The 57671-nt window shown below is 23.9% G+C and carries 47 protein-coding genes (1 of these 47 running past the window's edge); 26 read left to right on the top strand and 21 right to left on the bottom strand.

Translation table 11 applies throughout. The features are described 5' to 3' along the window. The 5 genes in view from hprK to EV215_RS03810 are tightly spaced (at most 56 nt apart) and all read right to left on the bottom strand, a layout consistent with a single transcriptional unit that may run on beyond the window. Nucleotides 1–883, bottom strand: partial view of an HPr(Ser) kinase/phosphatase gene (hprK, locus tag EV215_RS03830; RefSeq protein ID WP_134112677.1) — the beginning only. The gene continues 1091 nt to the left of window position 1, outside the view; the window shows 883 of its 1974 coding nt (coding positions 1–883); the start codon lies at nucleotides 881–883; the stop codon falls past the left edge of the window. Between the two features lies 1 nt (nucleotide 884). Then, entirely contained in the window at nucleotides 885–1349 is a 465-nt protein-coding gene (locus EV215_RS03825; protein ID WP_134112676.1) for an SPOR domain-containing protein, read from the bottom strand. A gap of 13 nt (nucleotides 1350–1362) precedes the next feature. Then, the gene (locus EV215_RS03820; RefSeq protein WP_134112675.1) at nucleotides 1363–2586 is read right to left on the bottom strand and encodes a bifunctional folylpolyglutamate synthase/dihydrofolate synthase; all 1224 of its coding nucleotides are present in this window, start codon (nucleotides 2584–2586) and stop codon (nucleotides 1363–1365) included. Between the two features lie 10 nt (nucleotides 2587–2596). Further along, nucleotides 2597–3289, bottom strand: a complete 693-nt coding sequence (locus EV215_RS03815; protein ID WP_134112674.1) for a 5'-methylthioadenosine/adenosylhomocysteine nucleosidase — start codon at nucleotides 3287–3289, stop codon at nucleotides 2597–2599. Nucleotides 3290–3345: 56 nt separating this feature from the next. Continuing rightward, a complete protein-coding gene (locus EV215_RS03810) occupies nucleotides 3346–4728 on the bottom strand; it encodes an AAA family ATPase (RefSeq protein WP_134112673.1) in 1383 nt (460 codons plus the stop codon). A gap of 181 nt (nucleotides 4729–4909) precedes the next feature. Between EV215_RS03810 and recJ the strand changes: the two genes are divergently transcribed. Further along, on the top strand, nucleotides 4910–7489 hold the full coding sequence (gene recJ / locus EV215_RS03805) for a single-stranded-DNA-specific exonuclease RecJ (protein WP_134112672.1): 2580 nt from the start codon (nucleotides 4910–4912) through the stop codon (nucleotides 7487–7489). 29 nt (nucleotides 7490–7518) lie between these two features. Here recJ and EV215_RS03800 read toward each other — a convergent pair whose 3' ends face one another. The 4 genes from EV215_RS03800 to EV215_RS03785 all read right to left on the bottom strand — a co-directional run bounded on the left by EV215_RS03800 (nucleotide 7519) and on the right by EV215_RS03785 (nucleotide 11000). Then, nucleotides 7519–8256: an amino acid ABC transporter ATP-binding protein gene (locus tag EV215_RS03800; RefSeq protein WP_166667351.1), complete on the bottom strand. Its 738-nt coding sequence runs from the start codon at nucleotides 8254–8256 to the stop codon at nucleotides 7519–7521. A 6-nt stretch (nucleotides 8257–8262) separates the two neighbouring features. Then, nucleotides 8263–8898, bottom strand: coding sequence for an amino acid ABC transporter permease (locus EV215_RS03795; RefSeq protein ID WP_134112670.1), 636 nt, complete (start codon nucleotides 8896–8898; stop codon nucleotides 8263–8265). Nucleotides 8899–8931: 33 nt separating this feature from the next. Continuing rightward, on the bottom strand, nucleotides 8932–9717 hold the full coding sequence (locus EV215_RS03790; protein WP_134112669.1) for an amino acid ABC transporter substrate-binding protein: 786 nt from the start codon (nucleotides 9715–9717) through the stop codon (nucleotides 8932–8934). Between the two features lie 431 nt (nucleotides 9718–10148). Then, entirely contained in the window at nucleotides 10149–11000 is an 852-nt protein-coding gene (locus tag EV215_RS03785; protein WP_134112668.1) for a coiled-coil domain-containing protein, read from the bottom strand. A 132-nt stretch (nucleotides 11001–11132) separates the two neighbouring features. Between EV215_RS03785 and EV215_RS03780 the strand changes: the two genes are divergently transcribed. The 14 genes from EV215_RS03780 (at nucleotide 11133) to glyS (ending at nucleotide 29092) form a co-directional block, all read left to right on the top strand. Continuing rightward, nucleotides 11133–11444 carry a hypothetical protein gene (locus tag EV215_RS03780; protein ID WP_134112667.1) on the top strand — a complete coding sequence of 104 codons (312 nt, stop codon included), beginning with the start codon at nucleotides 11133–11135 and terminating at the stop codon, nucleotides 11442–11444. Next, entirely contained in the window at nucleotides 11437–12414 is a 978-nt protein-coding gene (locus tag EV215_RS03775; RefSeq protein ID WP_134112666.1) for a sensor histidine kinase, read from the top strand. The genes EV215_RS03780 and EV215_RS03775 overlap by 8 nt, the downstream gene beginning before the upstream one ends. Nucleotides 12415–12490: 76 nt before the next feature. Further along, on the top strand, nucleotides 12491–12829 hold the full coding sequence (locus EV215_RS03770; protein WP_134112665.1) for a YbaB/EbfC family nucleoid-associated protein: 339 nt from the start codon (nucleotides 12491–12493) through the stop codon (nucleotides 12827–12829). Nucleotides 12830–12921: 92 nt separating this feature from the next. Continuing rightward, on the top strand, nucleotides 12922–13581 hold the full coding sequence (locus EV215_RS03765; RefSeq protein ID WP_134112664.1) for a lysophospholipid acyltransferase family protein: 660 nt from the start codon (nucleotides 12922–12924) through the stop codon (nucleotides 13579–13581). Next, entirely contained in the window at nucleotides 13571–14608 is a 1038-nt protein-coding gene (pdxA, locus tag EV215_RS03760) for a 4-hydroxythreonine-4-phosphate dehydrogenase PdxA (RefSeq protein WP_134112663.1), read from the top strand. The genes EV215_RS03765 and pdxA overlap by 11 nt, the downstream gene beginning before the upstream one ends. A gap of 90 nt (nucleotides 14609–14698) precedes the next feature. Next, nucleotides 14699–16621 (top strand): methionine--tRNA ligase, encoded by a 1923-nt coding sequence (gene metG, locus EV215_RS03755; protein WP_371682583.1) that lies wholly within the window; start codon nucleotides 14699–14701, stop codon nucleotides 16619–16621. A 20-nt stretch (nucleotides 16622–16641) separates the two neighbouring features. Then, the gene (gene galU / locus EV215_RS03750) at nucleotides 16642–17541 is read left to right on the top strand and encodes a UTP--glucose-1-phosphate uridylyltransferase GalU (RefSeq protein ID WP_134112662.1); all 900 of its coding nucleotides are present in this window, start codon (nucleotides 16642–16644) and stop codon (nucleotides 17539–17541) included. A 109-nt stretch (nucleotides 17542–17650) separates the two neighbouring features. Next, the gene (locus EV215_RS03745; RefSeq protein WP_134112661.1) at nucleotides 17651–18169 is read left to right on the top strand and encodes a transcription repressor NadR; all 519 of its coding nucleotides are present in this window, start codon (nucleotides 17651–17653) and stop codon (nucleotides 18167–18169) included. 64 nt (nucleotides 18170–18233) lie between these two features. Next, entirely contained in the window at nucleotides 18234–20384 is a 2151-nt protein-coding gene (locus tag EV215_RS03740; RefSeq protein ID WP_134112660.1) for a Tex family protein, read from the top strand. A 3-nt stretch (nucleotides 20385–20387) separates the two neighbouring features. Then, the gene (locus EV215_RS03735) at nucleotides 20388–22820 is read left to right on the top strand and encodes a sensor histidine kinase (RefSeq protein WP_134112659.1); all 2433 of its coding nucleotides are present in this window, start codon (nucleotides 20388–20390) and stop codon (nucleotides 22818–22820) included. Then, nucleotides 22821–25613: an isoleucine--tRNA ligase gene (ileS, locus tag EV215_RS03730; RefSeq protein WP_134112658.1), complete on the top strand. Its 2793-nt coding sequence runs from the start codon at nucleotides 22821–22823 to the stop codon at nucleotides 25611–25613. Nucleotides 25614–25674: 61 nt separating this feature from the next. After that, complete coding sequence (lspA, locus tag EV215_RS03725; RefSeq protein WP_134112657.1) at nucleotides 25675–26142, top strand: signal peptidase II; 468 nt, start codon at nucleotides 25675–25677, stop codon at nucleotides 26140–26142. Further along, nucleotides 26139–27008, top strand: coding sequence for a glycine--tRNA ligase subunit alpha (gene glyQ / locus EV215_RS03720; RefSeq protein ID WP_134112656.1), 870 nt, complete (start codon nucleotides 26139–26141; stop codon nucleotides 27006–27008). Before lspA ends, glyQ begins: the two co-directional genes overlap by 4 nt. A 17-nt stretch (nucleotides 27009–27025) precedes the next feature. Further along, nucleotides 27026–29092 (top strand): glycine--tRNA ligase subunit beta, encoded by a 2067-nt coding sequence (glyS, locus tag EV215_RS03715; RefSeq protein ID WP_134112655.1) that lies wholly within the window; start codon nucleotides 27026–27028, stop codon nucleotides 29090–29092. Between the two features lie 28 nt (nucleotides 29093–29120). Here the strand turns inward: glyS and EV215_RS03710 are convergent, their stop codons facing one another. The 3 genes from EV215_RS03710 to EV215_RS03700 all read right to left on the bottom strand — a co-directional run bounded on the left by EV215_RS03710 (nucleotide 29121) and on the right by EV215_RS03700 (nucleotide 34937). Continuing rightward, nucleotides 29121–31397, bottom strand: a complete 2277-nt coding sequence (locus tag EV215_RS03710) for a glycoside hydrolase family 9 protein (RefSeq protein ID WP_134112654.1) — start codon at nucleotides 31395–31397, stop codon at nucleotides 29121–29123. A gap of 31 nt (nucleotides 31398–31428) precedes the next feature. Next, the gene (locus tag EV215_RS03705; RefSeq protein ID WP_134112653.1) at nucleotides 31429–32364 is read right to left on the bottom strand and encodes a hypothetical protein; all 936 of its coding nucleotides are present in this window, start codon (nucleotides 32362–32364) and stop codon (nucleotides 31429–31431) included. A gap of 137 nt (nucleotides 32365–32501) precedes the next feature. After that, on the bottom strand, nucleotides 32502–34937 hold the full coding sequence (locus EV215_RS03700; RefSeq protein WP_134112652.1) for a glycoside hydrolase family 94 protein: 2436 nt from the start codon (nucleotides 34935–34937) through the stop codon (nucleotides 32502–32504). 307 nt (nucleotides 34938–35244) lie between these two features. On the opposite strand from EV215_RS03700, the gene EV215_RS03695 reads away from it, so the two are divergent. Further along, nucleotides 35245–35577, top strand: a complete 333-nt coding sequence (locus tag EV215_RS03695; protein WP_134112651.1) for an ArsR/SmtB family transcription factor — start codon at nucleotides 35245–35247, stop codon at nucleotides 35575–35577. A gap of 196 nt (nucleotides 35578–35773) precedes the next feature. Further along, nucleotides 35774–37420, top strand: a complete 1647-nt coding sequence (locus tag EV215_RS03690; protein WP_134112650.1) for an FAD-dependent oxidoreductase — start codon at nucleotides 35774–35776, stop codon at nucleotides 37418–37420. A 31-nt stretch (nucleotides 37421–37451) separates the two neighbouring features. Here the strand turns inward: EV215_RS03690 and pepF are convergent, their stop codons facing one another. Together pepF and EV215_RS10505 are read right to left on the bottom strand one after the other, a co-directional pair. Then, nucleotides 37452–39251, bottom strand: a complete 1800-nt coding sequence (gene pepF / locus EV215_RS03685; protein WP_134112649.1) for an oligoendopeptidase F — start codon at nucleotides 39249–39251, stop codon at nucleotides 37452–37454. Nucleotides 39252–39282: 31 nt separating this feature from the next. Continuing rightward, the gene (locus tag EV215_RS10505) at nucleotides 39283–39459 is read right to left on the bottom strand and encodes a hypothetical protein (protein WP_166667340.1); all 177 of its coding nucleotides are present in this window, start codon (nucleotides 39457–39459) and stop codon (nucleotides 39283–39285) included. A gap of 121 nt (nucleotides 39460–39580) precedes the next feature. On the opposite strand from EV215_RS10505, the gene EV215_RS03680 reads away from it, so the two are divergent. From EV215_RS03680 to EV215_RS03670, 3 genes are read left to right on the top strand one after another with little or no spacing between them, the layout of a single operon-like run. Further along, nucleotides 39581–40417: a LacI family DNA-binding transcriptional regulator gene (locus EV215_RS03680; protein ID WP_134112648.1), complete on the top strand. Its 837-nt coding sequence runs from the start codon at nucleotides 39581–39583 to the stop codon at nucleotides 40415–40417. Between the two features lie 22 nt (nucleotides 40418–40439). Then, a complete protein-coding gene (locus EV215_RS03675; protein ID WP_134112647.1) occupies nucleotides 40440–41354 on the top strand; it encodes an alpha/beta hydrolase in 915 nt (304 codons plus the stop codon). A gap of 22 nt (nucleotides 41355–41376) precedes the next feature. Further along, nucleotides 41377–41898: an NUDIX hydrolase gene (locus EV215_RS03670; RefSeq protein WP_134112646.1), complete on the top strand. Its 522-nt coding sequence runs from the start codon at nucleotides 41377–41379 to the stop codon at nucleotides 41896–41898. Between the two features lie 26 nt (nucleotides 41899–41924). Here the strand turns inward: EV215_RS03670 and EV215_RS03665 are convergent, their stop codons facing one another. Then, nucleotides 41925–42119 (bottom strand): DUF4250 domain-containing protein, encoded by a 195-nt coding sequence (locus tag EV215_RS03665; RefSeq protein WP_134112645.1) that lies wholly within the window; start codon nucleotides 42117–42119, stop codon nucleotides 41925–41927. 42 nt (nucleotides 42120–42161) lie between these two features. Beyond that, nucleotides 42162–42731: a YiiX/YebB-like N1pC/P60 family cysteine hydrolase gene (locus EV215_RS03660; RefSeq protein WP_134112644.1), complete on the bottom strand. Its 570-nt coding sequence runs from the start codon at nucleotides 42729–42731 to the stop codon at nucleotides 42162–42164. Between the two features lie 394 nt (nucleotides 42732–43125). Between EV215_RS03660 and EV215_RS03655 the strand changes: the two genes are divergently transcribed. After that, complete coding sequence (locus EV215_RS03655) at nucleotides 43126–44238, top strand: phosphoserine transaminase (RefSeq protein ID WP_134112643.1); 1113 nt, start codon at nucleotides 43126–43128, stop codon at nucleotides 44236–44238. A gap of 192 nt (nucleotides 44239–44430) precedes the next feature. Here EV215_RS03655 and EV215_RS03650 read toward each other — a convergent pair whose 3' ends face one another. Then, the gene (locus tag EV215_RS03650; protein WP_134112642.1) at nucleotides 44431–45099 is read right to left on the bottom strand and encodes a Crp/Fnr family transcriptional regulator; all 669 of its coding nucleotides are present in this window, start codon (nucleotides 45097–45099) and stop codon (nucleotides 44431–44433) included. A gap of 340 nt (nucleotides 45100–45439) precedes the next feature. Between EV215_RS03650 and EV215_RS03645 the strand changes: the two genes are divergently transcribed. The 5 genes from EV215_RS03645 (at nucleotide 45440) to EV215_RS03625 (ending at nucleotide 52341) form a co-directional block, all read left to right on the top strand. Further along, the gene (locus EV215_RS03645; RefSeq protein ID WP_166667339.1) at nucleotides 45440–46696 is read left to right on the top strand and encodes a hypothetical protein; all 1257 of its coding nucleotides are present in this window, start codon (nucleotides 45440–45442) and stop codon (nucleotides 46694–46696) included. 16 nt (nucleotides 46697–46712) lie between these two features. Continuing rightward, on the top strand, nucleotides 46713–47534 hold the full coding sequence (locus EV215_RS03640) for a 5'-nucleotidase, lipoprotein e(P4) family (protein ID WP_166667338.1): 822 nt from the start codon (nucleotides 46713–46715) through the stop codon (nucleotides 47532–47534). A gap of 9 nt (nucleotides 47535–47543) precedes the next feature. Beyond that, nucleotides 47544–48272 carry an HAD family acid phosphatase gene (locus EV215_RS03635; protein ID WP_134112639.1) on the top strand — a complete coding sequence of 243 codons (729 nt, stop codon included), beginning with the start codon at nucleotides 47544–47546 and terminating at the stop codon, nucleotides 48270–48272. A 12-nt stretch (nucleotides 48273–48284) separates the two neighbouring features. Continuing rightward, nucleotides 48285–49676, top strand: a complete 1392-nt coding sequence (locus EV215_RS03630) for a choice-of-anchor J domain-containing protein (protein ID WP_134112638.1) — start codon at nucleotides 48285–48287, stop codon at nucleotides 49674–49676. Between the two features lie 82 nt (nucleotides 49677–49758). Further along, nucleotides 49759–52341, top strand: coding sequence for a DUF8508 domain-containing protein (locus EV215_RS03625; RefSeq protein WP_134112637.1), 2583 nt, complete (start codon nucleotides 49759–49761; stop codon nucleotides 52339–52341). 205 nt (nucleotides 52342–52546) lie between these two features. On the opposite strand, the gene EV215_RS03620 is transcribed toward EV215_RS03625, so the two are convergent. From EV215_RS03620 to EV215_RS03605, 4 genes are all read right to left on the bottom strand, one after another. Continuing rightward, entirely contained in the window at nucleotides 52547–54742 is a 2196-nt protein-coding gene (locus tag EV215_RS03620) for a penicillin-binding protein 1A (RefSeq protein WP_134112636.1), read from the bottom strand. A gap of 4 nt (nucleotides 54743–54746) precedes the next feature. Beyond that, entirely contained in the window at nucleotides 54747–55787 is a 1041-nt protein-coding gene (gene rlmN, locus EV215_RS03615; RefSeq protein WP_134112635.1) for a dual-specificity RNA methyltransferase RlmN, read from the bottom strand. Nucleotides 55788–55892: 105 nt separating this feature from the next. Then, nucleotides 55893–56417, bottom strand: a complete 525-nt coding sequence (locus EV215_RS03610; protein WP_134112634.1) for a bifunctional (p)ppGpp synthetase/guanosine-3',5'-bis(diphosphate) 3'-pyrophosphohydrolase — start codon at nucleotides 56415–56417, stop codon at nucleotides 55893–55895. Between the two features lie 637 nt (nucleotides 56418–57054). Next, on the bottom strand, nucleotides 57055–57561 hold the full coding sequence (locus EV215_RS03605) for an Rpn family recombination-promoting nuclease/putative transposase (RefSeq protein ID WP_134112633.1): 507 nt from the start codon (nucleotides 57559–57561) through the stop codon (nucleotides 57055–57057). Between the last annotated feature and the right edge of the window lie 110 nt (nucleotides 57562–57671).

Raw genomic sequence — 57671 nt, 5'->3', positions numbered from 1 at the left:
TTTTCATTCGCATATTCATCGCAGCAGTCTCTATAATTATAGCTAAATTTCTTCCTTTACGTACTGGGATAATAAGTTTTTCTATTTCAATACCTAATATATATTGAGTAGTAGAATCAATACCGAGTCTGTCATAAAACACAGAATCTGACCATTTTTCTAATTTTACAATTAGGTCAATTTTTTTTGAATTTCTTGTAGAGCCTATACCAAAAAATTCAACAATATTAATTTTTTCTACTTCACTAATATTTAAAAAATAATTTCTATTCAATCTTTTATTACTATAAGCATTTTCACCAATAATTTCATTTTCAGAAATTTTTTTTATATTTAAAAGACCATCAGTGATAAAACGATGATTTTTTTCTAACAATTCTATACAAGTCCCTACTATTGCATTTCTATCACCAGCAAATAAAATTCCCATTCCAAATATTTCTAAAAAAATAAATTTATTTACAACAATTTCAGGAGCTAATTCTTTTTGTAAAAATTTTCTTAAATCTTTTACAAAAAGTTCATAACTTGTATTTGTACGTAAAATAGCTTTATTATATTTTTTAGAAAGTTCATAAAAAAATGAATTTATTTTTAAATCTCCAGTAATAACAATACAAGGAAATGAATGAGAAAAATAATTTGGTAAACGTGTTTCTAATTCTTTGTGAGAAAGTCTATTTATATAGTTAATTTCTTCTACTCCAAATACATGAATAGAATTATCAACTTCTGTAGAATTTTCAAAGATAAATCCTGTTAATTCTGCACCGGGCTTATGTACAGCAGATAATACAATTTCTTTTGATAAATTTTCATTATAATTAATGACTTCTAAATTAAATGTCTCAATAATATTTTCTAAACTAACAACTTTTTCCATTTTAATACCTCATTTTTATTAATGGTTTAATTTCTGGGAAAGCTTTTATAACTTTTTTTTCTAAAAGCTCAGCGTCTTCTCTTGTTTTAAAATTACTTGAAATAACTATATTATAATTATTATTTAAAGGTGATTTTATAATAATAAAATTAGATATATTACTTAATTTTTTTTGCATTTCAATAGCATTTTCTTCAATAGAATAAGTTCCAATCTGTAAATAATAAGATTTTTTTAGTTTTTTTTCCGTATAATTTTTTTTAGAATTAAAAGTAGTATTTTTTATATTCGAGTAATATTTATTGTCTAAAAAGAAATTTTTTTTCCGTATAATTATTTTATTTTTTATTAATTCTAAATTTTTTTCTTTTACTTCTAAAAGAAGTTGATTTTTTTTAGAAATATAAACATATATTAGCAAAAAAAAAGTTATACTAATAATAATATATCTAATATTTTTTTTCATAATATAATCTCCATTAAATATTTTTTTTGAATTCTGAAATCAAATAAAACGAACCTGCTATCACAATAGCTTTTTTATTAAATTTTTTTGCTAAGTTAAAAGCTTCTTGAATATCTTCTTTATAATTAGAAAATTTAAAATGTTTTTTACCTTTATTATATAGGTCTTTAGCACTTAAGCCTCTATAATAATACTTGAGGCTAGTAAAAATAACAATATTGGTAAATTCACTAAATGTTTTTAATACAGTATCACTATCTTTATCTTCTAATATTGAAGTAATTAAAACAATATCATCTTTTTTAAGTATTTCAAGACAATTATTTTTTAATGCTAAAGCAGAATCTTCATTATGAGCACCATCTAAAATAATTAAAGGTGTTTTAGAAAATACTTCAAATCTTCCAGGCCAATATATATTTTTTACAGCATTTTGAATAAAAATATCATCTATATTTAAATATTTTAAAGCAGAATAGGCTAATATAAAATTATCACCTTGAAAAATTCCATAAAGTGATAAATTAAATTTTTTCTTGTTTATAGAAATATTAGTAAAAAATTTTTCTTTGTCAAGAGTAGTTGTATAATTAAATTTTTTATTAGCAATAATATAGTTATTTGTTCTTGATTTTACACAATCAAGCAAAACTTTTTGTTTATCTAAAATGACAACGGGAGAGTTTTTAATAATTCCACATTTTTCTTCTGCTATTTCTTCTAATGTGTTTCCTAAAATATTAATATGATCATAAGAAATGTTAGTTATTATAGAAAGAATTGGATTAACTACATTAGTAGCATCATATTTCCCACCAAGCCCCACTTCAGCAACCAAATAATCGATATTCATATCTTTAAAATATAAAAATGCCATAGCAGTAGTTACTTCAAAAAAAGTAGCTTTAATATCATTTTCTAAAATAATTTTTTTTATTTTCAAATAATATTTAGTGATATCTTCATCAGTTATTTCATTTTTATCTACTACAATTCTTTCATTAAAATTAATTATATGTGGCGAAGTATACTTACCTACAGAAAAACCAGCTTCAATTAAAGAATGTTCAATAATTGAAGCTGTAGAACCTTTTCCATTAGTACCAGCTATATGTATTATTTTATAAGAATCTTGAGGATTTTCACATTTTTTTAGTATTTGTTTTATATTATCTAATCCAAGTTTTATACCAAATTTTGTATATGAGTATAATTCATTTAAAATGTTATTCACCATTTATTTTCACCTATAATTTTTCAAGCATTTTTAATACTATCTCTTTAGAATGTTTTGCTGCTTTTTTTACAAAAGTGGGAAAATCAACTTTTGCATTGTGATCAGCTTTATCAGAAATAGCTCTAAGAATGACAAATGGAATATTAAACATATAACACACATGAGCAATTGAAGCACCTTCCATTTCAGCACATGATGCATTAAATGTTTCTTTTAGCCACTCTATTTTTTTAATAGAACTAATAAATTGATCACCACTTACAATAATTCCTTCTCTTACTTGTTTTTCTTTAAAAATATCTAAAGCGGCTTCTTTAGCTATTTTTCTTAAATTTTCATCAGCTGTAAATTCAGAAGTTTTCATTCTTGGAATAACACCAGGTTTTAAGCCAAAAGCAGTTACATCAAAGTCATGTTCGATTAATTTTGTAGAAATAACAATATCTCCAATTTCTATATCATTATCTACTCCACCAGCAACACCGGTAAATATTATTTTTTTTACTTTAAAATGATTAATTAATAAAGTAGCACATACTGCCGAATTTACCTTTCCAATACCACTTTCCACTAAAATAATTTTTTTATTATTTATAGTACCTTTGAAAAAAGTTATATTTGAAATTGTTTCTTCACTAAGGTTATTAATAATTTCTTTTAATTCAATTATCTCTTCGTGCATAGCACCGATTATTCCTATCACTTTCTATCACCTCGTAAAATATTTTGAATTTGAATAAAGTATATCATAAATATATATTAGATTGCAAAAGCTTCTTGTATATCAATCAACTCAAATTTATCTAAATAATCATCAATATTTTCTAAATTAACAATTCTAGTAGAATGAGTTATAAGCATTTTTTCAAATAAATTTCTAACAAATCTAGCATTTGCAAAATTTTTATCTTTTTCTTTAAAATGCTTAAATTGTTTTATTAGATAATCATAAGTAGTTTCATCTAGAGAATAGTAATTTTTATTACAAAAATAAGATAAAATTTTATATAAATCTTTTGAAGAATAATTGTGAAAATGAATAAATTTATTAAATCTTGATTCTAATCCTGGATTAGATTTTATAAAACGTTTCATTTCATTTTTATATCCTGCAACAATAACAATTAAATTCTTTCTATTATCTTCCATCTCTTTAAGTAATGTATTTATAGCTTCATGTCCATAATCCATTCCAGATTCTGAATATAAACTATATGCTTCATCAATAAAAAGTACTCCCCCAAGGGCTTCTTTAATTTTTTTCTTTACTTTTGGAGCTGTTTGCCCCACATATTCTCCAACTAAATCACTTCTATCCACCTCTACTAAATGACCATTTGATAAAATTCCTAGATTTTTATATATTTTAGCAATAAGTCTAGCAACAGTTGTTTTTCCAGTTCCAGGATTACCAGTAAAAACTAAATGAAGAGATAAATTTGGAATTATCATTCCTTTTTCTTTTCTCAAATTTTGTACTTTTATAAAGTTAATGAGTTTATTAACATCTTCTTTTACACTATCTAATCCAATTAATGAATTTAATTCTTCTAAAGGATCAAGTTTTTCAATTAATATATTTTTTTCAGGAGTTTTTTGGTTATTAATCCAAATACCTTCATAGATAATATTACCATTTTCATCAAATTCTTTACCTTGTCCATGTTTAAAACCATTAATCCATTCACCATCATAAATAAGTTTACCATTTATATATTCTTTACCTTTACCATTTTTTAAACCATTACTATATTGACCTTCATAAATAATATTACCATTTTCATCAAATTTTTTACCAAATCCATGAGGTAAGTTATTAATCCATTCACCTTCGTATTGAATTTTACCATTTTTATTATATATTCTACCATTTCCATGACCATAGCAATTACGCCATTCACCGTCATACTCTATAGTTCCGTCACCACGATACATTTTACCATTTCCATGAAAAAGATTATTAGACCAAAATCCCTCATATCCTAGTTGTTCACCTTTTATATATTCTTTACCAAAACCATGTTTTAAATTATTTAAATATTCACCGTCATATGTAATAAATTTATTTTCTTTTCTTTTTAAACGTTTTTTATAGTAGTATTCTTCAGGCAAAATAGTTGATAAAAATTTGGAATTTTCCATTTAACTCACCTTTAATTAAATCTTTGTATTTTTAAATTATTATTCTATACTATTTTATCATTTATATTTAATTTTATCAATAAATTAACTTGAATAAAGTTTTTTATCATGTTAGTATAAAAAGTAATGAATTTTAATAATATAAACTAATTATATAGGTAGTATTTTAGAAAGGAAAAATATGTTAACTACAAAATGGATAGAGAATAAAAAACATTTTAAAACATTTGAAAATATTGATTTAGATAATGAAATTATAGATTTATTATTAAATAGAGGGATAGATGATGAAAAAAAAATAACTAAATTTATTAACTCTAATTTAGAAAACATATCTACTCCATTTTCATTAAAAGATGTTGATAAAGGAGTGGAATTAATATTTAATGCAATAAAAAACAAAAAAAACATTTGGATATACGGGGATTATGATGTTGATGGAATTACTTCTACATCTTTATCTTATTTATCTTTAAAAGAAATATATGATAATGTGTTTTATTATATACCACTTAGAGATGAAGGATATGGTTTAAATAAGGAAGCTCTTGAATATATAAAAAAAGAAGGTGGAGATTTAGTAATTACGGTAGATTGCGGTATATCATCTATTGATGAAGTAGATTTTGCAAATTCAATTGAATTAGATATAATTATAACAGATCATCACGAGATAAATAATAAATTACCAAATGCTAAAGCTGTAATTAATCCTAAGAGAGATGAAAATGAGTTTGAATTTAAATATTTGGCAGGAGTAGGAACAGTTTTTATGCTTTTATATGGACTCTATATAAAATTAGGTATAAAAAATGAAATATTTAAATTTATAGATATAGTTGCAATAGGAACTGTGGCTGATATAGTACCACTTGTAGAAGAAAATAGAATTTTTGTAAAACATGGTTTAAAAAAATTAAGAGACACAAAAAATATTGGTTTGAAAAAATTATTAAAAAATATTTATGGTGAGTATAAAAATAAAGAGTTAGATACATATGATATAGGATTTATTATTGCGCCAGTATTTAACGCTGCTGGAAGATTAGAAGATGCAAAAAAAGCAGTTAGATTAATTATAACTAATTCTGAAACAGAAGCTGAATATTTATCAAAAGAGTTAATTGAACAAAATAATGAAAGAAAAGATATACAAAATACTATACTTGAAAAAGTTGAAAAAGATATTATATCAAGAGGACTTGATAAAAGAGGAGCTATTGTATCATATTCTAGAGACTATCATCATGGAATAATTGGGATTGTAGCATCAAAAATAGTAGATAAATATTATAAACCAACTATAATTATGGAAGTAAAAGAAACTGAAAAAATAGCTGTCGCTTCTTGTAGGAGTATAGAAAACTTTAATATAATGGATGCTTTAAATAGTATGAAAGAGGTATTTTTAAAATATGGAGGTCATGCTGGAGCAGCTGGATTTTCAATAGAAATAGATAAAATTACAGAATTTGAAAACAAGTTAGATGAATATTGTAAAAAAATTTTAGGAAAAGATGATTATATAAAACCTTTAAAAATTGATAGAGAACTTATTATTGATAAAATATCTTTTGAATTTTTTGAAAAATTAAAATTATTAAAACCTTTTGGTTTTAGTAATCCAAATCCTATTTTTTCAATAAGAAACATTAGAGTAACAAACGTTAGATTAATAGGAAAAGAAAAGACACATTTAATGTTTGATATAATAAAAGAGAGTATATATATAAGGAATTTAGTTTGGTTTAATAATGGACATATGAAAGATAATTTAGAGTTAAATAAATTTTATAATATCGCTGTAAAACTAAAACAAGAAATGTATAAAGATAAATATTATATAAAATTATATGTAGAAGATATAAAAGAAAGTGATGGAAAAGATAATAAAATAAAAAATTATATAGATAAATACAATCTTAATTTTCCTTTAAAGTCAGTGTTTTATACAAAAGAAAAATTAGATATTAATGATAACTTAGCTATTGAATTTGATGAGGAATTTGCAAAAATTAAAAATGGATTTAAAATTGTAGGTTTTTTAAATAAGGATATTTTTAATAATTTAATTTATTTAAAAAAAAATTTTAATTTTAATTATATAATAAAAATTAAAAAAATAGAAGAAAAAGAGGCAAATTATAATATTTTTATAGAAATAGATAGAGATTATAATTTTAATTCATTTTCAATAAAAGAAGCAAATATTTTTAATGATATAAAAAAATTTTTAATTAGTGATTTTGAATATAATTCTTTTCAAAAAAAAGTATTAGGAGCTATTTTTAAAGATAAAAAAACTGTATTAGCAGTTACAAAGTATGGTAGAGGAATAGATACAATTTATTTAACGCTTGCAATTTATTTAAAAACTGTAAAAGAAAAAAAAATATTACTTATTACAAAAGATAAAAAAAGTAAATTTTTGAAAAATTATCTAGATATTTCAAATGAATATATAAAAGGGTATGATTTTTATATTTATGATAATATTAATCCAAAAGATTTTATAAAAAATTCTTTAGTAATCAGTTATAGCGATATAGATAATATAGATAATAGATATTTTTTTATAAAAGATAGTATAAATGAAAAAAATATTGTTATATTAACAGAAGATGAATTGATAAGAAAAGGTTTTGATGAGGATAATATTTATACTAAAAAAATTCCGATTTTAGAAAAGAAACATATAGTAAATTTATTAAAAACAAAAGAGATAATTTACGGAACAAGAGATCTTAGAGCATTATTATAAAAAGAGCGATGTTAATTATCGCTCTTAATTTATTTTTTTATTATACTAAAAAAATCATTTATTCTTTTATTTTCAGAAGAAAAAATATTTTTAGGAGTATCAATAGTTAAGACTTTTCCTTTATCCATAAAAATTATTCTATCAGAAATTTCTTTTACAAAATTCATTTGATGGCTAACAATAAGCATTGTAATGTTTCCATCAGCAAGATTTTTAATTACATTTAATACTTCGTTTACAAGCTCTGGATCTAACGCACTTGTTGGTTCATCAAATAAAATAATGTCTGGATTTAATGCGAGTGCTCTAGCTATAGCAACGCGTTGTTTTTGTCCACCACTTATTTCATCAGGATAATTATTTTCTTTTCCATCCATTTGTACTTTTTTTAGTAAATCTATAGCTGTTTTTCTAGCCTCTTTTTTATCAGTTTTATTAACTAAAATTAAAGGTTCGCATACGTTTTCTAAAACTGTTTTATGAGGAAAAAGATTAAAATTTTGAAAAATCATTCCCATTTTTAATAATATATCTTTTTTTAGTTTTTTATCAATTTTTTTATTGTTATCAAAAATAATTGTATTTTCAACGATTAATTTACCAGAATTAATTTTTTCTAATTGAATAAGTGAACGAAGAAGAGTTGATTTTCCACTTCCACTAGGGCCAATTATAGATATTATTTCTCCTTTTTTTATATTTAATGAGATATTATCAAGAACCTTAAAATCACCATAATATTTTGTTATATTTTCTAATTGTATGATATCCATTTAATTCACCTTATTTCTGTTTTCAAAATATTTAAAGATATAAACTATAAGAGAGCTAATACAAAGATATATAATTGTAGCTATTACAAATGGTATAATTGTAAATTCTCTACTAACTATTTCTTTTGAATTACGTAATATTTCAGCCATACCAATAGCAGAGATTAAAGCTGTATCTTTTACAAGAGTAATAGCTTCATTTGAAAGTGCAGGAAGAACTCTTCTTACCGCTTGAGGAATTATTATTTCTTTCATAGTTTGATAATATGTAAAGCCTAATACATGAGAAGCTTCATATTGTCCTTTATCTATACTTTCAATACCACTTCTAAATATTTCAGTTAAATATGCTGTATAATTAACAACAAAGGTTACTACTGATGCTGTAAAAGGAGTGAGTATTATATTAATAATAGGTAAACCATAATACATAAAAAAAAGTTGTAAAAGAAGTGGCGTTCCTCTAAATACCCATGTATATAAAGTAATTAATTTTTTTATAAACTTGTATTTAGTTGTATAAAGTACAGCTAATATTAAAGATATAGGAACTGTAAATATAAATGTAGCAATATATAGCTTTACACTTATATTAAGTCCTTTTAATATATATAGTGTCATGTCAATAGTATTCATAAAAATCCCTTCTATAATAAAAAGTAATATAAATTATTTTAAAACAATATCTTCACCAAACCATTTTTTAGATATTTTTGCTGTTGTACCATCTTTTTTCATTTCATCAAGAGCTTTATTAAGTAAATCCAAAAATTCTTTATCGCCTTTTCGTACTCCTACTCCATATTCTTCTCGTCCAAAATCATCATTTAAAACTTTATAGATTTTTTTATTTTCTCTTTTTTCTTTTTTAGCAATATAATATCTAGCAACAATTTCATCTACAACAACCGCATCAATTCTACCAGCTTCAAGATCAAGTAATGCTTCAATATTTGAATCGTATTTTTTTATGTTTTTCAAATTTTTGTAAATAGAATCAGACATTACAGCAGTGTCAGCACTACTTCCAAGTTGAAGTCCAATAATTTTATTTTTTAAATCTTGTTTTGATTTAATATTATTTTTATTTAAAATAACAATAGATTGTCTATTTGCAAGATATGGTTTTGTAAAGTTAATTTGTTTTTTTCTATTAGCTGTAATAGTTAAACCATTCCAAATCACATCGATATTACCACCTTTTAATGCAAAAATTATTCCGCTCCATTCAGTAGGTTTAAATTCTACATTTAAATTCATTCGTTTCGCAGCTTCTTTTGCTAAATCAATATCAAATCCTACAATATTACCTTTTTCATCTTTAAATCCCATAGGTGCAAAAGTATCGTCAAGTCCAACAACAAACTTTCCTTTTGTTATAACTTTATCTTTTGAAAAGCCTAAAGTTGAAATTCCTAAAAATAAAACTAATACTACTAATAAAATTTTTTTCATATTCAATCCTCTCCTTTTTATATTTTATTCAAATTTAAAATCTTTATATTACCTTAATATTTTTTTGCTATATATAATAAGTAATAAAAAAATTATATATTTTAATTATATTTAATGGATTTTCTCTAGATGATTTTTTAATAAATAAAAAAATCATCTAGAAGCTATATCTAGATGATCCTCATAAGTAAAAGATGTTCATCACAGATACAGCACAAAACGGGCTTATACCTGTGACATTCACAAATATAATCCCAATTTATCTATGATGATGGTGATTAAATATTATATACATCTTTTACCTCCAATTTTTATTTTTTTAAATAATATCATAAATGTCAAAATAATGCAATGATTTTTTTTGATGTTTATATCGATGAAATAGGACAATACGAAATCAAAAGGCATATATAGAAAAAATAGTATTCGATCTATTCAGTAATCAAATTTAATTGAGTTCTTATAAATTTAATAAAGTGTTCATATTCAGTTAAAGCATTAAAAATAGATTGAATAGTTTTATTTGTATTAGTTATATTAGTAATATTTTCTGTATAAATTTCTTTTTTTTCTAAAATTTCATTTAATAAATTATTATTATTTAAAAAACCTTCTTCGTCTAAATCTATTAAAATTTCTCTTTTTTCTAAAATTTCATTTCTAATTTCATTAGTTTTTTCAATAAGTGGTAAAAGAGGAGTGTAAAGTGTTATAATTTCAAATTCAGAATGAATTTTTTTTATAAAATAATCTTTTTCTAATTCGATAAAATATTCTATTTTTTTAGCGTTAGTAGCGGGTGCTTTTTCTAAGATTTGTTTTTCATTATTTTCATTAAATGAGTTATCTATTTTAAAATCTTTTTTTATGTTAGAAAAATTATAATTTTCTTTTTCTTTTTCGAGGAAAGAGATATTTTTTTCTAACTCATTTAAATGTTTTTCCATTTTTACTTTAATCTCAGTAATAGATTTATTTTCTTGCTGTATAGATTCTTTCAATTTTGAGTAATCTTTTTGAAGATGGGCAATTTTTTCAGTAAGAGAAAAATTATCAATACTATCTTTAGATAAAAATTTTTCTTTTTCTTTTACAATATTATCTTCTAAAGATGCAAGTTTAGATTTCAAATCATTTAATTGAATAACTTTTTCTAAATAATTTTTTTCATAATTAGCAAATTCTTTTTTCTTTTTCTCTAAAGAAGTTAATAATTTTGATATTTCTTTTGGGATATCACTTTTTTCTTTTTTTACATTTAAAATATTTGTTAAACTTGCCATAAATAACCTCCTAATTTATAATAAGATTCTATAATTTTATACGAATAAAATAGAAAAATCCTTTATTTTAAAAATATTTTTTATATGGTATACTTTTATTAAAATAAAAACATAATTAAGTAGGTGATATAAATGTTAGAAAGGTTAAAGAAACTATTAACTGAAACTATAAAAGGGATTTTATATTTAGATAAAAAAATAACTTATGAAAAGTATAAAATTATAAAAAAAAGAAAAAATGAATTAGCTAAAAAATATAAAATTCAAAATAAAAATTTTGAAGAACAAAAAAATAAAATACAAAAATTACAAGAAAATAATAGAGAAAAAGATAATAGAATACTTAATTTAGAAAATAGAATAAATTCTTTAAAAATATCTAATAATAAGCTTTTAAGTGAGAATAAAAAATTAAAGAAAATTTTGGAGGAAAAAAATGAATAAAGAATTAATTTTACCTTTAATAAAGAAACTAGATATAGGAATAGTATTTTTTGATGAAGAGTATAATATTTCTTATATCAATGATGCTGTAAGAAATATTATAAATAAAGATATTAGTGATGAAGAATTAGAAAATACTATTTATCTTTTTATAGCTTATAAAAATGATTTTGAAAAAAAAGTTATTAGATATAATTCCAAAGTATTAGAATTAAGTAAGAAAAAAATTTTTGATATGGAAGAGATGATAGGTGCAGTGCTTTTAATAAAAGATGTTAGTCTAGAAAAATTAACTGAAGAAGTAGAAAAACAAAAATTAGAACAAGATAAAGAACAATTAGCAAAATATATTGCTCATGAAGTAAGAAATTCATTAAATTTAATATCAGGCTTCACAGAATTAATACAAGAATCAGAAGATATTTTAGATATAAAAGAAAATATAAAAGTAATATTTGATGAAACAAAACGAATGGAAAAAATGGTTAGTGATATTTTGGATTATACAAAACGAGAGCCACTTACCTTATCTAGAAAAAATATAGTAGATATAATAAAAAATTTAATTCATTATAAAAATATTGAACATATAGTTAAATTAGTAGATAAAAATAATAATCCAATTGAAAAAGAAATATATGTAATGGTAAATGAAGACAAAATTAAACAAGTTTTTTTAAACTTAATTGATAATGGATTATCTGCAATAGAAGGACTTGAAGAAAAGATATTTTTTATAAAATTTAAAGAAAAAGAAAATAGTATAGAGTTGCATTTTATTACTAATTATGATAAAAATAGTTTTATATCTTTATCAGAATTATTTAAACCATATTATACTACTAAAAATAAGGGGACAGGACTTGGATTAGTTATTTGTAAAAAAATAATTGAAGAACATAACGGGACAATTGAAGTATATAAAAATGAATTTCACGGACTTACATTTGTAATAGACTTAAAAAAATAGCTAAAATAGTTGAAAAAATAGATAAAGTGTGATATATTTAAACTTGCTTTAGTTAATATTTAAGGAGGGACTAAAATTGGTAAGAAAAATAAAAACTAAAAATTCGAGCAAAAATATTTTAAAACAAGCTCAAGAAATGCAACAACAAATGCTTAAAGTTCAAGAAGAGTTAAAAGAAAAAGAAGTAGAAGCATCAGTTGGTGGTGGAGCAGTTGTAGCTAAAGTAAATGGACAAAAAGAATTAGTAAGCATAAATTTATCTGAAGAAATAGTAAAAGAAGCTGTAGAAGATAAAGAAATGCTAGAAGATTTAATAGTATCAGCTGTAAAAGAAGCTATGAGACAAGCAGAAGAATTAGCAGAAAAAGAAATGTCTAAAATAACTGGTGGAATTGAAATACCTGGTCTTATTTAAGAGAACAATAAGTTCTCTTTTTTTATATAATTGAATTTTTATTTTGCATATGATATAATTTGTGTGATTTATATAATTTAAGGTGGTTTTAAATGGAAACTAAAAAGAAAAAAAATATAAAAAAAGAAAAAAAATATAGAAAATATGGTTATTTACTTTATTATTTAATAAAATTTATTACGCTAACAATGAGAAATAAAGTAGTAAAACATAAAGAGATAAAAGAAAAAAATTATATTTATGGATTTTGGCATGAAAAAATAATTTTTCCTTCGATGTCTTTATCTTATTTAGATAAAGTTACTACATTAGTAAGTCCTTCAAGGGATGGAGAACTGCTTAGTGTGATACTTAAAAAATTTGGATATGATGTAATAAGAGGTTCTTCTAATGATAAAAATATTAGAAGCCTTATGAGCATGATAAAACACTTGAAAAGAGGATATTCTTTGGGATTTGCAGTAGATGGACCAAGAGGACCAATATATCAAATAAAACCAGGAATAGTATTTATGGCACAAAAAACAGGTGTTGAAATACTACCTATTGGAGGAGCTTTTAGTAAAAAAATAGTATTTAAAAAAGCATGGGATAAATTTCAATTTCCTTTACCATTTTCAAAATCGGTTACTTATATAGGAAAACCTATAAAAATAGAAAAAGATGTTAATATTGAGGAATATATAGAGGTTATTAATCAAAAGATACATGAAGCTAATAAAGAAGCAGAAAGGATACTAAATGAAAAGTAGATTAGCAATAACAATGGGGGATCCGTTTGGAATAGGGCCAGAAATTTGTATTAAATTTTTTGATAATCTTTACAAAGTAGAAGAAAAAAATTTTTTTTGTTTTTTAATTGGAAGTAAAAATGTAGTAGAGTATTATTTAAAAAAATATTGTATTGATCTAGAAATAGAATTAATTGAAGATATTTACTCTATTGAAAAATTAAATAATAAAAATGGAGTTTTACCATTATTGAATATAGATTTTGAATTTAATAAGGAAAATATTGGAAAAGATAATAAATTAGGTGGAGAATATTCTATAAAATATCTTAATCAAGCTATAAAAATATGTGATTATAAAATTATTGATGGAATAGTTACAGCTCCAATTAGTAAAAATAGTATAAATTTAGCGGGATATAAATATAGTGGGCACACGACTTATTTTGCAGAAAAAACTAAAACAAAAGATTTCGCAATGATATTAAAGGGTGAGAAAGTAATAGTTTTATTAAATAGTACTCATTTATCATTAAATGATGCCATAAAAAAAGTTAAAAAAGATAATATTATAAATAAAATAAAATTAGCAGAATTTGCTAAAAAAGAGTTAGGATTAAATGGTAAAATAGCAGTAGCTGGACTTAATCCTCACAATGGAGAAAATGGATTATTTGGAGATGAGGAAATAAAAGAAATTGTACCAGCAGTTAAAGAGATGCAAGAAGAGGGGATAAATGTAGAAGGTCCTATTGTACCAGATACTTTGTTTGTAAAAATGTTAAAAGGTGAATATGTGATAAGTGTTGTTATGTATCATGATCAAGGATTAATACCAGTAAAATTAGAGAGTTTTGGTAGTGCTGTGAATATAACAATAGGACTTCCATTTGTAAGAACTTCTGTTGACCATGGGACTGCATTTGATATAGCAGGGAAAAATATAGCCGATGAAAGTAGCTTAAATAAAGCAGTAACAACTGCAATTAATATAATAAAAAATAAGAAAAAAGATTTGTTGAATTTTGTAGAAGTGGAGTATATTTAGTAGTATTTCAAATAATAATTATAAAAAATATCTATAATAGAAAAGGTTTATAAATAAAAAAGATTTTAATACTTGAAAGGAGATATAAATTTGGATAAAAAAAATTTTTATGTAACAACACCGATATATTATGTAAATGGAGATCCTCATGTAGGAAGTGCATATACAACAATAGCAAGTGATGTAATTGCAAGATATAATAAAATTAAAAATAAAGATGTATATTTTTTAACTGGTTCTGATGAACATGGTCAAAAAGTAGAAGAAAAAGCAAAAGAAATGGGATTTACTCCAAAAGAGTGGGTTGATAAAATGGCCCCAAGATTTCAAAAATTATGGGAAAAATTAAATATTTCAAATAATGATTTTATAAGAACAACTGAAGCAAGACACATGAAAGCAGTAAAAAAAATATTGAAGAAGGTATATGATAAAGGAGATATTTATAAAGGTGAATATGAAGGGAAATATTGTGTTTCATGTGAAACATTTGTTCCAGAAAATCAAGTTATAAATGAAAATCATTGTCCAGATTGTGGTAAAGAACTTAGAATAGTTAAAGAAGAAAGTTATTTCTTTAAAATGTCTAAATATCAAGATAAATTATTAGAACATATAGAGGAAAATAAGGAATTTATTTTACCAGAAACTAGAAGAAATGAAGTTATTTCATTTATAAAACAGGGATTACAAGATTTGTCAATATCAAGAAATACTTTTAAATGGGGAATACCATTAGAAATAGATGAAAATCATGTAGTTTATGTATGGTTTGATGCACTTACAAATTATTTAACAGCAGTAGGATATGAAAACAATCCTGAAATGTATGATAAATTTTGGAATAACGGAGAAGTTGTACATATTATAGGAAAAGATATATTAAGATTCCATGCGATTATTTGGCCGTGTATGTTACTATCTGCTGGAGAAAAACTTCCAGACAAAGTAGTTGCACACGGATGGTGGACAGTAAATGGTGAAAAAATGTCTAAATCAAAAGGAAATGTTGTTGATCCAGTAAAAGAAATAGAAAAATATGGAGTTGATGCATTTAGATATTTCTTATTAAAAGAAGTACATTTTGGTAATGATGGTGATTATTCAGATAAAGCTATGGTAAATAGAGTAAATGCTGATCTTGCTAATGATCTTGGAAATTTATTGAATAGAACGCTTGGGATGTCAAAAAAATATTTTGATTCAAAGGTATTACAAGGTGAAGGAACAGAAGTATATGATGATGAAATAAAAGAATTATGGTACAAAACTTTAGTTGAAGTGGATAAACATATGACAAAATTACAATTTTCTTTTGCACTTGAATCTATATGGAAATTTATTTCAAGAATGAATAAATATATAGATGAAACTATGCCTTGGGCTCTTGCAAAAAATAAAGAAAAACATCCTAGATTAAAAGTTGTATTATATAATTTAGTAGAGTCTTTGTATAAAATAGCAGTACTTGTGTATCCGTTTATACCTGAAAGCGCTCAAAAAATATGGAACCAATTAGGATTTGATGGAGACATTAAAAAAGCTAAAATTGCAGATATTAGTGATTGGGGGAATGTACAATATAATCATATATTAGGAGAAGCAAAACCAATTTTTCCTAGATTAGAATATGTAGAAGAAGAGAAAAAATTAGAAGATGAAATTAATGAAAATCTTGAAATAAAAAATTCTATATCAATAGATGAATTTTCAAAAGTAAATATATCAGTAGTAGAAATATTAAAAGTAGAAAATGTAAAAAAAGCAGATAGATTATTAAAATTTATAGTTGATACAGGAAATGAAAAAAGACAAATTATATCAGGAATAGCTAAATATTATCCGAATAAAGAAGAACTAGTAGGTAAAAAAGTTTTAGCAGTAATTAATTTAAAACCAGTAAAATTAAAAGGTGAGTTATCACAAGGTATGTTACTTACAACTGATGAGAAAAAAAGAGTGAAATTAATAGAAGTAGATAATGCTATAAAAAATGGTACAGTAATAAGATAAGATGTCGAAGGGGGATATAGATGAGAAAAGTAAGAAAAGCAGTAATTCCAGCGGCAGGTCTAGGAACTAGAGTTTTACCGGCAACAAAATCACAACCAAAAGAGATGTTACCAATAGTAGATAAACCTGCTATACAATATATTGTAGAAGAGTTAGTACAATCTGGAATTACAGACATTACAATAGTTACAGGTAGAAATAAAAGAGCATTAGAAGACCATTTTGATTATTCTGTAGAATTAGAATATCAATTAGAAAAAAAAGGTAAATATGAATTACTTAAACAAGTAAGAGAAATATCCGAAATGGCAAATATTTATTATATTAGACAAAAAGAACCATTGGGGCTTGGTCATGCGATATTGACAGCAAAAAAGCATATAGGTGACGAACCATTTGCAGTAGTACTTGGTGATGATATTGTGTACGGAGATACTCCGGTTATTAAACAAATGTTAGAAATAAGAGAAAGATATCATGGAGGAAACATCATAGGAGTACAAGAAGTACCTATGGAGCAAGTATCATCGTATGGTATAGTGAAACCAAGTGCAAAATTTGATGATAGAACATATAAAATTGAAGATTTCATTGAAAAACCATCTAAAGATGAAGCACCTTCGAATTTAGCATGTTTAGGAAGATATATATTAGAACCCTCAATTTTTGATTATTTAGAAAAAACGGAGACAGGAAAAGGCGGAGAAATACAATTAACAGATGCTATACTTAAGTCAATCCAATATGGAGATAAAGTACTAAGTTATAATTTTATAGGAAATAGATATGATACAGGAAATAAATTAGGTATTTTAAAAGCTAATATAGAAATTGGATTAAAACATCCAGAAATAAAAAAAGAATTAAAGTCATATTTATTAGAATTAGTTGAAAAACTAGAAAAAAATGAGGGTAAGTAATCTTACTTTATAATTTTTTTAGAGAAACTTCCTTGATACACAAGGAAGTTTCTTTATTAATAATAGAATATAAAAAAATTAATATATTGGTTAGATAGGAGGAGGGAAAATGGTAGAAGGGAAAATAAGAAGAAAAGAAATAATAAGATTATTAACAGAAAGCAAAACAGCTATAAAAGGTTCTGAGTTTGCAACAAGATTTGGAGTGAGTAGACAAGTAATAGTCCAGGATATGGCTATACTTAGAGCAAAAGGAATAGAACTTATAGCAAGTCCAAAAGGATATATGCTAAAAAAAGATAATAATAAACTTATAAAAAAATTAATAACAAAACATATAACTATAGAAGAAATGAAAAAAGAATTAGAAATTATTTTAAAATATAATGCAATCATTATAGATGTTATTGTAGAACATGAAATATATGGAGAAATAACAGGGAATTTACATATTTCAAATAATGAAGAATTAAATAATTTTATAAAAAAAATATCTAATAAAAATGTAGAACCATTATCAAAATTGACTAATGGGATTCATTTACATACTATTGAAATAGATAGTATAGAAAATTTTAATAAAATATTAGATGAATTAAGAGAAAATAATCTATTATACACCTACTAAAGTTAGACAAAAAAAATTGTATATGCTATAATAATTGCGATATTAAATTTTTAGGAGATGAAATATGCTAGATTTAATAAAAATAGTTTCAGAAGAATTAAACTTAAAAAAACATCAAGTCGAAAATACTGTAAAATTACTAGATGAAGGATCTACTGTACCATTCATTGCTAGATATAGAAAAGAAGTAACTAGTAATTTAAATGAAGAAGAAATTAGAGATATTTCAGAAAGAATTAATTATTTAAGAAATTTAGAAGCAAGAAAAAAAGATGTGATAAAGTTAATTGAAGAACAAGGTAAATTAACGGAAGAATTAAAAACAAATATTTTAAAAGCTGAAAAACTGCAACAAGTCGAGGATCTTTATCTTCCATATAAGAAGAAAAGAAAAACAAAAGCGGATATAGCAAAAGAGTATGGATTAGAGCCATTTGCAGAATTCATTTTAAAAGCAAAAAATATAGATGAAATAAAAATTGAAGCTGAAAAATATATAAATGAAAATGTTAATAATATAGAAGAAGCGATAGAAAATGCAAAACTTATTTTAGCACAAAATATTTCAGAAAATATAGCGGTTAGAGAAGATATAAGAGAAAGAATGTTAAAATTTGGAATTATTGAATCTAAATTAATAGAAAAAAATAAAAAAATTGATGAAAAAAATGTATATCAAGATTACTATGAACATAGTGAGTATGTAAATAATATTGCTTCTCATAGAGTATTAGCTCTAAATAGAGGTGAAAAAGAGAAAATACTAAAAGTATCTATAAATATAAATGATAAAACAAAAGAATTTATTATAATAAAAATATTAAATAATTTGAATAAAAATATTGAAGAATTAAGCAGACAAATAATAGAAGATAGTTTAAGTAGGCTTGTTTTTCCTTCTATTGAAAGAGAAGTAAGAAACATTTTGACTGAAAAAGCTGAAATAGATTCAATAAAGGTATTTAAAGAAAATCTTAAAAATTTATTATTACAACCACCACTTAAAGAAAAAAATGTATTAGGACTTGATCCAGGATATAGAACTGGTTGTAAAGTAGTTGTAATAGATAAGTATGGGCTATATAAAACAAATGATGTTATATATGTAGCTATGCCAGGAGATAATATAGAAAAAGCAAAAGAAAAAATAAAAAAATTAATAGATAAATACGATATTGATATTATAGCTATAGGAAATGGTACAGCCTCAAGGGAAACAGAAGAATTTGTTGCTAATACTTTAAAAGAAGTAAAAAAAGATGTATACTATTTAATTGTAAATGAAGCAGGAGCTTCAGTTTATTCAGCTTCAAAGCTTGCAATTGAAGAATTTCCAGATCTTGATGTAACGGCAAGAGGAGCAATATCAATAGCTAGAAGAATACAAGATCCACTTGCAGAACTTGTAAAGATTGAACCTAAATCTATAGGTGTAGGAATGTATCAACATGATCTTAATCAAAAAAAATTAGATGAATCTCTAAAAGAAGTAATAGAATCTGTTGTAAATAATGTTGGAGCGAATTTAAATACAGCATCTTGGGCATTACTTTCTTATATATCGGGAATAAATAAAAATGTAGCTAAAAATATAGTTGCCTATAGAGAAGAAAATGGAAAATTTAAAAATAGAAAAGAATTGATAAAAGTAAAAGGACTTGGAAATAAAGCTTATACATTGGCAGCAGGATTTGTGGTTATTGATGATGGAGATAATCCGCTTGACAATACAATAATTCACCCTGAATCATATCATATAGCAGAAGAAATATTAAAAGAAATAGGATTTGAAAAATCTGATTTGATAAAAAATAGAAATGAAATAATTGAAAAACTAGAAAAATTAGATATTGATAAATTTATACTTGAGAAAGAATATGGGAAAGAAACAACGCTTGATATATACAATGCTTTATTAAAAGAGAGAAGAGATCCTAGAGAGTCAATACCAAAACCAATATTAAAATCAGATATTTTAAAAATAGAAGATTTAAAAGAGGGAATGATATTAGAAGGAACTGTTAGAAATGTTGTTAATTTTGGGGCATTTATTGATATAGGTCTTAAAAATGATGCTCTTTTACATATATCCGAATTTGATAATAGAATAGAGGATATTAATAGCATGCTTTCAGTAGGAGATATTATAAAAGTAAAGATTAAAAGTGTAGATATGGCTAGAAAAAGGGTTTCTCTATCAAAGAAAGGGATTTAATAAATGAAAATAAAATCAGATTCTCTTTTGTTAAAAGCTATATATTATAACGATATTGCTATTTTTCTTACTACGATTATAATGCTTTTTGTGCTTGGTTTTTATATTTTTAATGATATTAATAATCAAGTTCCAGAAGCATTGAAAATAAGTGCAAGTAATATAAAAATATCATATAATATGCTTGTTAATGAAAGAAAGAATAGTTTATATAAAATAGTTATCTCAAATGAATTAAAAGAAAGAGTTGAAAAAATAGATAAAACTATGGCTATTTTTTTGAATACTCCAGCAGCACAATATTATCAGTATTTTACTAATAAACAATTGCTTAGGACATATACTGATGCATTAATAAAGGATTTTCATAAAGAGTTAATAGAGAAAAATGAATCTGATTATTATTTTAATGATGCAATTAGTTTTGTTAAAAAAAATGGTGAAATTATTGCAGAATCATTAGGAAATAGTAGTGTAAAATATAGCTTAGAATTTTCAAAAAAAATAAAAAAAGAGTTAGAAAAAATAAATATTTCAGGTTATTTTATTGAAGAAACATTAAACGATAAGTTATTAAGAGTGATATATAAATATGATATAGATAGATATTTAGTTGTTACAACAATATTAGATAGCGAATTTATAAGTTATTTAAAAAAATACAGTGGATTAGTTGAAGATCTTAAATTATTTCTAATAAATGGTACAAAATATTTAATAGGTGAATTAGGTAAAGAAAAATTTGATATTATAGATGATATAGATCAAAAAGAGTTGATTAAAAACACTTGTATTTTAAGGAAAAAAAAAATAGCAGAAAAATATTATAATTTAGCAATATGTAATTTAGAATTAGGGAATTCAACGCCTTTATTAGTAGGAATAGCTCTTACTAGAATGGATATAATAAAACTAAAGTGGAGTTATTACTTGGTAGCATTTTTAACATTAGTGATAGTATTATTACTTGCTTCTACAATATTTGGTTATTTATATTACAAACTTTTTACACCACTTATACAATTATCAGAAATAAGTGATGAAATTTCTAACGGAAATCTTGATGTTAAATTTAAAGTTAAAGGAATTGGTGAAATAAGATCTTTAATAGTTTCATTAAAAAAAATGATAAAAACAATTAAACTAAATCAAAAAGATTTAGAAATTCAAAATGAAAAATTAAAAGAGCATTTAATGAAATTAAATATTTTAGAAAAACTACTAATTAATATTAGATTAGAAGTGGATATTGATAAAGCTATATATTATATTTTATCTGCTGCAACTTCTGAAATAGGACTTAATTTTGCTAGAGGAATATATTTTGAATATAGTGAGGAAAAAGATTCATTGATTGGAAAACTTTCGTCAACGAATATTAAGATAATAGATGAGTCAAATGAACTTTATAAATATTCAAGTGGTTTAAAACTACAAACAGAATCTTTAGACAAAATAATAAAATTGATATCTATAAAATATGAAGAAGATACAATATTAAAAGAATCTATTGAAAGTAATAAAATAATTTATTATAATGAGAGAGGTTTTAATTTTAATTTTGGAAATGAATTATTAATAGGATTAGGGATCAATAATTTTATTATTTTACCTATTAGAAACAATGAAAAAGTTTATGGATGTATTTTATTAGATAATAGTAGTACAAATAGAATAATTGAAAAAGATGATTATGAATTAATAAATTTATTAAAAATAAATTTATCTATTTTTTTAGATAATAAGGATTTAGAAAAAAATAAAATTCAACAAGAAAAAAAATTAACTATAGATAGGTTAAGTAGAAAAATTTTATTAGAGATACAAGAACCATTAAAAGAAAGTAGCGATATTTTAATTAAGCATTTTAGAGATAAAGAAAAAATAAATGAAGAAGATTTAAATAAATTAGAAGAAAGAATTACTCAAATAGCTACAATAAGTTCAATACTATATGATTATTCTGAAGATAAACTTTATTTAAAAGAAAAAATAGATATTAATCTAGTCATAAATAACGTATTAGAACAATTAAATCATATTGTAAAAAATAAAAATATATTTATTTCAAAATTAATAAATCATAAAGGGTTTATATTTGCAAATAGATATAAATTAGAAAAAGTATTTTTTAATATTTTTAGAAATAGTATAGAAGCTATAGGAGACAATGATGGAAGAATAAACATTATTACTAGAAATATAGCAAAGATGGTAGAGATAAGAATAATAGATAATGGAATAGGAATAAAAAAAGAAGATATAAAATCTATTTTCGAACCATTTGTAAGTATAAATAAAAGTTCATCTGGATTAGGTTTAACTATAGCTAAAAAAATACTTGATGAACATAATGCAGATATAAAAATAAAATCATTATATAAAGAAGGAACAGATATAAAAATAATTTTTAATATATATGAGGAGGAGAAATAGATGCAAGAAAAAGAAATTTTTGATTATGGTAGTACGTTAAATTTGCCTAAAACAAAATTTAAAATGAAAGCAAATTTACCAAATAAAGAACCAGAATATATAAAATATTGGAATGAAAATAAAATTTATGATAAATCGTTAGAAGAAAAAGATAAAACTTTTATACTTCATGATGGACCACCATATGCAAATGGAAATATACATATAGGTCATGCGTTAAATAAAGTATTAAAAGATATAATTTTAAAATATAAAAGAGCAAGAGGATATTATGCTCCTTATATTCCTGGATGGGATACTCATGGGCTTCCAATTGAATTAAAAGTAACAGAAGAGCTAGGGGAAAAAGCTAAAGATATGTCACCGCTTCAAATAAGAAGAGAATGTACAAAGTATGCTAAAAAATGGGTTAAAACTCAAAAAGAAAGCTTTGTAAGACTTGGAATACTTGGAGAATGGGAAAATCCATATCTTACATTAAATCCTGAATATGAAGCAAAACAACTTGAAGTGTTTAAGGAATTATATAAAAATGGATATATTTTTAAAGGATTAAAACCAATATATTGGTCACCAACTACTCAAACAGCTTTGGCAGAAGCAGAGATAGAATATAAAGATGTTGTATCTCCAACTGTATATGTAAAAATGCAAGTGAATAAAGATTTCTTAGATAAAATAGGAGTAGAAGAAGCGGCAGTAGTAATATGGACAACTACGCCATGGACATTACCTGCAAATATGGCTATATGCTTGAATGCAGAATTTGATTATGGAGTGTATAAAACTGAAAAGGGAAATATTATATTAGCTACAGGACTTGCGGATAGAGCATTTTCTGAAATGAAATTAGAAAATGTAGAGTTAATAAAAACATTTAAAGGAATAGAGTTAGAAAAATTGACGTATACACATCCATTTTTAGATAGAACTGGTATGATAATATTAGGTGATCATGTAACATTAGAGGCGGGAACTGGTTGTGTACATACTGCACCTGGACACGGACAAGATGACTATGTTGTTGGTACTAGATATGGAATAGAAGTTATTTGTCCTGTTGATAATAATGGACATTTAACAGCTGAAGCTGGTGAAAAATTAGCAGGATTATTTTATAAAAAAGCTAATAAAGTAATTATAGAGATGCTAACTGAAAGTGAACATTTATTACATACAAATGAAATAAAACATTCATATCCTCATGACTGGAGAAGTAAAAAACCAGTAATATTTAGAGCTACTGAACAATGGTTTGTAAAAGTAGAAGGATCTGATATTAGAGAAAATGCTTTAAAAGCATTAGAAAATGTAGAATTTGTACCAGGTTGGGGAAGAAATAGAATAACATCTATGATAGAAAATAGACCTGACTGGTGTATCTCTAGACAAAGAGTATGGGGAGTACCTATACCAATGTTTTATAATAATCAAACTGGAGAAGAAATATTTATAGAAGAAATAGTAGATAGAGTGATAGAACTTGTAAAGAAACAAGGTAGTGAAGCATGGGTAAAATATAGTGCAAAGGAATTAATTGGAGAAGAGTTAATAAAAAAATATAATTTAAAAGATGTAGATTTAAGAAAAGAAACAAATATAATGGATGTATGGTTTGATTCTGGAGTATCTCATAGAGGAGTACTTGAAACTAGAGAAGGGTTATCAAGACCAGCAGATTTATACTTGGAAGGAAGTGACCAACATAGAGGTTGGTTCCAAACATCACTTCTTACTTCAATAGGAAGTACAAAAGATGCTCCATATAAAAAACTTCTTACTCATGGATTTGTAAATGATGGACAAGGTAAAAAAATGTCTAAATCATTAGGAAACGTAATTTTACCTGAAGAAGTAATAAAAGAATATGGTGCGGATATACTTAGACTTTGGTGTGCATCAGTTGATTACAGAGAAGATGTAAAAATATCTAAAAATATTTTAAAACAAATAACAGAATCGTATAGAAGAATAAGAAATACAGCTAGATACATATTAGGAAACATTGCTGATTTTGATCCAGTAAAAGATAGAGTTAACTATGATGATTTATTAGAAATAGATAAATGGGCGCTTCACAAATTAGAAGTTCTTAAGAAAAATGTTACTGAAAATTATGATAAATTTGAATTTTATAATTTATTTCACGAAATTCATTATTTTGCAGGAATAGATATGTCAGCATTTTACTTAGATATAATAAAAGATAGATTATATACTGAGAAAATAGATTCAATATCTAGAAAAGCAGCTCAAACTGTAATGTATGAAATATTAATGGCACTTGTAAAAATGATATCACCAGTTCTTTCATTTACTGCTGAAGAAATTTGGAGAAATATTCCTGAAAATGTAAAAGATACAGAATCTGTAATTTTATCTAGTTGGTTTGAATTAAATGAAAATTATATTAATAATGAATTAGAAGAAAAATGGGATAAAATAATAAAATTAAGACAAGAAGTAAATAAAGAATTAGAAAAAGCAAGACAAGATAAAGTAATAGGACATTCATTAAATGCACATGTTATGTTATTTAGTAATAGTCCTGAATATAAAGAGTTCTTAGAAAAAGTATATCCAATGTTAGAAGAAATATTTATAGTATCAAAAGTTACATTAGAAGATATTATAGATAAAAATGAAAATTCAGAAATAGAAGGATTATTTATAAATATAAAACATGCTGATGGTGAAAAATGTGAAAGATGTTGGAAATTCTCTACAGAATTAGGAACACATAAAGAACATCCAAATATTTGTCCAAGATGTACAGAAGTATTAACAAAATAAGTAATAATGGCAGAGTATGTATTACTCTGCCAATCCTAAATTATAATTAAGGAGTTAAAATATGTACTCAATAGTTTTAGTACTAATTTTATTAATTGTTGATCAAATATCAAAATATATAGTAGCTAAAAATTTAGATGTTTCTCAATCTATACCAATAATAAAAGACTTTTTTCATATTACATATGTACAAAATAGAGGAATAGCTTTTGGAATGTTTCAAGGAAGATTAAATATAGTGACTATTATTAGTCTGTTTGCTGCTATTTTTATTTTTTATTATATTTTTAAAAATAGAGAAAAATTATCAAAATTATCATTATATTCATATTTATTTATTTTTAGTGGTGCATTAGGAAATATATTAGATAGATTAATGAGACAATATGTTGTTGATTTTATAGATTTTAGGGGTATATGGGAATATATTTTTAATTTTGCTGATGTATATATAAATATCGGAGTGATATTAATGGTAATAGAATATATTTTAGAGGAAAAAAAGAAAAGACAGGAGGAAAGTAAATGACTTTTCAAGAAATGATATTAGCATTACAAAAGTACTGGAATTCACAAGGATGTGCAATAAGTAATCCTTATGATATAGAAACAGGTGCAGGAACATTTAATCCAAATACATTTTTAATGAGTTTAGGACCTGAGCCTTGGAATATAGCTTATGTAGAACCTTCTAGAAGGCCAAAAGATGGAAGATATGGAGAGAATCCAAATAGAGTATATCAACATCATCAATTTCAACTAATAATGAAACCTTCACCAGATAATATACAAGAGTTATATTTAAAAAGTTTAGAAGCACTTGGAATAGATATAAAAAATCACGATATAAGATTTGTTGAAGATGACTGGGAATCGCCAACTCTTGGAGCATGGGGGCTTGGTTGGGAAGTATGGCTTGATGGTATGGAAATCACTCAATTTACATATTTCCAACAAGTAGGTGGATTAGAATTAGATATTATACCTGTAGAAATAACATATGGATTAGAAAGATTAGCATTATATATTCAAGGAAAAGATAATGTATATGATCTTGATTGGACAGAAGGTGTTAAATATGGTGATATGAGATTTCAAAGTGAATATGAATTTTCAAAATATAGTTTTGAAATAGCAGATTTAGAATCACATTTTAAATGGTATGATATGTATGAAAAAGAAGCTTTAAGAGCATTAGAACATGGACTTGTATATCCAGCATATGATTATGTATTAAAATGTTCTCATATATTTAATGTACTTGATTCTAGAGGAGCAATATCGGTAACAGAAAGACAATCATATATTTTAAGAGTAAGAGATTTAGCCAAAAAATGTGCTGAAATATTTGTAAAAAATAGAGAAGAGTTAGGATACCCATTATTAAAAAAATAGGTTTGGAGGTATATTAAGTGGAAATATTATTAGAGATAGGAATGGAAGAAATTCCAGCAAGATTTCTAAAGGATACATTAAAAAATATAGAAAATTATATAAAAAAAGAATTCAAAGATAAAAGAATAAAGTATAGTAATTTAAAAACGTATGGTACACCAAGAAGACTTATATTAAATATAAATGAAGTATCGTTAAAACAAGATGATTTTACAGAAACTAATATAGGGCCTTCTAAAAAAGTAGCATTTGATGATGCAGGAGAGCCTACAAAAGCTTGTCTTGGATTTGTAAAATCTCAAGGAATAGATGTAAAAGATCTTGAAATAATTGATACAGAGAAAGGTGAATACATAGGAGTAAAAAAACATATTGCTGGAGTAGAGACTAAAGAATTAATTCCAAATATATTAAAAGAATGTATTTTAAATATTAATTTTAAAAAATCTATGAAATGGGGAACAAAAAAATTAAGATTTGCAAGACCTATTAGATGGATATTAGCAATGATGAATGATGAACTTATAAATTTTGAAATAGAAGGAATAAAAACAGAATTAAAGTCATTTGGACATAGATTTTTTGGAAGTGAATTTAAAGTAGAATCAATAGAAGATTATTTTAAAAAAATAAAAGAAAATAATGTGATAATTGATATTGAAGAAAGAAAAAATAAAATAGTAGAATCAATAAAATCAAAATGTACAAAAATAGGAGAAAAAGTATTATTAGATGAAGAACTATTAGATGAAGTAACAAATCTAGTAGAATATCCATATCCAATAGTAGGTAGATTCAATAGTGAATTTTTAGAAGTACCACAAGAAGTTTTAATAATTACAATGCAAGTACATCAAAGATATTTTCCTATTTTAGATGAAAATGGGAAATTACTTCCTAAATTTGTTGTAATAAGAAATGGTATAGAAGATTCTGAAAATGTAAAAAAAGGAAATGAAAAAGTAATAGGAGCAAGACTTTCTGATGCTAGATTTTTCTTTAATGAAGATTTAAAAAGAACTCTAGATTCTTTTGTAGAAGATTTAAAAAATGTTGTTTATCAAAAAGATTTAGGTACTATTTATGAAAAAGTAGAAAGAAATAAAGAACTTGCTAAATATTTACTAGAAAAGTTAGATATAAAAGAAATTGAAGAAAATATACTAAGAACAGTTCATTTATCAAAAGCTGATTTAGTATCTAATATGATAGGAGAAAAAGAATATACAAAACTTCAAGGATTTATGGGAAAAGTTTACGCAGAAAAAGCTGGTGAAGATAAAGAAGTAGCTTTAGGAATAGAAGAACATTATTATCCGAGATATCAAGGGGATAAATTACCTACAACATTAGAAGGTGCATTGACTGGTATAGTAGATAAAATAGATACTTTAGTAGGATGTTTTGGAGTAGGACTAATACCTACAGGGTCAAAAGATCCTTATGCACTTAGAAGAGCTACATTGGGAATAATAAATGTAATATTAAATTCTAAATTAAATATTAATTTATTAGATTTAGTTAATAAATCATTAGATATATATGAAAAGAAAAATATATTAAAATCAACTAGAGAAGAAGTGCTTATAAAAGTAAAAGAATTTATAAAACAAAGAATAATAAATGTATTTACAGATTTAAAATATTCAAAAGATTTTGTAAATGCAATAGTTGAAGTTGATTTTAAAAATATAATTGAAATTGAATCTAAGTTAAAAGCATTAGTAACTATTTCAAAAAATGATAATTTTGATGATATAATTAATTTAGTAAAAAGAATAGAAAATATTGCTAAGAATTATCAAAATACAGAGGTTAAAGAAGAATTATTAATCGAAGAAAAAGAAAAAGAATTATATAATTATACTGAAAAAATAAAAATAGATGTGAAAGAAAATTTAGAAAGCACTGATTATAATAATTATTTTGATATAATTTTAAATTCAAAAGGAATAATAAATGAGTTTTTTAATAATGTAATGGTTATGGAGAAGGATGAAAATATTAAAAATAATAGATTAGCACTTTTAAAATCTATTTATAATGAATTTTCAAAAGTAGCAGACTTAAAATATATTGAATAAAAAATCTTGGGAATATTCCCAAGATTTTTTATTTTATAAAATAATTTACAACAAATATTGCAGGAGAATTCCAATAAGTAGTAATTTCATTAGTAGAATAACTTCCTTCTAAATCAACATAACATTTTGCAAAAGGAGTATCTTTTGATAAATTATTTTTTATAGTATCGTCTTGAAATCGACTATTTGGACCACCAGAAACCATTCCTGGAATAGGTTCAGGAATTTCATCAGCAATAGAAGGTCTATGATGGGGGTTTATTACAGGTCTACTTCCAAAACCAGTTATAAAAGATTTATCTAAACTATTTAGTCCTAAGAGATAGTCTAAATTAAATTTTGCAGTTTCTATATACTTAGAATTATTTTTAATTAAAGTGTTTGTAATAATTAAAAGCATTGCATCAGTCATAACTTTCATATTACTACCCCAAGCGTATTCGTTTTTATTTAATGTGATTTTATAACCTTCATTTTTAGAAATATTAATTAAGGTATTTGTTTTATTTATAAATTTATCAGAGATAATGTTTTTTATTGTATTAGACTGATATTTTGGATCAAGCATTAAATAAGTTGTAGAAGCAAATCCTCCTACATCTTCCCATCCAAAAGAACTTAAATTATGGATATCTTGAATAATATTTTTGATATATATATGATATTTTTCTTGTTTTGTAGTTGAATATAATTCTACAGCGGCCCAAAATCTCTCGTCTAAATCATTATTATCACCATATTCACCAGTTGAAATTGAAGAAGGATTTTTAAATCCAGGGACATTAGGATTATTTTCTAACCATTTCCAAGATTTTAATGATGCTTGTAATAATTTATTTGAAAATTTTTTATCAAAATTATATATTCGAGAAGCCATTGCAGTAACTGCCACAAAATTTGCAGTAGCTGTTGCTGAAATAGGAGATAAAATTAATTCTTTATTATTTTTATCAGGCATAATCATACTCACAAAATTAGAAGTAGTAACTTTATGGTATACGCCACCATTTTCAGATTGCATTTTTAATAACCATTCTAAAGCATATTTACATTCGTCTAAAATATCTGGAATTCCATTATTACTTTCTGGAATATTAGTATTATCAGTAAATTTCTCAGGGAAAAATTTATATGCTAATAATAAATGTCCGATAGTAGTTGACGCTGGGACTACATATCTACCATAATCACCAGCATCAAACCAACCACCAGAAACATCAAGATAAATATTTTTATTTAAAAGTTTTGCTTTTTCAGTATAACTTTTTTTCCTTGCCCATTTATTAGCATATTTTTCATCTAAAGTAATACTAGCTCTTTGAAAATATAACATTTTTTCTAGTGCAAACTTTAAATCAAGATATATGTTTTCATCTATTTTAAAAGAAAAAGAATTATCAAAGTTAGGGATATTAATATAATAATTTCCTGAATTTGTATAATCAGAAAAATCACCATAAAAAATGTAATCACCGGTAGCATTATCAAATCCTTTTTCTTTGAGCTTATTGCTATAAACTATTTCAGCATTATCTGAATTAACAAGATTAAATTTGTTTATAATTTCTTTAGAATTAATAATAACTAATTTTTTATCATATGGTAAATAGCCTATTTGATTTATATGAATTTTTTTTGCAGGGATTTCTACTAATTTTTGAGGAATATTTTTTATTTTCATATTTTTTCTCCCGATTATATTTAAAGTTATATCACTAAGATATATATTTCTATTTCCTTCTTTTCCTAGTTGAAATTCAAGTCTAGCTTGATTATCACTAGGTTTTTCCATAGTAAATTGAATTATATATCTTTTAAAATTTGTAGTTAATTCAATAGGAATACCATGACCATTTCCATTTGTATAATCAGCCCAATTCCTATTTTCTCTACTACCCATTTTAATAAAAATTGAAGTAGATTTATCAGCTTTAGCATTAAATTCTATACTATAAACATATGATTGTTTTAATAAAATAGGGGTTTGAATAAGTTGTACAGAATAAACTTCTTTACCACCATCACTGATATTTATATGAGCAATTTTATTATTGATCTCAATATTAGCTTTTCCACCAGTATTTCCTGCATTACTAGTAAGACTCCATTGATTTTCACTTAAAGTTGAGTTTCCATCAGAATCAATATTTTGTTCAAAATCATAATTTTTAATAAGATTTTTTGAAGAAATTATTTTTTCATCAAAAGTTTCTTTTTTAACAATAATAAAATTATTTTGTGCAAATAAGCTAGTATAACTAATAAAAATAAATAAATTTAAAATAATTAATGTAAATTTTTTCATTTTCCCACCTTTTATATAAATTTAAAATAAATTAAAGCATATGTTCAAAACCAAATTTTAAAGCTTCTTTAAATTTTTTTATATCTACAAAATTTTGTTTTAAAAAATTTTTTATTGTAAATAAGTTCCATGTTTCTTTAAATAATATATATGAATCAGATGGAATATACTCTGTTTTACCTATAAATTCCATTTCTAAAAAATCTTTATTAGTATAAGACTCATAATTAGTAATTAAATTATCTTTGCTAGGGTTACATTGTTTTAGAAATACAAAATTATCAATAAAATAAAAAGCTTGACCAGATTCATTATTTATAGAATATTTAAATGCGCTATTAATTTTATGATTTTGTTCTAAAATAGCAAAATCATTTACAAACTTAAAACGTTCATCATTAAAATCATTATATGGCCAAAATTTGATTAGAGTATTTTCAAGAGGAGTAGTATTTTTTTTAGGTAAAGGAACTAATGACATTCCGCCACCTTTCATTGCTGATATTGTCCAAGGAGTTAATTTTATTTCAAATGCATTATAGTTATATATTTTATGATTTAAATTGACTTTAGAATCTATAATTTCGATTTCAATTATTTTTTGGATATTTAAATAGTTTTCAATGGGTTCAATAAAAGAAAAAATATTATCTTTGACCTCATAAGAGATTTTTATATTATCTGGATAATATGTGTGAGGACTAGATTCAGGTGCTATCCATAAACGATGTCCACCATATAAAGTCCATTTTTCATTTTTATTTAGATTAAATTTAGAAAAATTATCAAAGCTAAAGGTTAATTCTCTATCAATATCTTCATAAAAAATATTATCAAAATTTAGTAATTTATAACTTAAAATTCTTGGACCAAAATCAAGAGAAACAATTAATTCAATAAAATCATTATTTATTTTCAGACAATTTCCAAAATTTTTATAATTAATCTCATAGTATTTAATTTCCATAAATTCTCCTTATAATTTATTTATTAAATGGGTGCCAAAAAAAGAAGTAATAAGTTGAAATTCTTGTCGTTGGGTATTTCAAAATAATTTTTTCTTTTTTGGCACTTTTTATTTAACAAAATAAAAGATTATATATATTATCCCATTATAACTTTAACATTTATTTCTGATCTATCATCATAAACAGGAATTATATTATCACTAATTTGTTTGTTATTAATATAAACTTCTTTAACTCCTTTTTCTACACCATTTGGATTTAGAATTTCTATATTATATTTTATGTCTCTAAATATACGAGTTATTTTATATTTTTTCCATGACTTAGGAATGCAAGGATCAATCATTAATCCTTTATAGTGAGGTTTGATACCTAAAATATATTGAGTTATAGTAATAAAATTCCAAGAAGCTGTACCTGTTAACCATGAATTTTTAGCTTGTCCATGATGGACTGCATCTTTTCCAGTAATCATTTGAGCATACACATAAGGTTCTGTTTTATGAATTTCGCTAATATCTTCTAAATAGGCTGGAGAGATTTTTCGCCAAATTTCAAAGGCTCTTTCACCTCTACCAATAACAGTTTCAGCACAAGCTATCCACGGATTATTATGGCAGAAAATTCCTGCGTTTTCTTTATAGCCAGGTGGATATGAAGTTATCTCACCAAGATTTTTATCATATTTAGTAAATGCAGGTTGATTTAAAACTATACCATAATATGTGTCTAAATATTTTTTTACCGAATCAAGAGATTTTTTAACTAATCCCTCATCTTTACCTATTCCTGCCATTCCACAGAAGCCTTGAGATTCAATAAAAATTTTACCTTCTTCATTTTCGTTACTTCCTATTTTGTTACCAAAAGCATCATAAGCTCTAAGATACCATTCACCATCCCAACCATATTCTTTGACAGCATTAATCATATCATCAATATGTTTTTGTGCTCTTTCTGCTTCTTTGAAATTACCTATTTCTTTACAAAGTTCTATATATTCTTTTCCAGATAATACAAATTGTCCAGCAATAAATAATGATTCTGCAATTTTCCCTTCACCACTACCAAATGTTTGAAATGATTCTCCAGGCTCTTCTGAAAAACAATTTAAATTTAGGCAATCGTTCCAGTCAGCTCTACCAATTAATGGAAGCTTATGAGGTCCTAAATTATTTAAAACATGATTAAAAGAAGCAGTTAAATGTTCAAACATAGTTCCTTTTTCATTAGGATCAGATCCGAAAATAGTTTCTTCATTTAAAAATTCAAAATCACCAGTTTCTTTAATATAAGCTGTTACACTTAATATTAACCATAATGGATCATCTTTAAAATTTCCGCCGATTTCAGCGTTTCCTTTTTTATTTAAAGGTTGATATTGATGATAAGTACTGCCATCTCTAAATTGTGTATTTGCAAGATCAATTAATCTTTCACGTGCTCTATTAGGTATTTGATGTACAAAGCCTAAGATATCTTGATTAGAATCTCTAAATCCCATACCTCTACCAATTCCAGATTCAAAATACGATGCGGATCTTGATAAATTAAAAGTAACCATACACTGGTAAGCATTCCATATATTAACCATTCTAGTTAATTTTTCATCATCGTGTTCTAAGTTGTATATTCCAAGTAAATTATTCCAATAATTTTTAAGATCTTTTAAAGCGTTATCAACATATTCCTTAGTAGAATATTTGTTAATTAGTAGTTTTGCTTTAGTTTTGTTAATAACATTTAATGATTCCCATTTATCATCTTTATTATTTTCTACATAACCGAGTATAAATATAAATGTTTTTTCTTCTTTTGAATCTAGTTCAACATTTAATTGATGAGAAGCAATAGGATGCCAACCGCTAGCAATAGAATTATTAGCTTTACCTTGCAAAGGAACTGACGCTTCATTTAATCCATTGTAAAGACCTAAAAAACTATCACGGTCACTGTCAAATCCATCAATTTTAGAATTTACACTATAGAAAGCGTAGTGATTTCTTCTTTCTCTATATTCTGTTTTATGATAGATAACAGAATCTTCTATTTCAACTTCTCCAGTATTTAAATTTCTTTGAAAATTTGTCATATCATCTTGAGCATCCCATAAACAAAATTCTAGATATGAAAATATTGAAAAAGATTTTTTTTGTGTAGAATTATTTTTTAATGTTACTTTGTAAATCTCACAACTTTCTTTTAAAGGGACAAAATAAGTTATATTAGATTCTAATTGATTAAGTTCACCTGTAATTTTAGTATATCCCATTCCATGCCTACATTCATATTTATCAAGCTCTTTTTTAATAGGCATATAAGTAGGTGACCATACATTTCCTTTTTCATTAATATAAAAATATCTTCCACCGTTATCAATAGGAATATTATTGTATCGATATCTTAATATTCTACGAAGTTTTGCATCTTTATAAAAACTGTAACCACCAGCTGTATTAGATATAATTCCAAAATAATCCTCAGTACCAAGGTAATTTATCCATGGATATGGAGTTTTTGGCGTAGTAATAACATACTCTTTGTTTAAATCATCAAAATAACCGAATTTCATAAAATCTCCTTTCTCAAGAACGCGCGTTTATAAATAGATAAAAAAATAAAATAAATATGTAATTATTTTTTTGAACGCGCGTTTATTTTTAGTTATAAACAATAATATTATAATTTATATTTAAAAAAAAATCAATATATTTTTTTAATTTATTAATAAAAATTTTAATGCATTATATTTTTATTATATTAAATAAGGGTTAATGCTATAAAAAAGACAGTAATATTATTATTTTCTTGACAAAAATAGTAATATAGATTATATTCTTAAATGATTATATAGGAATATAATGTTAAAGAGGTGAAAAATGAAAATAATAGAAATAATGAAAGTATTAGGAGATGAAAATAGACTTAGAATATTAAATCTCTTGTATAACTCAGATTTGTTATGTGTATGTGATATTGAAGAAGTCTTAAAATTAAGTCAATCAAATACCTCAAGACATCTTAATAAACTCAAAATATTAAATTTAATTAATTCAGAAAAAAAGGCTCAATGGGTATATTATAATATCAATCGAAAAAAACTTGAAAAATATACTTTTATAGGTGAAATTTTAAAAAATTTAAATGATGAAATTTTTAAAAAAGATGTTAGAAATTTAAAAATATACTTAAAAAATAAAAAAAAATGTTAAAAATTTAAAATTGATAGAAGAATATTATGAATGGAAAAAATAATGAAATAGGATTTTTTGAAAAATATTTAACTGTATGGGTAATTTTATGTATTTAAATAATATTAGAAGAAGAGCTTTTAGAAGAATATGAATTAGATAGTTAAAATTATAGATAAAAAATTATGTTTATATAGTATAATATAAAGGAGGATTTATGAGAATAATTATTATAGGGTCTGTAGCTGCAGGAACATCAGTTGCTGCAAAAGCAAGAAGAAATAATATAGAGAATGAAATTGTTATATATGAAAAAGATAAAGATATATCATATTCAAGTTGTGGATTACCATATTATATTGGTGAAAACTATATTTCAAGAGAAAATATAACTCCTAGAGATAAAAAATGGTTTAAAAAAAGATTTAATATTGATATATTTGTAGAACACGAAGTAATTGAAATTGATTATAATAATAAAGAAGTTACAGTGAAAAATTTAAATACAAATAAAATTATTATAGACAAATTTGATAAATTAGTCTTTTCGACAGGTTCAAAAACTAAGATTTTAAATATTAAAGGGATTGAAAAGGTTAAACAATTTTATTTAAAAAATGTAAATGATGCTGATAAAATAAAAAAATATATCGAAGATAATAATGTAAAAAAAGCACTGATTATAGGAAGTGGATTTATTGGATTAGAACTTTTAGATAATTTAGCTAAAAAAAATATAAAGACGACTATTATAGAAATTAAAAATCATTTAATGCCTTACTTAGATAAGGATGTATCAATTTATATAGAAAAATATTTAGATAGTAAAAATATTAATTATATACTAAATGATAGTATAAAAGAATTTTTAAGTGATAAAAAAGCAATTACTAAAAATAATAAAAATTTAGAATTCGATATGGTAATATTTGCTACTGGGATAATTCCGAATGTAGAACTTGCTAAAAGAATAGGAATAGAATTAGGAAAACACAATGGGATATTAGTAAATGATTATACTGAAACTAATCTAAAAAATGTTTATGCTGTGGGAGATTGTTGTGAACATAAATTTAGACTTACAGGTGATTATATTTATAGACCATTAGGGTCTACAGCGAACAAAATGGGAAGAATAGCGGGAGAAAATATTACAGGAATAAAAAGAGAATTTAAAGGAATATTAGGTACAGGAATATTTAAAATTTTTGATTTAGCAATAGGGTATACAGGAATTACTGAAAGAGAAGCTAGAAAATTAGGATATGATATTGAAATTATTCACAATATCAAAGAAGATAAAAGTAAGTATTTAAAAGAAAGTAAAGAAATAATAATAAAAGCTATAGCAGATAAAAAAACACAAAAATTATTAGGAGTGCAAATTATAGGAGAAGCAGGAGTAGATAAAAGATTGGATGTATTTGCAACTCTTATAACTTATAGAGTTAGTGTGGGTGATTTTTTTAATTTGGATTTAGCTTATGCGCCACCATTTGCAACAACAAAAGATCCAGTATTATATACCGGAATGATTTTAGACAATGCAATAAATAGAGGAAGAAAAATAATTACTCCAAATGTATTAATCGAGAATAGAGATAAATATAAAGTAATAGATGTAAGAAGTAAAAAAGATTTTGATAAAGGCCATATTGAAGGAGCTTATCATACACCACTTGCAGATTTAGAATCAAAATTAAATGAATTTAATAAAGACGATAATATTGTGGTACATTGTAATAAAGGAGTTACAGGAAATGCAGCACAAAACTTATTAATTAATCATGGATTTAAAAATGTATACAATCTATCAGGTGGCTATAAAAATTATAAAATACAAAAAGAGTATCTATATAAATAAAATAAAAGCAGACTATTTAAGTCTGCTTTTATTAAATCATATTATTTTCTTTTAGCACTTTTTCTAATTCATCTACTAATTCATCTAATTCATTTATAACTTTTAATATTGTTTCTTTTTTAGTTAAATCTACTCCTGATTTTTTTAATTGTTCAATTGGAAAATCATTTCCTCCAGATTTTAATAATTCAATATATGTATCTAAATTTTTAGGATTGGATTTTATGTTATTATATATTTTTGATGACGAAGCAAAACAAGTAGCGTATTGATATACATAATATGGTGAATTATAAAAATGAGGTATTCTTGTCCAAAAAATATTTGAATATTCATCTTTATATCTATCTTCACCATAATAATTATTTAAAAGGTTTTCTACAATATTATCTAAGATTTCAGCTGTTATTGGAGTATTATTTTCTGCTAATTTATGTGCTTGATATTCGAAATCAGCAAACATTACTTGTGTAAAAAAAGTTCCAACAATATTATTAATCGCTTGTTCTAATAAAGCTATTTTCTCCTTTGGATCATCTGAAGTTTTAAGCATATATTCTAATAATAATTTTTCATTATATGTAGAAGCTACTTCTGCGACAAAAATAGTATAGTTATGTGTTGCAAATGGTTGATTTTCATCGGACAAAAGTGTATGCATTGTATGTCCTAATTCATGTGCTAAAGTAAATACTGAATCTAAAGTTCCATTATAATTTAATAACATATAAGGATGTACACCATAAGTTCCTGCAGAATAAGCCCCGCTTCTTTTTCCCTCTTTTTCATATACATCTATCCATCTATTATTTAAAGCTTTTTTTGCCTTTTTAATATATTCACTATCCATAGAATAAAGTGATTTTAAAACTAATTCTTTAGCTTTTTCATAATCATATTTATTATCATAATCTACTAAAGAAATATAACTGTCCCATGGTCTATAATCATCAATTTTCAAAGCTTTTTTTCTTAATTCTCTATATTTTTTTAGTGGTTTTGTGTTTTCTTTTACACTATTAATTAATGTTTCATATACGGCTACAGGTATATTATTTCCTTCTAAGGCTCCTTCTAATGTCGAATTATAATTCCTAGACTTAGCGCTAGCAACTCCACGAAGTAAAATTGATTTATAAATTGCGGCGTATGTATTTTTATTTTTTAAAAATATTTTATTAAAATTTTCATAAGATTTTTTTCTATCTTCTCTATTTCTATTAGTATTTAATATTTTGTTATATTTGCCACGTGTAAGTTTTATTTCGCTATTATCTGATAATTTTATAATTGGAAACTCTATATCTGTTACAGATAAAGCAGTATAAATATCTTGAGGTGTGTTTCTAAATTGAGAATAGTAAGACAATAATTTTTCTTTTTCTTCGTCTAATACATGTTTTTGCAATCTATACATGTTCATTAATGAAAATCTATGTTTTTCTAATTTTTCTGGATTTTCTTCTATCCATTTTTTCATTGTATCTTGAGGAATAGTCAACATTTCAGGAGTTAACCATGAAGTTGCTACAGAAAATTTTGAAAATAATATACCGACTTCTTGAAATTTTTTATTTAAAAAATCATCTTTTGAATTAATATCTCTTTGAAGTTGTGGATATCTATATATTTTATATGATAAAATACTTAATTTTTCATTTAAATCAAGAATTTTAATTAAACTTGTAGCATCTTTTATACTTCCTTTTAATTGAGATATTTCATCCATTAGAGTAACTATTTTATCAAAATCTTTTTGCCATTCTTCCCAATTTGAATATATATCATTTACATTCCAATTATACTGTATATCTGTTTTATTTATGCTCATATATTTATTCTCCTTTTTTATTGCTCATATTTTATATATTTAATTTAGTTATGTATTTTAATATTAAAAATATTATAATTGATAAAACTAATGTAGGAATTATCCATTTTAAAATAAAATTAAAAAATAAAGCAACTAACATTATAATTGTTGCTAAAGTAAAACTTCTTTTAAATAATGTTATATCTTTTGGATTTATCTCTCTCATTTTATTAGACCTCCTTAAAAATTTTTATTGAAAATTAAAATTTATTAATATATACTTTATATATTATATAATATACTAAAGTAACCTTAAAATCAATTAAAAAAGGAGATATTGAGAGAAAATGAGTAGTGAAAAATTAATTGGTGTAATTTTACCTAGAATAGGTGCAGATATTTTTTCAAGAATTATCGAAGGAATAACTCAAGAATTGAAAAAATATGGATATAATATTGTATTAGCTAATACAAAAGAAAAAGAAGAAGAAGAATTAAAATATTTAGATATTTTTCAAAAAGAAAATATTTCTGGAATAATATTTTTTCCTTTTTCAATTACTGAAAATCATATAAAAACTTTAAATAATATGAAGAAACCAGTTGTGGTATTAGGGAGAGAAGCATCTAAAATTCGTACTTCTTATGTTACTTATGATGATTATTTTTCAGCAAAAGAGGTAGTTGAATATCTTATAAGTAAAGGGCATAAAAAAATAGCGTATATTGGTGTATCAGGAAACATGTCTGTACAAAATTTAAGAAGAGATGGGTATATTGATGCTCTTCTAGAAAATAATTTATCTGTAAAAAATAGATATCAAGTTATAGGAAAATTTGATGTGAAATCAGGATATACTGCAATGAAAAAAATATTAGCTCTTGAAGAAAAACCTACTGCAGTATTTGCGGCACTTGATTCACTTGCATTTGGTGCAATGAGAGCTATCTATGAAGCTGGTTATAAAGTTCCAGAGGATTTTTCTATTGTTGGTATTGATGATATGGAAACTTCATCTTATTATATTCCTTCACTTACATCAATTAAATATAATTATAAATTTTCTGGTGAAAGTGCGGCAAAATTAATTATTGAAAAAATAGAAAATAAAAACACAATGAACAAAAAAATTGTAATTTCATATGAACTTAAAGAAAGAGAAAGTGTAAAAGATATTAATTAATAAAATTATGGAGGATTAGGGTATGTACAAAGTTATTCTATATTTTATAATATCACTCACGATATTAGCAAGTACATTTCCAAAAGATCTAGATATATATTTAAAAGAAAAAGAAAGTATTTATGATGATATTATAAAAAATACAGAAAAAAAGATTTTTTGGTATAAAGAGCATAATAAAAAAACAAAATATTCTATTGTATATCTACATGGTTTTTCAGCTACTCGACAAGAAGTTTATCCTTTAGCAAATGAAATAGCGAAAGATCTTAAAGCAAATCTTTTTTATACTAGATATACAGGACATGGTAGGCCAGGGAAATATCTGGGAGAAGCAAAAAAAGAAGATTGGAAAAATGATACTACTGAAGCCATTGAAATAGGTAAAGAAATCGGAGAAAAAGTAATTGTTATTAGTACTTCTACAGGGGGAACTTTAGTCACTTGGTATGCTATGGAAAGTATAAAAAAAAATAAAGATTTAGACAATATTGTGTATATTTTAATCTCACCAAATTATAAAATAAAAGATAAAAATTCTATTTTATTAGAAATTCCAATAATTAGATATTTAATAGTAAATTTTTTTATTAAAGAACAAAGTTGGCAGGGACATAGTGATGAAGAAAATAGATATTGGACAACAAGATATCCAAGTAAAGTATTAATTGAAATGAGCGATTTAGTCAAAGAAGTAAGAAATTTTAATTTTAATAAACTTAAGCAACCTTTTTTTATTATTCATTCTAATAATGACGATGTAGTAAATACTGATATTATCGATAAAAAGTATAATGAGTTAGGGTCTAAAAATAAAAAATTATTAATAATACCAGTAAAAGATTATGGAAAACATGTGTTAGCAGGAGATATTATGGCACCAAATAATACCGTATATTTAAAAAATGAAATAATTAAATATTTAAAAAATTTATAACTAATCTAAAGGGGGAATTAACTTGGAGAATAAATTTCCATTTAAATTTTTAAAATTTAAATTAATGAATCATCCTACAACAAATCATCCGCTTGAATATATTGAAAAACATAAAGCTGTTTGTGCTTTATTATTAAATAACAATGAGTCTAAAACATTATTAGTTAATCAATTTAGACCTGGTGCAAATAATAATATTTATGAAATTCCAGCGGGACTTATAGATCCAGGAGAAGAGGCAGATACTGCTGTTTACAGAGAAATATTAGAAGAAACAGGATATGAGAAAGAAAGTTTGGAACTTTTATATAAAAGTAATACTCCTTTGTTGGTATCACCTGGCTATACTACAGAATCATTATATTTTTATATTTTTAAATTGAATAAAGAAAATATAACTCCAAAACCTTTATCTTTAGATGAATCAGAGGATTTAATTACTTCTTGGCATAAATTAGATAATGATTTTTTTGCCAATAAAACGGATTTAAAATCATATTTTGCATATTTATTGTATTTATCATTAAAAAATAAAGAGCTGTAATTTAAACAGCTCTTTATTTTTTATTTTTAAACTTTAGTAAAATGATTATGATTACTTTCGTAATGGTATCCAGCTTCATTTAATTTATCTTCAAGTTCTTTTTGGTCAATATCATAATATTTTACAAGTTCTTCTAAGCTATCAAATTCATCTCGTAATTTCATATTAATAATACTAAATAAAATATTAATATCCATAGTTTTAAAATTTTTTAATTCCATAATAATACTCCTTTCTAAATTAAATAATTTTTATTAGATATATTATTTTCCTATATGAACTTTATACAATTTGTTTGAATATAAAAAATCATAAGGATATACAATAGGACCGCCATCAGAATCCAAGTCAATATTTTTATTAAATTCAATACCTGTTTTATAAAAAATATACCATACCCATTGAGAACAATAAAATCCGTTATTATTTTTTTTATTTAAGACTACTTTATATCTTTTATTTTTATTATTTTCTATTACTTCAAATATTTTATTTTTAAATTTCTTATTAATTTCTTTATATCGTAGTATTTTTATTTTTCTATCAGAAACAGCATTAAGCCAGTCATTAAGTTTTACATAGTAAAATCCGTGAAATATTTGAGGATATTCAGCTACTACATCATATTCTTTTAGATATATCGCTGAATGTCCAAGCCATGTATATGTTCCTATTTTTTTACTTAAAATTAATATATCTCCTGTTTCAAGTTCTTGTTTATTTTTGCGAATAGTTTCTATATTTTGCCATTGAATATTTTTCGAAATTACTTTACAGCCTTGAAATAAAAATATATTTATTATTAAAAATATTATTTTTAATTTTTTTTTCATTTCCCCTCCAAAATATACATTATATTTTATATAAGTATATCATATTTTTTTAAAGAATAGGTAGAGTAAATTTTAATAATAAAAATAAAGAGTTATAATATCAATATATTATAACTCTTTATTTTTTAAGTATTAGATAAAAAACTAATAAGTATTATTACAGCAAGAATGAGCCAAAAATTTTTCTTTAACATTATTCCCACTCTCCTTTTCCCTTATTCCCTCAAAAACTATTTTAATAAACAATTTCTTAATTAAATTATTTTCCTCTTATTTTTAATATACTTATATTATTTATATTTTCCTTTATTTTTTATAAATAACTTGATATTTTTTGTATATCATTATAAAATAATTATACAAAAGTATTAAAAATTTATACAAGGGGGATATTATGAAACCAAAATTAAAACCAAATAATACACATTTTTCTTCTGGACCCTGTTCAAAGTTTAAAGGGTATAGATTAAATCTATTATCTAATGCACCGCTTGGACGTTCACACAGAAGCAAAATTGGGAAAGCAAAATTACAGGAAAGTATTGAAAAAACAAAAAAAATTCTTCAAATTCCAGATGATTATCGTGTGGGAATAGTTCCTGCTTCAGATACAGGAGCAATAGAAATGGCTCTTTGGAATGTTTTAGGTGAAAGAGGTGTGGAAGTGATTGCCTTTGATGCATTTGGACGAGAGTGGGCAAATGATATTAAAGCTGAATTAAAATTATCGAATGTAACTTATCATTTTGCTGATTATGGACACTTACCTGATTTATCAAATGTAGATTGCGATAATGATATTGTGTTTACATGGAATGGTACAACAAGTGGTGTAAAAGTTCCTAATGCAGATTGGATAGATAAAAATAGAAAAGGATTAACTATTTGTGATGCAACTTCAGCAGTATTTGCTATGGAAATCCCTTGGGAAAAACTTGATATTATAACATTTTCTTGGCAAAAAGTACTTGGTGGAGAAGGAGCACACGGAATGTTGATATTATCACCTAGAGCCGTTAAAAGAATTGAAAATTATACACCAGATAGGGCACTTCCCAAAATATTTAGACTTAAAAAAAATGGAAAATTAATTGAAGGAATTTTTAAAGGTTCTACAATAAATACTCCTTCAATGCTCTGTAATGAAGATTATTTAGTTGCATTAAATTGGATTGAATCTATTGGGGGAATATATTCAGCAATTAAAAAAAGTGAAGAAAATTTATCAGTTATAGAAAAGTTTGTCGAAGAAAATGATTTTATTAGTTTTTTACCTATATCAAAAGAAATTCGTTCAAATACAAGTGTTTGCTTAAAATTAGATTTAGAATCTGAAAAAATAGATAAATTGTTACAATTATTATTAGAAAATAATATAGCGTATGATATTGCTTCATATAGAGATTCTCCAAAAGGTATAAGAATTTGGTGTGGAGCAACTATTGAAAAAGATGATTTAGAAATCTTATGTGAATGGATAAAATGGGCTTATAAAAAAGTAAAATAAATATAACTATAAGCAGATTTAAATGAATCTGCTTATGATTTATAACTAACTACTAGTTTTAAACTATGTAGTTAGTTATTATTATAGATATAGAGAGGAAAAAATATTTTCGATATATAATAATTTTTTAATACTTTTATATTTATTTTTTTTAGTAGTTATCATAAATAAATTTTGTTTTAATAGGAAATTTTAATCTATACTGAGTTCTGATAATTTTTCGATATTTAAAATTTTTATTGTTTTATTATTTTTTTCAATTATATTAGATGTTTCTAATGAGTGTAAAACTCTAGTAAGTTGTCTACTACTAGCTAAAAGTTGGTCTGCTAAGTTACTAATAGATTTATATTTAACTTCTCCATCATTGTTGGAATTATCAATTAAGTAAGTAGCAAATCTTCTATTTAAATCATAGCAACTAGCTAGCATAAAAATGTCAACACTTTTTTCTAATTTTTTACAAGTAGATTCATATATAAATTTATTAAATTTACAATCAATTTCAAAGTATTTTTTAGCTATGTTATAATTAATTCCTAATAAAAAACAATCTTCTCTGGCAATAACATCAAATTTTGATATATATGATTTTCTAAGTTCGACGTCTCCAATAATAGATAAAGGTTCTAATTTATCAATGATTAATTCTCTATCAGTGACAGTATTATAAATAATATCAATTTTTCCCTCTACAAGAAAATAAAAATATTTAATTATTTCATTACTTTCAATAATCCTTTCATTTTTTTTAAATTCAAATAATGAAAATTTGGATAGATCAAAATTTTCAAATAGATCTCTTATTTTAAAATCGTTTACATATCCTATTATATTTAATTTACTATTTATTTCTCTCATTTTTCCCCCTTTATTTACATGTTTTTTACTAGAAATATATAATAATAATATTTTACAATGATATAATATTATTGAAAAGCAAATTATAATAGGACATAAGTCGTGTTTTTAAAAAACTTTTAAACTTTAATATATGACATGTGTCTTATATTTATTTGTACATTTGTGCATAATAGGGGTAATATGGTTATATATAGAATATTATGTTTTTTAAAAGAATATAATATTTTTGTGTAACCGGTTATTTTATTAAATGAAAGGAGGAAAGAGGAGCTAAATATATTATTAATATTTAATAATATAAGTTTCTCAAAAAATTATGAAAAAATACTATTTTTTAATGGCATTGTTAGCAGTATCAAATTATAGTTTGTCTCAAACTTATGCTACAACTAATTTAAGTTATAATAACAGATTCTTAACGAGTGACAATTATTATGAAAAAGATGGAGGTATTGATTTAAAAATTGAGTTTAATGATTTAGAATTAAAATTTTCAAGTGATATTAAAAATAATAAAAGTGAGTATGATAGCTCATTATCTATGATTTTTCAAAAGGATATAGATAAAAAATCATCTGTATCTATTGAATCAAAATTAAATACTGAAAATGGAATGCAATTTTATGTAGACACAAATTCAAATAGCACTTATATTTCACATAAAATAAATAATAAATCTACATTAACTTTTTATCCATTTAATTTTAAGAATAACATTGGAAATGAAATAGAATCATTAGATGTAACTAGTGTAAATTATTTTAATGAAAGATATACAGTAATAAATGGAACAACTAATTTACCAGAAATTACAACAAAATCATTACCAGGAATAACTTTTAATTATAAATTAGATGAAGTAAAAGATATAACTTTTGGTATTGGAGCTATTCAATATGATTCACCAGTTGATTTTGATGTAGAAAATTCAACAATGCCTACAATTTGGCAAAAAAGAATTGATGTAGGATATTTAGCATCTTTTAATTATGATAATGAAATAAGTAAATTTAAAATTTCTTATATTTCACATAATGACAGTGAAAAATCGCATTCAATATTAAAATCAGCTATTTCAATAGAAATGGAAAAATATTTTAATAATTTTATTTTTTATGTAGAAGGATTATATAATGAAAATGGAAAATCGCCATATTATATTTCTGATGGTAGTTTTGCACAAAAAGTACCATACGAACCATTATACAAACAAAGTTGGGTAGATAAAAAAGATTATGGATTTATGACAAAATTAAGTTATGAAATGAAAAATAATACACCATATTTAAAATATGCATATTATGGAGAAAATTTAATATATGATGGTGAAAATTCAGCACATATATTAAGAACTTTATCTAATTCAAGTAATTATTTTAATACTTCAGATTCTCATGGGGGATTACAAGTAATAACAGTCGGAAATAAATATACATATAAGAATGTATCTATTGAACCATATTATGAATATAAAAAAGCTAAAAATAATGTTTTTTCTACGCAAGATGATTTGACTGCAAAAGAAGATGAAAGAGTGAATGATTTAACTGATAAACTATCATCATACGGTATTAAGATAAATGTTAATTTTTAATTTAGGAGGAGAAAAAATGTATAAATCAATTTATAAATTAATAATTATTAATTTAATTGTTTTTTCTATATCTTTTTCAAAAGATTTCACAGAAAGAGACTTAGAAATGGAATCTTATAAAGCTGTTAGTTGGATGCAAAATTCATCAGAATATAAATTACTGTGCAATCAAGCTTTTAATATAGCAAAAGATAATTTAAATAAAATAAAAAAAGAAAATAAAGGTAAAATGGCAGTTATAGTAGATCTTGATGAAACGATGTTAGATAATACACCATATGCAGCATGGAGAATTTATAGTGGAAATGGATTTTCTAGCGATACTTGGAGTGAATGGGTAGCTGCAAAAGAAGCAAAGGCTATACCAGGGGCTGTAGAATTTTCAAAATATGTAAAAAAACTTGGAATGGATATAATCTATATTTCAAATAGAAGTGAAAAAGAATTAAAAGATACAATGTTAAATATGAAAAAACTTGGATTTTCTCAAGTAGATAAAAATCATATTTTTTTAAAAACGACTAGTTCAGATAAAACATCTAGAAGAGAGTATATAGAAAAACTTGGATATAATATAGTAATGTTGATTGGAGATCAATTAAGTGATTTTTCTAATATTTTTTACAATGTATCTAATGAAACTAGAAATTCTTTAGTAATAAAAAATAAAAATATGTTTGGAAATAATTGGATAGTTATACCAAATCCTAGTTATGGTGATTTTGAAAGTAAAGGAATTTCAAATGAATTTTATGTAAAAATAACTGGTGAAAGTACATCAAATTATGAAAAGTCTAAACTTAGAGAATATAGTTTAAATATATGGGATGGAGAATAGGAGGATATTATGAAAAAAAATATTTTATTAATTATTTTATCTATGTTTATTATTTCATGTAGTAGTTTAGATAATAAATCAATAGAAACTAAAAATTCAAAAAATAAATTTGATAAAAAAGATAAATTAGCATTACTTTGGGCTCAAAAATCTGGAGAAAAAATAGCTTTAAATTATCAAATAATAAATAATATATTAAATAAAGTTGATAATAATATAAATAAAGTATACATTGAACTTGAAGATGGAGTATTTGATAATACCCCATATATAGCGTGGTTAATGACAACTGGAAAAGAAAATAATTATAAAAATTATAAAAGATGGCTTAAATCTGGAGATATGGAACTAAATATTGGAATAGATGAGTTGTTAACTAAATTATCTAAAAAAGATATAAATGTAGTTTTTGTAACAAATTTAGATAAAGAATTTTCTTTATTATTAAATAAAAACTTAAAAAGATATATGTTAAATAATTATAAAATCATTTCAAAAGAAAAGATGAATTTAGGGGATGAAAAATCTATATTTATTTCATCAAATTTAGATTTTTATACATCGAAAGACATTAATAATTTAAAAGTTTTAATAAAAGAAGAAAATTTAATAAAACAGAAAATAGGGAAAAAATATTTTATTTTTGCTAATCCGGTATATTCAAATTATTTAGATTTAAATAATGCGAAATTAAATAATTGGGAAGGTAGTAAAGAAACTTTAATTTTAAATTATTAGGAAGGAGGTATTATGAAACGTAGTCTAAATATTATTTTTATAATATCAATATTATTGTTAATAATTAGTTGTAATAAAGATTTAACAGTAACTCCAATAGATAAAAACGTTGATAGTATAGAATTAAATCTAATAGATAATGCTTATAATGAAAATGAATCTCTTATTTCAGATATTGAAAATGGAAATTTAGCTTCAAATTTAAATGAAACTGATAAAAGAGAAGTTTTAACATATTTAAAAGATATATCAAAATATTATAGACAAATAATTATAAATAAAAAAGTTGAAGTAGACTTATTAAATGAGATAGCAAATAAACAAACTCTAGCACAATCAAAATTTAATTCAAGTTCTACTGAGTATACAAAACTTAATACTATAATAACATATACATCTAATGCTAAAAAAGAGATAGAACCTCCTATAATTACACTTACAGAAGTAAATACAGGATTTAGTGATACTTTAGGAAGTGATGATTTCACTCAAACAGGTTGGTTAACAGAAATAACAAAAGGAAATATTAATTGGAGTTATAATTCTAAATATACGGCACCATCTATAAGTGCATATAAATCAAGTGATGCTGAAAATGAAACATACTTAATATCGCCAGTATTAAATGTAACAGCTAAATCATATGTAACATTAAATATTCAAGCTGATTACTATAAACATTCTGGATTAAGTGTGCTTATATCTGAAGATTTTAATGGATATGTATCAAAAGCTAATTGGACAGATATTACAAATAGCATTCAATTACCATCAACTAGAGAAACAGTTGATACTACAATTGATTTAGATAATTATTTAGGTAAAAAAATAGTTATTGCGTTTAAATATAATGGAAATGCTAATAATAGTGAAACTACAACTTATGCCATTAAAAATTTTAAATTTATTAAAAAACCAATTACTATAACACTAAATAGTAATTATACAGAATCATTAGGAGATGATAATTTTACTTGTAGAGGATGGTACAGTATAATTACGAAAGGAACAAGAGCATGGGAAGGTAACGCAAAATATAAAAATACATCTATAAGTGCATATAACTCAAGTGATGCTGAAAATGAATCATATTTAATATCACCAATATTTGATGTAACAGTTAAATCATATGTAACATTAAAAATTCAAGCTGCTTATTATAAACATTCCGGATTAAGTGTACTTATATCTGAAGATTTTAATGGTGATATATCAAAAGCTAATTGGACAGATATTACAAGTAGCATTCAATTACCAACAAATAGCGAGACAGTTGATACTACAATTGATTTAGATAATTATTTAGGTAAAAAAATAGTTATTGCATTTAAATATAATGGAAATGCTACTAATAATGAAACTACAACATATAGATTAAGTGATTTTAATATTAATTTGAAATAAAATTCAATTAAAAAATTAATAAAAAGTCGGAGAACACTCTCCGACTAAAATCAAAGAGCATACCTTAAAGGAGGTATTAAAATTGAAAATTTTTAATAAATTTTTTTTAATGCTTTCATTATTATTATTTTTAATTTCGTGTAATAAAGATTTATCTCCTCTTTCAAATGATAAATTAGAATTGAACTTAAATAATAATAATAGTGAGTATACGTCTACTCCAGCAGCTAATCTTATAACAGAAGCTATAAAAAATGAATTAGGAGTAGATATAGTTTTTTATCCAGAATCAAATTTAAAAAATATTTCATTAAATTTGAATTTAGACTTGACTAAAACAGATATAAATGAAAGATTAATAAATAAAACATCTAATGATATAAAATCTCTTTATGATACAACAACTAATAAAGATTTAATTTGCATATCATATATGAGTGGATCTAAAATAAAAGATTTTATAAAAGAAAGAACTTTAAAAAATAATGCAATAGACATACATACTAATGGTATAGAATATGATATCACAATAAAAGGTGGAGAAGTACAAAATTATAATATAAGTAGAAATGGAAGAACATTTGATTTAGATAAACAATATAAAGTAGCATTTATATATTATGAATATGATTATAAATCAAGTTTTCCAGGATATTATTATGGAAATAAGTTTAATTATTTAAAAGTACAAAAAACAGAAAAAAAAGCAAGTGAGTTAGTTATAAATTATTTAAAAAAAAGCAATAAATATAATTTTTTAAATAAAATTAATTCTAAAGTAAAGGTTATTGACTCAACAACTTCTGATAAAAATAAAATAATCCCTATATATTCTATTCAAGGAGAAAAATATAAGTCGGATTTAATAGGAATTAATTTAAAAACACGTGGAATAATTACAGCATATACAGCAGACAGTTATAATAATAATTATGGTTTTTATATGCAAGATAAATATGGTGATAATAATAATTATACATCTGATGCTATATATGTTAAATTAGATAAAACAACATATAATAAATATTCTTTAATTATAAAAGTAGGAAATCTTGTTGAAGTAGAAGGAAAAGTAGAAGAAACAAATACAGGAACAGGACTTACAAGAACATCATTAACTTCAGTAAATAAAATTATTTTAAGAGAAAAAGATGTTGCATTACCGTCACCAGTTGAATTAGGTGAAGGAAGTGATAGAATTATACCAAATAGACATATTTCTACTTATAAAGGTAATGTAAATCAAAGTTTAAAATTAAATTTAAATGATGGAATAGGATTTTGGGAAAGTTTAGAAGGAATGTTAGTTAAAGTGAAAAAACCTATTGTAACAGGAGCTAAAGGTGGTAAAAATGATGCATTAGAAAGTAAAGGATATTTCAATTTATATGTTAGAGCAAATAATACATCAAATGATTATCAAGTTACCCCATCTAATGGATTAATAATTGATGTAGAGAAAAATGATTATAATCCAGAGATATTAAGACTAGTAAATCATGTTTATTATAATAAAGATGGTGTAAAACCAGGAGATGCAAGTAGTTTTAAAAATGGAATATTTAATGTAGGTGATGAATTAGAAGATATAACAGGAATATTAGCATTTAATGTAAATACGTTTGGTGACGGAGAGTATGATTTGTTATTTAATGATTATATAACAGCTAAAAATCCAAGAACATCATATACTCCTTTATCTGATAGACCGAAAGCAACTTTAGTAGGCGATGCTAATCACTTAACAATAGCAACATTTAATGTAGAAAATATGTATGCAACTCATGAAAAAATACCATATATAGCAGAGATTATAGCTCAAAATATGAAATCACCAGATATAATAGTATTTACTGAAATTCAAGATAATAATGGGCCTGATAATTATGGTGAAGATGGTTCACCTGTAGTTGACGCAGACCAAACTTTGACTAATTTAATTAATAATATAGAATCTAAAGGAGGAGCTACAGATTATAAATATATAAATATTAATCCGTTAGCATACTTAGAAGGAGGAGAACCTGGAGGTAATATTAGAGTAGCAGCTATTTATAGAGATACTAGAGTAGAATTTAATAAAAGAGGAAATGCAGGTTCATTAGATCATGCAGGATTAGATAAAAATGGAGATTTATTATTAAACCCTGGTCGAATTTATCCTCAAGAACCAATATTTAAAGGAACTCGTAGAAGTCTTGCAATGGAATTTTATTTTAAAAATAATAAAATTTTAGTTTTTGGAAATCATTTAAATTCTAAAGGTGGCGATGATCCTTTATGGGGCGCAAAACAACCTGTAGTATTAAGTAGTGAAGCTAAAAGAATCAAATTAGCTAAGATTATACATAGATTTGTCCAAGAAGTATTGTCAAAAGATGAAAATAAAAATATAGTAGTATTAGGAGATTTTAATGAATTTTATGCAGCAAATCCAATAAAAGTATTAAAGGGAAATATACTTACAAATTTAATAGAAACTTTACCTTTTAATAAAAGATATTCATATAATTTTCAAGGAAATGCTCAAGCGATAGATCATATACTAATATCAAAAAATTTAAAAAATCATTCCCCTGAAATAGAAATATTACCTATAAATACAGATTATATGGGTCAATATTCTGATCACAATCCAGTAATATCAAGGTATGAATTTAAATAAATTAAGTTTTTTATAAATGTGAACAGATATCTCATAAATAAAAAAAGTGAAAATGACATCACAATGACATCAATTATTTAATTATAATTGATGTCATTTTTTATTATATATAAGAGTAATTTACTATAAAAAAATACTTCTTCATATAGTAAACAATTTTATTATTTTAACTGTTTATTATAAGAGAAGTATTTATTTTTTTAACTTAATTAAAAATATTTAAATTATTTATTACAGTATCTATTGATTCATCATTGGAGTTTTTTTCATTATTAAGTTCTGAATTGTTATTTGGATTTTTAGAATTAAAATTGTTATCTAATGATTTAGGGAAAAATTCATCTAAACCATTTTTATATTTGTTTGAGTATTCAACTGGTTCATACCCCTTTTTAAATAAAGCAGTTCTTATTCGATAGCTACTACCATCACTCAGCAAACCATTTCTAGAATCAATATCTATATATTTTAATTCTTTTTCTTTCACTAAGTTTTCTAAAAATTCAAATTTTGTAGGAGTATAAATCCCTTCATCTATTAACCTTTGAACATATTTTCCCCAAATAGGAGCAGCAGCTCCACCACCAGTCATTCCTCTACCCATTGGAGTATTATTATCTCTTCCAAGATATAGAGTAGTAACAAAATCAGGTGTATATCCGCTAAACCATGCACTTCTAAAACCATTAGTAGTACCTGTTTTACCTGCTTGATCAATATATTCAATTTTATTTGTTTTTGGATTTAAATATTTTACACGAGCACCTCTTCCAGAACCATTTTTAACTACATCTTTCATCATATGAACAAGCATAGCAATTTCTGTATTATCAACTATTTTTTCTTTTTTAATATTATTTTCAAATAATATTTTACCATATCTATTAGTAATTTTTGTAATAAAAATTGGTTTTACTTTATATCCACCATTTGAAAATGGTATATATGCTTTTGCCAACTCAAAAGGAGATAAACTTAAACTTCCAAGAGCAATAGTTAAATTATAAGGGATTTTAGAACTAATTCCAAATCTTCTAGCTTCGGTAATTAAATTTTTAATTCCTACTTTTTGCAATAAATTTATAGCAGGAATATTTCTAGAACGTTCCATAGCTTCCAAAATAGTGATATTACCTTCAAAAGTACCAGAATAATTTTCTGGTTTCCAATCTCCAAATTCTAAAGGACTATCTTCAACAACTAAATTCATCTGATAATTATGTTTTAATGCAGTATAGTATAAAAATGGTTTAAATGATGAACCTGGTTGTCTTAAAGCTTGAAATGCTCTATTAAAATTTTTACTTTTATAATTCTTTCCACCAATCACAGCTTTTACATATCCGGTATTAGAATCTATAGTAATAAGAGCTCCATCTAAATCAGGATTTTTTTTAAAGATATTAGAATTCGAAAAAACATCTTCAGCTATTTTTTGCATACGAAGATCAAGAGTAGTATATATTTTCATTCCACCTTCATATATATCTTTTGCTTCAAACATTTCAAAGATTTTATTATCGACAAAATCAACAAAATCCGGGGCTATTACTCCACGACGAGATTTTTTATTCTTTAATATAATAGATACATAAGGATTTTCTTTATCTTCTTCAGTAGCCTTGTCTTCAAGTATAAATTTAACTTTTTTTGCATTAGTATATTGTTTTTTTGTAATAAATCCAAATTTTAGCATTTGATTTAAAATAAGGTTTTTTCTTTTGATAGCATTATCAAGATGTCTTATAGGAGAATATTTTGCAGGTCTATTTGGTATACCAGCAAGAAGTGCAGCTTCGGCAAGATTAAGTTCATATAATTCTTTTCCTAAAAATATGTGAGCACTTGTTTTTATACCGTATGCTCCTTCACCAAAGTATATTTCATTTAAATATTTTTCTAATATCTCATCTTTTGTATAATGTTTTTCTATTTCAATTGCTATAAGAGCTTCTTTTATTTTTCTCATTATTCTACGTTCATTTGTAAGAAATGCATTTTTTACAAGTTGTTGAGTAATAGTACTACCACCAGGGATATTTCTATGAGCTAAAATATATTTAGGAGCCATGATGATTGATTTAATTATTCTAAGAGGTTCAAATCCATAATGGGTTCTAAAATTCTTATCTTCAATAGCTAAAAATGCATTTTGAACTTCAAGAGGGATCTCGTTAATTTTTGCAATTTCTCTATTTTCTTTATAGAATTTATCTATTATTTCTCCATTTATATCATAAATTATTGTTGGAATTATAGGGTCATATTCCTCAATAAGTTTTGAGATATCAGGTAAATCACTATAAGCCTTATAAATTAAAAAAAATCCAGCTCCAGTTATAGTAGAGATTGATATTATTAAAAATGATAAAATTATAGTTAATTTATTAACTTTTTTCATGTAATCACCTATTTTTTTGTCTTAATTGTCCACAAGCACCATTAATATCAGCACCTTTTTCTTGTCTAAATGTTACATTTACTTTACGATCATTTTTTAAGTATTCATAAAAACTTTTCATTTTATTTTCATGAGGTCTTTCCCAATCTTTTCCTTCGATACTATTATAGGGAATTAAATTAAGAATATGATCGAATTCATGCATTAAATCTGCTAAAAATTCCATATCATTACGACCAACATTAAAATTTTTAATCATTATGTATTCAAAGCTAATTCGTCTTTTAGTCATACGTTGATATTCTTTTAAAACAACGATTAAATCTTCTAATGGATATCTTTTATTAATAGGAATGATCATATCTCTTTTCTCATTAAATACTGAATGAAGAGATATAGCTAATTCTATTTGAAGTTTTTCCTCCATTAATCTTTCTATACCTGGAACTATTCCTGAAGTAGAAACAGTAATTTTTCTAATAGAAAAATCAAGACCATTTTTATCAGTTAAAATTTTAATAGATTTTATAAGATTATCAATATTTAAAAAAGGTTCACCCATTCCCATAAATACAATATTGTTAATTTTAAATCCACGTTTTTCTATTCGTCTATTTAAAGTATATACTTGATTTAGTATTTCGTGCACTTCAAGATTTCTTACAAAACCATCCATTCCAGTAGCACAAAAATCACATTTAACAGGACATCCAACTTGGGTAGAAATACAAATAGTATATCTATCTTTATGTTTTAAAAGTACAGTTTCTATAGTATTTTTATCTTCTAATTCAAATAAGTATTTTTCCGTTTCATCAATCTTTGAAATTTGTTGTTTTAATACATTAAATAGAGGAATATAAGATTTTTCGGTTAAAAGTTCTCTGTTTTTTAATGAGATATTTGTCATTTCATCAATTTTTCTAACTAGTTTATTATGCAACCATGAATATATTTGTTTTGCATTGAATTTTTTAAATCCTAGTTCTAATAAAAATTTTTCTAGTTCATCATATGTTGCATTTAATAAATTAAATTTATTCAATTTTTGCCACTCCTTTTATATTGTTTTCCTCTTATTTTAACATAAAATACTTAGTTATACAATTTAAAATATTATAATAAAAAATAAAGCTTATAAAAGCTCTATTTAAAATTCTTTATTTTTTTCAATTAATTCTTTTAGTCTATTTTCTAAAAAATAATTTTTATTTTTCAAATTTTCTAAAAAATATTTACTTTCATTAATTATTTCGTTAAATTTTTGAATGTCACAATTTTTAGTATCTAATTTTGTAATTAATTCAGCTAATTTAACAACAGTAGCTTCTTTAAAAGTAGCATTAATTCTTTTAAGATTATTTTTTATAGAATCTTCTTTATTAATTATTGTCTTATCTTTTGTAATAGCTAAAACTGTAGTAGCAATGTGTGTTCCAAATTGTTCTTTTAAATCATTAAAATTTGTTTTGGTATTATCTAAAATATCATGAAGTAAGGCAGTTTGAATAGCGATTTCTAAATTAAAATTAGGTTCTTTATTGAATGCTACAAATATTTCCATTGTAATAGTCGAAAGATATGTTAAATAATTTGCATCAATACAAGAAACTTTATCATTAACATATTTTTTCCCAACATAGGCTATAGCTTTTTTATAACTATCTTGTATCATAATTTTCTCCTTTTTAAATAGTATTTCTTTTAAGTATAATGAATTTTTTTTATTTTTTCAAGAAAAATATTAGAAAGTAAGAGAATAATAAAAGAATTACGGAAAAAAGAATAAAAGAAAGAAAATTTCAAAAAAATAGTGTGTATAGAAGCAAAAATTTAGGGAGTGGATCTTAGATGTAAATAATAGAAAAGACTTGGTAATACTTTACTTTAACTCTTTAGTAGGGATAAGTAATTTTTCAAAGTTAAACAAGTGAGTTATTAATTTTTCGTCGGAATCTAGTTCTAATTCAGAAGATTCGATATTATTATCATTTAATTTTAAAATATAAAAAAATGAATTTTCAGTAATATTCAGGTGAAATAAATAAAGAATCAGGATGTTTATAAATAAAAAATAAATTTTCTTTGTGATATTCTGTTTTTTCTCGAATTTCTATATAAACACCTGCATGAATTTAAACTTAAGTATATATTGATTGACTAATAAAGTTTTACTTTCAGTCTCATCTAAGATTAAGCACAGAGAACACTATGTTTTGTAAATATTCTAGATCTAAATTAATAGAAAGACGTTTTGTAATATTAAATTTTAAAAATATTAAATTTTCCATTAAAATTTTTCTTTGAAATAATTAATTGTTTAATAAGAGTTTTGTAATCTGAATCAATTCAGGATCATTTGAAATAAATTTAATCATTTGAGAAAACATTTTTAATTTAATTTCTTTTTTTAAATTTTCATCCGTAGAATATTCAAAATCTTTTAAAATGTACTCAAAGTCAGGTGAATAACGATCTAAAGAATAAGGGAGACGATTGAAAATATCTTTAATTTCCAACACTTCATTATTTTGTAATAAAAAGAATTTTATATTAATTTTTGAATATTTTTTATTAATATTTAACATTGATTTAAAGAATTCTAAAATAAAAGTAGATCTATTTCTATTAGAAGAGTTTTCAAAAAAATAAATATACAAATTTTCACTAGGTAAAAAATAAAGTTTATCAGTAAAAAAATCTCTCATATCTATCTCGATAAAGCTTTCATTCTTAAGATTTTTATCAATTAAAGATTTTTTTAATATATCAATATCTAAATTTAATAGTTTTGATATTGTATTTAAAGATTTTATCATGAGTAACCTCCTAGAAAACTAAAAAAAAGTTATGCTATAGATAATATAACATAACTAAAAAAAAAAAACAATTTTTAAATTTATTCAACAGTAACAGATTTAGCTAAGTT

This window comes from Hypnocyclicus thermotrophus (assembly GCF_004365575.1).
GTDB classification, from domain to species: domain Bacteria; phylum Fusobacteriota; class Fusobacteriia; order Fusobacteriales; family Fusobacteriaceae; genus Hypnocyclicus; species Hypnocyclicus thermotrophus.
Note: the sequence above shows the minus strand (reverse complement) of the source record. Positions and strands in the feature narration are given on the sequence as shown.

Coding starts and splice junctions, on each gene's coding strand:
- EV215_RS03745 (WP_134112661.1), top strand. CDS start 17,651: ATGGTAGAAGGGAAAATAAGAAGAAAAGAAATAATAAGATTATTAACA.
- EV215_RS03790 (WP_134112669.1), bottom strand. CDS start 9,717: ATGAAAAAAATTTTATTAGTAGTATTAGTTTTATTTTTAGGAATTTCA.
- EV215_RS03740 (WP_134112660.1), top strand. CDS start 18,234: ATGCTAGATTTAATAAAAATAGTTTCAGAAGAATTAAACTTAAAAAAA.
- EV215_RS03695 (WP_134112651.1), top strand. CDS start 35,245: ATGAAAATAATAGAAATAATGAAAGTATTAGGAGATGAAAATAGACTT.
- EV215_RS03780 (WP_134112667.1), top strand. CDS start 11,133: ATGTTAGAAAGGTTAAAGAAACTATTAACTGAAACTATAAAAGGGATT.
- EV215_RS03640 (WP_166667338.1), top strand. CDS start 46,713: ATGTATAAATCAATTTATAAATTAATAATTATTAATTTAATTGTTTTT.
- EV215_RS03680 (WP_134112648.1), top strand. CDS start 39,581: ATGAGTAGTGAAAAATTAATTGGTGTAATTTTACCTAGAATAGGTGCA.
- EV215_RS03665 (WP_134112645.1), bottom strand. CDS start 42,119: ATGGAATTAAAAAATTTTAAAACTATGGATATTAATATTTTATTTAGT.
- galU (WP_134112662.1), top strand. CDS start 16,642: ATGAGAAAAGTAAGAAAAGCAGTAATTCCAGCGGCAGGTCTAGGAACT.
- EV215_RS03710 (WP_134112654.1), bottom strand. CDS start 31,397: ATGAAAAAATTTACATTAATTATTTTAAATTTATTTATTTTTATTAGT.
- pdxA (WP_134112663.1), top strand. CDS start 13,571: ATGAAAAGTAGATTAGCAATAACAATGGGGGATCCGTTTGGAATAGGG.
- EV215_RS03775 (WP_134112666.1), top strand. CDS start 11,437: ATGAATAAAGAATTAATTTTACCTTTAATAAAGAAACTAGATATAGGA.
- EV215_RS03675 (WP_134112647.1), top strand. CDS start 40,440: ATGTACAAAGTTATTCTATATTTTATAATATCACTCACGATATTAGCA.
- EV215_RS03645 (WP_166667339.1), top strand. CDS start 45,440: ATGGCATTGTTAGCAGTATCAAATTATAGTTTGTCTCAAACTTATGCT.
- glyQ (WP_134112656.1), top strand. CDS start 26,139: ATGACTTTTCAAGAAATGATATTAGCATTACAAAAGTACTGGAATTCA.
- ileS (WP_134112658.1), top strand. CDS start 22,821: ATGCAAGAAAAAGAAATTTTTGATTATGGTAGTACGTTAAATTTGCCT.
- EV215_RS03785 (WP_134112668.1), bottom strand. CDS start 11,000: ATGGCAAGTTTAACAAATATTTTAAATGTAAAAAAAGAAAAAAGTGAT.
- EV215_RS03820 (WP_134112675.1), bottom strand. CDS start 2,586: ATGGTGAATAACATTTTAAATGAATTATACTCATATACAAAATTTGGT.
- EV215_RS03635 (WP_134112639.1), top strand. CDS start 47,544: ATGAAAAAAAATATTTTATTAATTATTTTATCTATGTTTATTATTTCA.
- EV215_RS03700 (WP_134112652.1), bottom strand. CDS start 34,937: ATGAAATTCGGTTATTTTGATGATTTAAACAAAGAGTATGTTATTACT.
- EV215_RS03735 (WP_134112659.1), top strand. CDS start 20,388: ATGAAAATAAAATCAGATTCTCTTTTGTTAAAAGCTATATATTATAAC.
- EV215_RS03765 (WP_134112664.1), top strand. CDS start 12,922: ATGGAAACTAAAAAGAAAAAAAATATAAAAAAAGAAAAAAAATATAGA.
- EV215_RS03825 (WP_134112676.1), bottom strand. CDS start 1,349: ATGAAAAAAAATATTAGATATATTATTATTAGTATAACTTTTTTTTTG.
- EV215_RS03660 (WP_134112644.1), bottom strand. CDS start 42,731: ATGAAAAAAAAATTAAAAATAATATTTTTAATAATAAATATATTTTTA.
- EV215_RS03655 (WP_134112643.1), top strand. CDS start 43,126: ATGAAACCAAAATTAAAACCAAATAATACACATTTTTCTTCTGGACCC.
- EV215_RS03705 (WP_134112653.1), bottom strand. CDS start 32,364: ATGGAAATTAAATACTATGAGATTAATTATAAAAATTTTGGAAATTGT.
- EV215_RS03610 (WP_134112634.1), bottom strand. CDS start 56,417: ATGATACAAGATAGTTATAAAAAAGCTATAGCCTATGTTGGGAAAAAA.
- EV215_RS03690 (WP_134112650.1), top strand. CDS start 35,774: ATGAGAATAATTATTATAGGGTCTGTAGCTGCAGGAACATCAGTTGCT.
- EV215_RS03630 (WP_134112638.1), top strand. CDS start 48,285: ATGAAACGTAGTCTAAATATTATTTTTATAATATCAATATTATTGTTA.
- EV215_RS03605 (WP_134112633.1), bottom strand. CDS start 57,561: ATGATAAAATCTTTAAATACAATATCAAAACTATTAAATTTAGATATT.
- EV215_RS03620 (WP_134112636.1), bottom strand. CDS start 54,742: ATGAAAAAAGTTAATAAATTAACTATAATTTTATCATTTTTAATAATA.
- recJ (WP_134112672.1), top strand. CDS start 4,910: ATGTTAACTACAAAATGGATAGAGAATAAAAAACATTTTAAAACATTT.
- EV215_RS10505 (WP_166667340.1), bottom strand. CDS start 39,459: ATGAGAGAGATAAATCCAAAAGATATAACATTATTTAAAAGAAGTTTT.
- EV215_RS03810 (WP_134112673.1), bottom strand. CDS start 4,728: ATGGAAAATTCCAAATTTTTATCAACTATTTTGCCTGAAGAATACTAC.
- pepF (WP_134112649.1), bottom strand. CDS start 39,251: ATGAGCATAAATAAAACAGATATACAGTATAATTGGAATGTAAATGAT.
- EV215_RS03795 (WP_134112670.1), bottom strand. CDS start 8,898: ATGAATACTATTGACATGACACTATATATATTAAAAGGACTTAATATA.
- EV215_RS03650 (WP_134112642.1), bottom strand. CDS start 45,099: ATGAGAGAAATAAATAGTAAATTAAATATAATAGGATATGTAAACGAT.
- lspA (WP_134112657.1), top strand. CDS start 25,675: ATGTACTCAATAGTTTTAGTACTAATTTTATTAATTGTTGATCAAATA.